The organism is Shinella sp. 20P9.1.1 (assembly GCF_057798995.1).
In genome coordinates this window covers 1-57,671 of record NZ_JBYOLC010000017.1, presented here as the reverse complement: position 1 = coordinate 57,671, position 57,671 = coordinate 1, and the positions used below count along the sequence as shown (strand labels likewise).

Below are 57,671 nucleotides of genomic sequence, written 5' to 3'. Positions count from 1 at the left end.
ATCAAAATCGGCGCCGGATATGGTTAGCGCAGCGCTCCCGCCGCTCCGTTTAGGAGGCTTACATGGCGATCGGCACGGTCAAGTTTTTCAACCAGGACAAGGGCTTTGGCTTCATCACTCCGGACAACCGCGAAACGGATGTCCTGGTCCACGTTTCGGCCGTGCTGTCAGGTGGCCCGCTTCGCGACGCGACGAAGGTCAGCTACGACATTGGCCAGGACCGCAAGACCGGAAAATCCAAAGCGGAAAACGTCCGCGCGATCTAAGCAGGCGGACGTCACCGATCTTTCGTCGCTGACGCCCCTGGTGGCTCTATGCCGCCTTTTGCTGCGATCGCACCTTCAACCTCCCGAATGGCCTTGGCCGCTTCGAGCGGGATAGCCTTCATTTCGTCGTCGTGGACGTGCACGGGCATTCCGCTTGCGTAAATGAGGTCCATGGCGTCCGCGGATTCCTCACGACGCGCAAGTTCTCCCAGCACTCGCCGGCCTTCCGCTATTGTCACATAGGCGCGGCCGAGCAGGCGGAGCTTCTCGCCCTCGGAAAGAGTGGCCACGTTCTGTGCCACCCGGGCCAGCTTGACCAGATCTTCATTGACATGCTGCTCGAAACCTTTTGCTGTCCAGCGACATTACCTGTTCGAAACCGGAGAACAGCGCGTGGCCAGAGCATATGGAAACCCCTCCGATCCCGAGACCGAATGGTCGGACAGCGAAATCCTCGCCAAGGCGCACGACCTCGTCGAAACCTTTCTGACCTTCCTGCGACTGGAGCGACCGAGAAACGACATTCTCGACGCACGTTGCCTGCCGGCAAGTAAATCTTCGCTCATCAGCGCATTCAGGCTTGTGATCGCAACGGAGCCCCGCGGCGACGTGCGAGGGGCGCTATCGTTTGCTGGTAGTATCCTCGCCCAGTTTCAGGACCGCGTCGGAACGCGCGTCTCCGTGGCGCCGGCCTGTGCGGTGAACGTCGAGCCGACACACACAACGGCAGCGAACCTGCTCGAGGAGGTTCTTCGCCAGGTCGACGAAGACACCCGTCGACTGCGCGATCTCCTGGGGAAGGCGTCGTTGATCGCGGAGAGCCGGTTCCAGGCCAGACATTCGCGAACGCCCTTCCAGGACGATGGTACATATACCTGGTACGGGCATGGCTGATACCTAAAGTGACGGAACGTCGACTATTCCACGCCGCCGAGCTCGCGGAACGCGCGCCAATGGTCGTCGGTCGAAACCCCATCCGTAGAGACGCGAAACGCCGTTCCCTGAGCCTTCAACGCTTGCGCGGTTTTCAACGCGTCCGGATAGAGTAGTGTCGGCTCGTCACGCCGGTTTTCTCCGAGGGGTCATCGAGCTCAGCGCGACAACCTGAAACCTTATTGCCATGATCATTGCTTCCGAATGCGCCGAGATGGGTCAGCCTTTATTTCCATCGGAGACAAAGTCTTTCGGGATCTCGTCGCGGGCGGCCCGATGCGCCACAGCCCGGTCGTTCCACCTTTCCTTCAAGACGACATCAATCGCGAAGGCGACGTCCTCGGCGCCCCAGCCAGCCTCCTGCATCTCGCACATGAAAGCGGTCAACTTCTTATCGATGATGCTGTGAAGCTCACCGTCTGTTGTAGCCGTGCCTTGGTTCACAATCGTCACCTTGGAATGAGTTGCCATAGACCGGACAACGCCGCTTTTGCCGGTAGGTTTCGCCGCCGGCAACGTCAGCCCCAAGAGCGAGCTGGACGCCTGACGGCGTGAATGCTTCATTGCGCGTCCGGAGGACTCGCCATTCTAGAGTTCCAAAAACTGCAGTTGCGCGCTCGTCAGCTCTCAATGTTGGCGCTGTCCCCGGCGGTTATCGAGTAGGTTCCGCCAGACGCCATGCGCGCTGGCCAAGTTTCTGACGCCTCGAGGCGGAGATCGAAGCCGTCGCGGGCCGATATCGGCCTGATGCCGCTCCAACTGGAACATCGATCTCTCGACATCCGTCGCAAGCGCGCGAAACCCCGCGTCCCGCAGAATGTTGCAGATCTCGAGAAGGATGAAGACATCGTATCGATGACGAATGTGGAGGGCGTGATTTCGAGATCCGACATGCTACACACATGCTTTTTGCGAGGATCTGTTTCAGCCGCGAAACCGATCGGCGCGCAATATCGAATTCCCCTCAGGTCACTTGCGGCCGAATCGGTAAGCCTTTGAGAAGAAAACAGGGAACGTTCACTCCGCAGGAACAAATGCAATGTGCTGCCGTTGGGCACGGAACTGGATGAGGACTATGCCGAGATATTACTATGACAAGTGAACCGCCCATCGTTCTGATCGCCGAAGACGATTTCCTCATTCGAATGAGCGTCGTGGAAGATATGCGGGACGCTGATTTTCATGTGTTCGAAGCAAGCAACGCCGAAGAGGCACTGGGACTTCTGGAGGCGCATCCTGAGATAGATACCCTTTTTACAGATATCGATATGCCGGGCTCGATGGATGGATTGAAGTTGGCGAAAGCGGTGCGCGAGCTACGCCCTGATGTCGCGATTTTGCTAACATCGGGATATTTGAAAGTGCCTCTCAGTGACGTGTCGGACCAGTTTCTATTTTTTTCAAAACCCTACGAAATCGGCCGCATCATAAACCATATCAAAGAGCATCTATTCCAATAGGCCGGTATTGATTGCGTTGCCTCGACCTTTAAGCCATAAAAATACGACTAATAGGCAGCCTCGTCGTGCACAATATCTCTCCCGTCGCCTGCCTACCCTCAAGATATCGGATCGTCCATGGCACTGGTGAAGACATCTCAACTGGGCGCAAAGGCTTCATCGGCCAAAACCACTCAAATTGAGCCCCCGACCGCCTCCGATGGGAAGGCTGCCGCCTCGCGCCGGTCGCAGGATCGCTCCCGTCTTCGCCGGCAAAAGGCAGCGGAGCGCATCGGCGCCGCTACTGAAGAACTGGCAACCGGGGTCGCCCAGGCGGCATCGGCGTCGGAAGAACTCCGGCGCGCCTTGGAGCAGATCGCAAGCGGGGCGGAAGAGGCCGCAGGCGCGGCGCATGAATCTCTATCCGCGACGACGCACCTCTTCACCCGGTTTTCCGAAGCCCGCTCCGAGGCCGAAGCCGCGCGCGGCCGCACGGAGAAGCTTCAAGGGTCAATCTTCGAATCCGCCGCGCAGATTGAGTCGTCAATTTCGGCGATCGAGGCCAATGCCTCCCGGCAGACTGCATCTGTCGCCGTCATCGCCAAGCTTCAATCCCAGGCAGAAAACATCGGTGCGACCACCGTGGCCGTCGCCGACATCTCGGACCGGACGAACCTGCTCGCCCTTAATGCGGCCATCGAGGCGGCCCGCGCCGGCGAGAATGGCCGCGGCTTTGCCGTCGTCGCAGACGAGGTCCGCGCGCTTGCCGAAATTGCCGAACGCGGCTCGCGCGACGTCAGCCAACATGCGGAAACGATCGTCGGCGGTGTTGCGCGAATTGCCGCGAGAATTGCCGCAGCGGCAGAGAAGGCCCAGGCCCAGACAAAGACCGGGCAGACGGTCACCGACGAGCTTCATGCCGTTCGCTCCGGTCTGACGAACCTCTCGGCGAACAGCCAGGCCGTCCTTATCGCGGCGGTCGAGGCTGAAGTCGCAACGCGCGAGGCGCAGAAAGGCGCGGAAACCGTTGCCGCCGCCGCCGAGCAGCAATCGGCTGCGGCAGCGCAGGCGCAACGGGCGGTCGAACAGCAGAGTTCCGCGCTCGAAGAGAGCCAGCAGACCGCACAGGCTCTCGCCGTCCTTGCCGATGACCTGATGAACGACACGGGCCGCGGTTCCCGGACTGAAGAGCTGAGTTCGGCTGCGGAAGAGCTGTCTGCTACGGTGCAGGAACTGTCGGGCGCGGCCGGGGAAATCCTCATCGCGATCGAGCAGATTAGCCGTGGCGCGGAGGCCCAGGCCGCCGCGACCCAGCAAGCCAATGCCGCGATGGCGCAGATCGAGAAAAGCGCCGCGCATGCCCAACAAAATGCCGGGGAGGCGAGCGTTCGGGCGGAAGAGATCAGGACTCTGGTCGGCAAGAACAAAGCCGGCCTCAACGAAATTGCGGCCGGCATTGGCGATGCGCTTGCCGTTACGCGCGACGCATTGGCCGATCTGGCTTCGCTGGGCGAAATCGGTTTCCAGATCGAGCGCACGGTGGACCGGATCGTTCTCGTGGCTGTGCAGACAAGCATGCTCGCCGTTAGCGGTTCGGTAGAAGCGGCAAGGGCGGGCGATGCGGGGCGCGGCTTTGCGATCGTCTCGACTGACATCCGCAGGCTCGCACAGGATGCGGCTGAAAACATCGATGGCGTCAAGGACATCGTGCGTCTGCTCCAAAGCCAGATCGCAGTCGTTCAACGCGAACTCGACATGATTGTGACGGCTTGCGAGGCCGAGATTGCCAAGAGCAAGCTCATTGCCGAACGCCTCGGCGCCGCGGAAGCCGATGTGAACCTAATGGCACGCGGCAATACGTCAATCCTCGAGGCTGCGCAGGCAATTCGCGTCGCCGCCAAACAAGTACAGTCGGGAACCCAGCAGATTGCCTCGGTCGCACAGGAGGCCAGCGCCGCGTCGCAACAGGCCGCAACCGCCGCACGCGAGCAGTCGCGCGGCGCGGAAGACCTTGCCGCGGCAGTCGAGGAAATCGCGTCCCTGGCGGACGAATTGCAGATTTCCGGAACCTGAGATCATGATGGGGTCCTCTACCAAGGCCGAAACAGATGAGCGACGCTTGGTCTTCCAGGTTGGGGAGCAGCGCCACAATATCGACGCGCGGCGGGTGGTCGAGGTGATGCGAGTGCCCGCCATCACCCGCGTGCCGCACGGTCCGGCCGCACTGGCCGGCATCGCCAACCTGCGCGGGCGCCCCCTGCCGGTACTCTCGATGCGCCGGATCATGGATTGCGGGCCGGACACGCACTGGGGTGACGGCAGGATTATCGTCTACGACCACGGCGGAGCGGTCGGCCTTCTTGTCGACGATGTCCTTCGCCTGTCCGCCGACCACGCCTCAATACCCCTGCACGGACTGGGCGATCTGCTCGATGCGTCCTTCAAGGTCGCCCGGCGCAATCCGGTGGACAGAGGCAAGTCCGCTGGGGCCGACAGCGTGGAGCTATCGGCCCAGACGCTGACGGCCTTGCTATCGTTTCATGTGGCCGGCCAGCTTTACGGCCTGCCGCTGAAGGACATCCGCAAGGTCAGCTTGCTTGCCGACGAAACCGCGGCGCCCCCCAACGCGGCAAGTGCGCTGATCGGACTTGTTCAGATGCGTTACGGCGTTCTGCCGCTCATGTCCCTGGCTGCACTCCTTGGAATCAGGCATCCGGTGGAAAAGGGCCGCTACATGATCATCGTCGAGCATGAGGGCGAGCGGATCGGCCTCGCCGTCGACGAGCTCGATGTCATCAGACGTCTGCCGGAACACGCGATCGATGCCGTGCCCGCCGTGCTGCAGCGCGGGCGCAGCGACGGGCAGATCGCCGCGATCGGCCGGATTGCCGAAGACGGCCTGTTGATATCCATCCTGTCCCCGGACAAACTTTTCGGCCACCATGCCGTCACGCAGGCGATCGAACACAACACAGGAGTGCAATCCGTGAAGGTGATGCCTGGCACGCACGATGCGATCGAGCAATTGCTAATTTTCCAGCTCGGAGATGAAGCCTATGGCCTGCCGATTGCTTCAGTGGACGAAGTGATCCGTATTCCGGGCGAGATCACCCGCATGCCCGGCGCGCCGGGTTTCGTGATAGGCGTCATCAATCTGCGCGGCAAGGCCATTCCGCTGATCGACCAGCGCACGCGCTTCGCGACGTCGGCGACACCTGCGACGGCAAAGGCGCGCGCGATCATTCTGACGCTCGGATCCCTCCAGGCGGGCTTCGTCGTCGATGGCGTTTCGGAAGTGAAAGCCGTGTCATCGGCCGACCTCTCCGCGGCACCGGAATTCTCCTCCGATCAGACGGATGTCTTCGATCGCATCGCACATATCGAATCCGATGGCCGCATGATCCTTCTGATCGATCCTCAGGAGCTCCTGACCCGCGCCGAACGGGATATCGTCGCCGCGATGACTGTTGACGACACCCTGGCGGGTGGTCCGTGATCCGTCTCCTGATCGTCGAGGATTCCGCCCTGATGCGGAAACTGATGGGCCAGATCTTCCGTGCCGAAGGCGATTTCGAGATCGAATTCGCCCGCGACGGCGTCGAGGCCCTCGAGATCATCGCGCGCTTCCGGCCGGACGTCGTCACCCTCGATGTCCATATGCCCTCGATGGACGGCCTGACCTGCCTCGACCGCATCATGCTCGAACATCCCTGCCCTGTCGTCATGGTGTCTGCCCTGACCGCCGATGGTGCCGAGGAGACGCTTACGGCACTAGAGATCGGCGCCGTGGATTTCATCGCCAAGCCGGCCGGCGCGATTTCGCTCGAGATCGACGCGCTGACGCCGCGCCTCGTCGAGAAGGTTCGCACCGCCGCCGCCGTGCGCATCCGCCGCAGCCTGCGGCTGGCAGAACGCGTCCGTCTGGCGCAAAGACCCGTAAACCGTCCGACCGCCAGCGCGCATAGTCGCCGCCCGGAACGCGTCGAATATGTTCGGTCCGGCAAACGGGGTCTTGTGCTGATCGGCGCCTCGACCGGCGGACCGCCGGCACTGGACGCGGTCCTCGCCCGCCTGCCGGAAGATTTCGACTGGCCGATCCTTGTGGCGCAGCACATGCCGGGATCCTTCACCGGTCCCTTCGCCCGCCGCCTGGACAAGTTATGCGCAATGAAGGTCAGCGAAGTGACCGAGCAGACGCGCATCGAGCCCGCGAATATCTACATCGCCAAGGGCGACGCCGATATCCTCGTGTCGTACCGCTCAGGGTCTCTTGTCGCCTTACCGGCCCCGAGCGATCCCGGCTACCGATGGCATCCGAGTGTCGATCGGATGGTGCAGTCGGCGATGAAACACGTCCCGCCGGGCGATCTGATCGGCGTGCTGATGACCGGTATGGGCGACGACGGTGCTGCCGCGATGACCGCGTTGCGGGCTGCCGGCGGCTACACGATCGCCGAGGCCGAGGAAACGGCCGTGGTCTGGGGCATGCCGGGGGAATTGGTCCGGCTCGACGGTGCCAGCGAAATCAGGCGGGTCGACGAGATCGGCGCCTGCCTTCTGGATCGGGTTTGCTAATGGCACCTCCCCCACCCGTCCCTACTGACCTTGCGCCGCAGCTTTCGGCGGCGGACCTAGAAGAAATCTGCACCATCATCTACAAACGCAGCGGCATGGTGTTCGGCGAGACCAAGCGCTACTATATCGAGCGCCGCGTCACCGACCTGATCCGTCAGCGCAAGGCACAAACGGTGAGGAACTATATCTCGCTTCTGCGCGGCGACAGGCGCGAGACCGAGCTGCTGATCAACAGTTTCACGGTCAACGAGACCTATTTCTACCGCGAACAGCACCAGCTCGCCTGCCTGAGCAATTCCATCTTGCCTGAAATCATCCGCTTGAAAGGTGCGGGTGACCGTATCCGCATCTGGTCCATGCCCTGTTCCAGCGGTGAGGAGCCCTATTCGATCGCGCTCTGGCTGCTTGAGAACTGGCATCTTGTCGATGCCTACAATATCGAGATCGTCGGATCGGACATCGATACCGCCATCTTGCAGCAGGCGGTCGAGGGCTATTTCGGACAACGGTCCCTCTCGCGCCTTCCAGCGGATATCCTGGAGCGATACTTCGAGCCGGAAGAGGACCAGCAGCGGCGGCTGATCGGCGACCTGCGCGAATCCGTGACCTTTGCCAAGGGCAATATCATCGACCGGCAGAGCCTGGCGGCACTCGGCCGCTTCGACGTGATCTTCTGCCGAAACCTCTTGATCTATTTCGACGAGGCGGCCCGAGAGACGGCCGCGCACAACCTGCATGCGCTGCTCCAACCCGGCGGCTATATCTGCCTTGGCCACACGGAATCCATGTCGCGCATTTCGGAGACCTTCGAACCGGTGCGCTTCCCGGATGCCATCGTTTACCGAGAGACGGGGACGGGCGAATGGATGAGCTGATCGCCCAGTTCGCCATCGAGGCGCGCGAGCTCGTGCAGCAAGCGTCGGAGGACCTGCTTTCGCTTGAAGACAACCCGGTGGGTCGCGACCAACTGGAAGGCGCGTTCCGGGCGTTCCACACGTTGAAGGGCTCCGCCGCGCTATTCGAATTTGGCCCGATGCTGCGCGTCCTGCATCGCGCCGAAGACCTCCTTTCCCAGGCCCGCGCAGGAAAAATCCTTATCGACGCCGATCTCATCGAGCCTCTTCTTGCCGTGATCGCATGGGTTGACGACAGTATCGACGGCATCTCGCAGGCGGGACGTCTGCCGGAGGCGCAGGAGAGGCAAGCCGCGCGGTTGCTCGGGCTTCTGTCGGCGGAACCGGCCGGGCCTGACATCGACGCGACAGGTGGCGCCCCGGCATCCATTCCCGACTGGGCAGCATCCCTGCAGCAGCGCGTCGCGGCGTCGGGCCATGACGAGACCGTCGTTGCGATACGGTACGAACCGCACCCTGAATGTTTCTTCAATGGCGATGACCCACTGGCGACGATGGCACGCCTGCCCGCCATCCGGCACCTCTCGCTTTCCCTCAGGGAACCAGCGCCCGCGCCCGGCGCCTACGATCCCTTTCGCTCCAATCTGCGGATCGAAGCCGTGTCGGCCGGTTCTCTTGCCGACGTCGACGCCGTCTTCCGCCTCATCCCCGACCAGGTGACACTGGTGCCCATCTCCGGGGCGGCCGGCAGAGCGATGTCGGCCGCCGTTTCGGACAACGCCTCCATGCGGCCGGGTTCGACCCTGCGGATCGACGCGGCCCGGATCGACAGGCTGATCGAAATTGCCGGCGAACTGGTCATCGCCAAGAACGGGCTCGCTCCGCTCGCGGACGATGTCCGCAACCACGGCAACGGTCCTCTTGCAAGACAGATCGCGGCGAGCCACGCCGAAATCGAGCGTCTCGTCGCCTCACTCTACGGCGCCGTGATGCGAGCACGCATGATCCCGCTCGAACAGACCTTCCGCCGCTTTCCACGCCTTGTCCGGGACACATCCTCGAAGGTGGGAAAGACCGTCGATCTGGTCATCGAAGGCGAGACTGTCGAAGCCGACCGCGAAATCGTCGAGAACCTGTTCGAGCCGCTGCTGCATCTCATCCGCAATGGCCTCGACCATGGCATCGAAACGGAGGCGGACCGCCTTCGACAATCCAAGCCGGCGCGCGGCCGCATCGTCCTGCGCACCTGCCAGCGCGGCGACCAGATCGAGATCGAGGTCTCGGACGATGGCCGCGGCATGGATCCGCAGCGCGTGAAGGCGACTGCGATCGCCAGGGGCCTTCTCACCGAAGGCCAGGCGGCGACACTGTCACAACGGGACATCCTGCAAATCGCCTTTATGCCCGGCTTTTCCACCGCCGCTTCCGTGACGGATCTGTCGGGGCGCGGCGTAGGCCTCGATGTCGTGCAGCGCTCCATTCAAGGCCTCGGCGGCACGCTAGACCTGCAGAGCACGGTCGGATCCGGCACCACGTTTAAGCTCAGGTTGCCGGTCAGTTTTTCGATGGCGCAGCTGATGGTCGTCAAGGTCGGCGGCGAACGGTACGGCATCCCGATCTCCGACGTCGTCGAGACCCAGAAATTGCCGATGCGTGCCATTCAGCCGGTCAAGTCTGGCTGTGCCTTCGTCCTGCGCAATCGAACTGTCCCGCTGCTCCGTCTGTCGGACCTCCTGAGCTTGCCTTCTTCGGAAGCTCCGTCCGACGATCTCAAGGTCCTCATCGTGCGGTCAGGAGCCGATCTAATCGGCGTCGCCGTCGACGCAATCGCCGAGCGCGCGGAAACGTTGACACGGCCGCTGACGGGCCTTCTCAAGGGCGTTCCGGGCATCGCGGGCACGACACTGCTGGGCGACGGAAAGGTTCTGTTGGTGCTGAATCTGGAGGAGCTTATCCAATGACGGTCACATTGGAGGAAAACGCAATCACGCTGACGGGGGCGTGCGGCGTCGAAGAGGTCGAAGACCTCGTCGGGTATCTGGAGCGCCGGCCCGACCTGCCGGTGGATCTAGGCGCCGCCACGACCATCCATACGGCTCTCTGGCAGGCCCTGATGGTGTTCAAGCCCGTCGTTAGCGGCACGCCGGCATCACCCTTTGCTGCAGGCCAGGTGCTGCCGGCGCTGCATAGCTATCTTGACGAAAACCGGGGAGAGCGGACGTAAAACTTGCTAACCCCTGGTCATACAAATATGTGTAGTTGAGGCTCGTGATCGGCAGGTTACGGCGACTATTCGGAGTGCGAAATGACGATTACAGTCCTCCTCGTGGACGACAGCAAACTGGCCCGGATCGTAGCGGGCAAGGCGCTTGCGGCGCTGCAGCCCGAATGGCAGCGCATCGAGGCTAACAACGCCGCTGAAGCCTTGGCGATCGTTGCGGAGCAGCCGATCGACATCGCCGTGCTAGACTACAACATGCCGGACAAGGATGGCCTGGAACTGGCGTCGGAGCTTCGGGCTATGCGTCCCAATATGCCGATCGCCGTCATTACGGCCAACGTTCAGGACGAGATCATCGCTGGTGTTCGCGCGCTAAATGCTACCTTTGTCGCAAAGCCGGTCACACAGGAAGCCCTGGCCGGCTTTCTTTCCGGAGCAGCGCTCCGGCTTAAAAAGGCCGGAGCATGAGCGGTAGTACCCTGGAGCTCGATGAACTCGAGCGCGACGCGCTCACCGAACTCGTCAACATCGGGGTCAGCCGGGCTGCGGCAAGTCTGCGCAAGATGGTCAACCAGCAGGTTATCCTGTCGGTGCCATCAGTCGAGGTCGTTACGCGGAAATCGGCGGCTTCGCTGATCGGGCAGCGTGAAAGCGAAACCCTGATCGCCGTGCAACAGCAGTTTGAAGGTCCGTTCTCCGGCCGGGCGCTGCTCATTTTCCCTGAAAGCAACGGGCTGTCTCTCATTCGCGCCATCGTTGGCGTTGAGATGGCCGAAGCCGACCTGATCGAGATGGAAGACGAGGCGCTTGCCGAGACCGGCAATGTCATCCTCAATGGCTGTCTCGGTTCGATGGCGAACATGCTGCAGCACACGCTGAAAATGTCGTTGCCCAACGTTCGGCGCGGGGACAGCGCGCTACTTTTCGAGACCCTTGTCAGCGGCGGCGAAGAGAACTTCGTGCTGTTCCTCTACATCAACTTCTCCGTCCGGGAACGGGACATCCGCGGCTATATCGCCATGATCATGGACCTGCCGTCCCTGAAGAACCTCAAACAGCTCATCGCTGCATTCATCGATCGCGTGATGACGGAAAACGAGTGAAGGGCGCGGATGCGTATCGGCGTTTGTCATGACTGAGGATAGGGGCGAGGCAACGGACGCTTTGGGTCGCGTCCAAAGCGAACTCGAACATGCCCGCCGCCGCTTGCAATTGACCCTGGATGCGGCCGGTGAGACGTGCGGATGGGAATGGGATATTCAGCGCAAGCGTTTCTTTGCAGACGCACGATTTGCAGCGATCACGCACCAAGACCCCGTTGCACTCGCGGACGGAACCTCGCCTGACCGTTTTTTCGCCTCCATTCATCCGGACGATCTCAAGCGGGTGAAGCTCGCCGTCGCCGGCATGCTGGCCGGGTCGGAGGTGTTCTCCAAGGAATACAGGCTTCGCCGCAATGACGGTGGATACCGCTGGGTGCATGCCAGCGGCCAGACGATCCTCGATGCGAATGACGATCCCTTGAAGTTCAGCGGCATGCTGGTCGACATCACCGAGCAGAAGCGGTTCAGCGAGCAGCTTCGGATCGCCCAGTCGGCAGGGGGGATCGGCACCTTCGAGCATATTGTCGGCTATGGCACGATTAGTGTTTCAGAACAGTTCTGCCGACTGTTCGGCCTGCATCCGACGCGCGTCCTTCCCATCGGAACGTTGAACGATCTCATCCACCCGGGCGACGAACGGGTAATTGACCTCAACGATCCGAATGCCCTCCAAAATGATCGGCACATAGAGTTTCGCGTTACGCGCGCCGATGACGGCGCCGAGCGCTGGCTGGCACGCCGCGGCGAATATGTCGACGACATGAAGAGCAGCGGTCGCAGTTATGTTGGGGTGATCTTCGATATCACCGATGCCAAGCGCACCCAGGAAAGCCTGCACGCGGCCAACGAAGCCCTCGCCAAGCTCGCGCGCGAAAGCATGCGGGAGCGTAACCGCGTCTGGAATAATTCCCGCGACCTTCTCGCGGTGCTCGACATCGCCGGCGTGTTTCGCGATGTAAGCCCGGCGTGGGTCGAGGTTCTCGGCCATGATCCGGACGACGTCATCGGCCGGCCGATCGCCGACTTTGTCTGGCCCGAGGATGCTGATCTCGTGCGCGCGGAAATGCGCAAAGCGGCCGAGAACGTCTACAACGATCTCGAAATCCGCCTGTCTCACGCGAACGGAACGCCACGCTCCATTTCCTGGAGAACGGCGAGGGAGGACGACCGGATCTTCGCCTATGGCCGCGACGTGACAGTCGAGAAGGAACAGAGGGCCATTCTCGAACAGACTGAAGCGCAATTGCGCCAAGCGCAGAAAATGGAGGCCGTCGGGCAGCTTACCGGCGGCATCGCACACGATTTCAACAACATGCTTACGGGCGTGATCGGCGCGCTGTCACTAATCAAGAGACGCATCGCAGCCAATCGCCTGGATGAACTGGACAAATTCATCAACGCGGCGACGTCGTCCGCCGAACGCGCGGCCGCCCTCACCCATCGCCTGCTCGCCTTTTCCCGCCGGCAACCCCTTGACCGCCAGCCGGTCGACGTGAACAGCCTCGTGGCGTCTATGGAAGATCTTTTCCGCCGCACCTTGGGCGAGCAGGTCGAACTGCTCACGAACCTTGCTCCGGATACCTGGAAGGCCGTCACAGATCTGAACCAGTTGGAAAGTGCTGTTCTCAACCTCGTTATCAACGCACGTGACGCGATGCCAGAAGGCGGCAAACTGACCATCGAGGCGAGCAACGTATTCCTTTCCGCAGCCGATACAGCCCAGGGCGAGACGTTGCAGCCGGGAAGTTATGTCGTACTCGCCGTCAGCGACACCGGTATCGGCATGTCTGAAGCGACGATCGAGAAGGCGTTCGACCCGTTCTTCACCACCAAGCCAATTGGCCAGGGAACGGGTCTTGGTCTTTCGATGATTTATGGGTTCGCCCAGCAATCTGGCGGACATGTGCATATCTATAGCCGGCTCGGTCTCGGAACGACAATTAAGCTCTACCTACCGAGAAGCCTCGATGAGAGGGTATCGGATGAGGGCACTATCGAGCAAGGAGTAGCCGCACCCCGCGGCGAAGGGGAAACGGTGCTGGTCATCGAAGATGACGATTCTGTCCGCATGCTCGTCGTTGATCTCCTGAAGGAACTTGGATATCGGGTGATCGAAGCTATCGATGGCGCAGAGGCAATGCCGGTCATCGAAGGCAAGGGACGCATTGACCTCATGGTTTCTGATGTCGGGTTGCCCGGGCTAAATGGCAGGCAATTGGCGGAGTTCGCGATCGCAGTCCGCCCCTCGCTGAAAATTCTCTTTATCACCGGCTACGCTGCGACTGCGGCATCGCGCGCTGATTTCCTCGCACCAGGCATGGAGATGATCACGAAGCCATTCGCAATCGACTCGTTTGCCAAAAAAGTAAGTGAGATGCTCAATCGCCCCTAACCCTTCCGACATCCCGAGCGGTCAAGACTGGGTCGCAACCCCGACAGCAATGCGAGCAAAAATGAAAAGGCCAGCAATTGCCGGCCTTCTCGTTTAAAGCGTATCGCCTGTAGCGAAGGCGTTCCTGCTCGATTTCCGCCGGACCATAGGAATCCAGCGCGTCGTCAAAGCGCGTCCAGCCACCCTCGGCATTGGCTGCGCGCCGCTGCTCCGGATCTACCAAGTTCGACTTGCGAAGAATGGCTTCGGCTTCCGCGTGGAGGCTGTCGTCGACCTTTGCGGTCACAAGCGTGTCGCCGCGGCGCACGCCCTTGGCATAAACGTCCGCGTGTTCTTTGGAAACGCCGGAAATAGCGCCAAGAAGTCGATCCCAGACGCCCGCCTTCCGCCAGCGCGACAAGCGCGATGTTGAGGCGTCATGCGCGGACCATAGCGTTCCGGCACATCACGCCAAGACGAGCCGGTCCGGAACCGCACACGGTACCGTTCGTCACTCGGTGGTCATCTACACGCTCAACTCCACGGCTGTAGATCGGCAGCGGCGCGTCCATCTTGCATACATCCCTCGCCCCTCATTAAACTAAGCCGTCAATTTAAAGGAGCCGGTCAGTCTGCGCATATCCTGTCTGAACTTTAGAGGTATACCCCGAGTGTGAATGCCTTATAGGCACTCCGACGAACAACTCGCGGAAATTACTGACTGTACGAAACCGACGAATAAGATTCTATACATATAATAATCTGTCTTTTACATGAACATTGTCAGAATCTGACGCAATTACTTTTTGTCCTCGCCGTGGCCAACATCCCCTTCTTTAACGTTTGCCATTGCGCGAAGCGTCAGAAATGTGACGAGAGAGAGCACGATTGCCGTGTCGAAGGATCCCAGACCGACGGCAGTGCCGATTGCGCCTGTCGCCCACAGGCTCGCCGCAGTCGCAGTACCGCGCACGCTTGCCTTTACCACGAGTATAGCCCCACCTCCAATAAAGCCCATTCCAGTAATCAACCCTTCGACGATCCTGGCCGTGGCTTCTGCATTGCCGATGATGAGGGGTTCGGCGGCCTGGATGAAACCACAACTTGCGATGGCCACCAGAGGAAAGGTCCTGAGGCCAGCACTTCTCTCATGCTTTTCTCGGTCCCAACCGATCGGCAAAGCAAGCACATAGGCGAAGAGAAGCAAGCCAAGATGTGGCAGGAAGTCGAGGTTCGCCCCGATTGTTTGCGACCACTGTGTCAAGCGTTCTCGCCACTCTATAACCTTGCTGATCAGATAGGCTTCGGCGCCCGTGGGACAAGGCCAGGCAATTCATTTGAGGCAGGCTCTCTCGTTTTCTACTGCGTTTGTCGCGCTTGCTAGAATTGCGCTCGCATATGTCCCTATTCGCATGAAGCCGGCGAGCCCTGTCCGCCGGCTTATTTCGAGTTGGTTCAGTCTTGACTAACGAACGCCGGGTTTCAGCGCTTCCTGCTCACGCCGGCGGTTCGGTCCAGTCGGGCGTCGGATGGGTTAATACAAGAGATGATGCGCCGGATCGTAAGGGTTATCGTTGACGCGGCGTACTTTCACCAAGTACGGACCAAGCGTGGCAAGCACTTTACCATCGATTACAGTCCCCTTATGAGGAAATGAGTTATGGCTCGCCACTGATATGGGCTGCAGCGCCGCCGACCGTTAAATGCGATCTAGCCCTATATAGTGGATTGCGCGCGCGAGAGCCGAGTGAACCGCGCGCCCGTCAATGGAAGGCACTCGCGAAAGCAGGCCGTTTTCGCATGCACGGTCGTTATCCCAACCAAGATGATCCACGATCGGATAAAGACATATCGCTTCGACGGGAACGCCTGCGTCCATAGCCGCCAGCACCTCCGAGTGAACGTACCTGATCCAGCTTTCGCGCCGGTCGCCTTCAATACCTGTCTCCGCAATGAAGATGGGCTTTCCGTACCGTGCATAGGTTTCGACGAGAATCGTGTGCAGCGGCTTGTAAAGCGGATGATCGGTTTCGATGGGTGGACCGCCGTGGATCCATTGGTTGTTGTGATAGTAATTGACGCCGACAATATCGAGGTACGTTTCGGCACCGCCGATCTGGGGCCACATTCGTCCAGCCAGCAGATCCCAGCCTTGGAACTGCGACAGCCGGTGGCCTTCTGCAACACCACGTTCCCATGGACGGGACGGATCGGTGACGACGTTAATCACCGGATCGCAGTGAACGAACCGCGCTCTTGGTTCGACGGAACGGATGGCCTCCATCGCCGCGATCGACGCCCGCGCCAACTGTATTTTCAGTTCGAAACCGCGTCCATTTGCGAACGGATTGAGATACCCGGCGTCTCCACCGCCCCATGCGAAAAACGAGATTTCGTTGACGGGCGAGTAAAATGGAATAGCGCCGCTTTCCGCACGCACCACTTTTGCCGCAGCAGCGGCAAATCGCGCGAAACGCGAGATAAAATCCGGTTTCCAGATGTCGATGTCATCGGGCCAGCCGTAATGCAGCAAATCCCAAATTACTTCCGTTCCGGTCTCCCTTGCGGCACGGAGCATCGGCAGGAAACTCGACCAGTCATAACTTGCAGGGGTTGTCTCGATCAAATGCCAGCGTAGTCCATCGCGCACCGTGCGGATCGCGTGACCGGCGAGCTGTGCATAGTCGATGGCGGCAAAGGCGTCGTGCCCCGTCGAAGCGATGACATCGAGGCGTTTTCCAACCATTTGACCTTCGCCTGGACGCAGGCGATGCGTGGAGCACTCGAAGCCGCCTTGCAGGAAAGATTGGAACAAACCCGTCGGCCCGGCTTTTGCGCGAGCGTCGATGACCTCCTGGATGAGATTCTCCCACTGAGGCACCACGGCGGCAGCACTGTAGTGTCCGTCTACCTTCCGGCGCAGGGCCTGCCCGAGACTTTGGCGCAGTTCCGTCGACGCGATGAGTTGCGTCATCGCGGCGGCGACGGCAACCGGGTCGTTATACGGTACAAAGAGGCCGGAGACACCATCGTCGATCTGTTGGAGCGCTCCGTTGTCGGGCGTCGCGACAACGGGAAGTCTAGCCGCGCCCGCCTCCGCGATCACATGGGGCATACCTTCTCCCCGCGAAAGCCAGATAAAAATATCGAAGGCAGACAGGAGCGCGGGAATGTCCGTGCGATCGCCAAGAAAGGTCAGCACGCCGGTTAGCCCGTGTGTCGCGGCAAGAAGCTGTAACTGGACCGCATAGTCCGGCATGAATGCATCCGGTCCGCCGACGATGACAAAGCGCGCCGATTTGTTCTTCGCATAGACCAGTGCCGCCGCGTCGATGAAGTCCTCGACGTTCTTTTTCGGATCGAGCCGTCCGACCCAACCGATGAGAATGCCGTCGTCCCCCACGCCCAATGACGCGCGCATCGGAGTGCGCTGCCTCCGATCGAACTCCGAGAGATCTACCATCGAGGGGATTTCGACCGCATCGGTTTCGCGTCCCGGCATAATGGACGCCGCGGCGTCGCGGATGGACCGGCAGACACCGACATAGCGGCTGGTGAAGTGCTTCGGCCCCGCCAGCGCTTCCGAGACAAGCCCGCCATGCTCGATGAGAGGTGGACGAAGGTGCATGCGCTCCATGGCCGGATAGATATCGGCGACATTCTGGCACGAGACCACCACGTCATATCCAGCGATCTTGATTGCCAAGTAGGAAACCGTGTCCTCGAACGAGAGCTGGTAGGGGGTCGTGTCAACATCGACGCCGAGTTTCGTCAGCTGCTCATGGGTCTGGTAAGGCATGTTGGGTTTGCGGAAACAGGCCACCACGTCAATCCGATAGCGAAGGCGATCCAGGTTGCGCGCCAGGAGCCGGACCTCCGTCTCTTCACCGCCGACGACCAGCCAGCCGAAAACGAACAGGATACGGATGGGCTGTTGGACCAAGCTCATTATTCGACCTTGAAGACGATCTGCAGGAAGTCTGGACGGTTTTCGACCAGGTCGGCCAGGAACGCCGGCCCGTCATCGAATGGCACGACATGCGTGATCATATGCTCGCGAATGCTGGTCCCATGGCTTCTAAGAAGCTGGATGGTTTCCTCGGCCAGCCGGCGCCTGTTCCAGGACGGTGCCAGCCCGCGCGGCACACGGTTGATCTGCGCGCAACGGATGTTCAGGCCGTTGTGGTGGAATTCCTCGCCCAGGCGCAGCGCATCAGCAGCGCCTTGGTAGAAGGCGAGATCGATCACCGTGCCCTGCGGGCGAAGCGCCTTCAGTGCCACATGCAGGCTTTGCGCCTGGGCGCGCGTCTGGAATACGATGTCGGCCCCTCGATCGCTTCCGCCGTTATGCCAACGCGCTTTTGCGTGCTGCCACGCGTCATCTTCCCCCATTGCCGTAAGTCCCATGGCCTGCGCCCTGCCCCGTCGAAACGGCGAGGGGTCGGCAAGGATGACATCCGACGCCCCGAGCTTCTGAGCAAAGAGCGCGGTCATCAGCCCAACCGTTCCCGCACCGAGCACGATGACCTGGCGGCCGATGATGCCGACGCCCAGAAGGGGGACGGCGAAGCCGAGCGCGTCCGCATCTGCATGCAGGATGCCGTTTGCGGCGATCGGGCCCATCTGCGCGACGAAGACGCCGAGCATCGGATCGACGTCGGCCGGCAACGGGACAAGAAGGTCGTGGAATGGATCGGCTATATGTCCAGTCTTGTGGGCATAAGTCGTAGCGAGGATGTCGCCGTTGGAAAAACCGCCAGCGCGCGACTCCGAAACCCTCGCAACCTCCATATAACCAAGAAACGGCACCGGATACCGAAGGTCCGGCTCATTTTCGACGAACACGCCGCGGCCACCATCGAAGCGGGAGTGGAAGTATGGGTTGGTGTTCTTCATGAACGTCAACTCGGTTCCGGCAGAAAAGCCGGTATAGAGCGTTTCCAGCCGTATCTGGCCATTAGCCGGGGGACCTTCCGCGTAGCGGAGGAAGAATGCCTTGCCGGGGCTTTCGATGCCGAGGGAACGGATGGCGCGATGACCCGGCGGAAGTCCGTCGGTCATCTCGGCGCGTGGCTGCTTCGCGAGCAGGGCTTCGGCATTGCGGCTCAGGACGGGCGGAAGGATGCTGACCGGCTCACCGCTGCGCGCGGACGAAACAACCGCCAGCGCAAGGCGGTGGGTGGCCAGTGCATCGCCATAGTCGCAGCGGATATGATTTTCCCCGCCGCGCACGGCATTGACGAAATCGCGGTCTTCCCGCCAGACCGGATCGCCCTCGGCTTGGCGGACCGGCCGTCCGGCACCGACATCGACCATGATGTCATGGTCGGTGAGTTCGATTGCCAACCGGTCGGCAAAGATGTTCAGTCCGACCTTGTGATTCCAGCCAAGAAGGCAGGTCGATGCGATGTTGGCGATGACGCCGGACTGGAATGTGAGGCTCGCCGTCGTGACGGCGGGCACGTCGAGACCTGGAAAATCGGGCCGCTCCTTAAATCCGACGCGGCCATAGACATCCGTTACTTCGCCAATGAGATAGCGGGCAAGATCGATGATGTGGGTGGTCTGCTCGACCATCTGCCCGCCGGATCCTTCGTTCTTCCACCACCATTGCGGCGGAGGCGTCTGATCGAGCCAATAACCGGATAGAAGCTGAGCGGGGTTGTCGGCGAGAAGCCGACGTGCCTCCTCCACCGTATCGAGATAGCGCCAGTGATAGCCGACCGCAGTAATCAGCTTCGCCGCCTCGATTGCGGCCCTCAGCTCTTCGGCAAGGCCGATATCGAGCGTAATGGGCTTCTCGACGAAGAACGGGATACATCGTTCGATCAAAGCGCGTTCGGCGGCGCCATGCGCAAAGGGCGGGATGCAGATATACACCGCATCCAACGTCTCCGCCTCCAGCATCGCCTCATGGCTTTCAAAAGCTGTCGCGCCAAATCGTGCCGCGGCTTGTACGGCGCGCTCTAAATCTGGATCCGCGAACGCAACGAGCGCCACGTCTTCGAAGCCGGCCAGAATATCGAGGTGACGGTGGGCAATACCCCCGACGCCGATAAAGCCGATGCGGGTCCTGTTCATGGTCTCTCCTTGTCGGGCGACCGTCCGTTCGGACAGAAAACGCCGATAAACAGCCTGCGTCTCCGCGGCCATGCGCTGGGCTGAAAACCCGTGCTGAAAACGCAGCCTTCCGGCTGCGCCGACCGCGGCCGCGCGTACAGGATCGCCGAGCGCGTCGATGACGATCTGCGCAATCGATGCTGGATCTTCCGGTTCCGCGAGGAATGGATGGTCCGTTCCAAGCGCTTCCACGGTGCCATCGATGTTGGTCGCGACCACCGCGCGTCCCACCGACATCGCTTCCAGCACGGCAAGCGGCAGACCTTCGAAGCGCGATGGAAGGACGAAAAGTGTGGCTACCGACATCAGGCTTGCGATATCCGAGCGCTGTCCAAGCAGCCGGACATGATCGCCTAGCGCCATGGCTTCGACCAGCAAACCGACACTCTCCCTCTCCTCGCCTTCGCCCGCAAGAAGCAGTACGACCGAAGGGTCCACGGCGAGAATTGCAGGCATCGCTCTAATCAGGGACACATGGTCTTTCTGCGCTGCGAAGCGAGCCACCGTAAGCAGAACGGTTCTGCCAGCCAGCCCCAGTTCGGACCGCACGCTCTCACTGTCCGGTTCCACATCCAGCGCATATATGCCGTTGCGTACGACCGTCAGCTGGTCGGCAGACACATTGTTGGCTTCGAAACTCGCCCGGGAGGCCTGCGATACCACGATGTGATGCGCCAAGTTGGCGCAGTGCCGCTGAAACTGGTCCTTCTGATCGCTATCGGTCAACAAATAGGGGAGGTGTTCGGTACGAATGACGGGGATTGCGCAGGCAACACCCGCGTGTGCAATCGTGTGTCCCTCCCAGCCAATTCCCGCATGAACATGAAGCAATGACACATCGGACGACCGGAGCCAGCGCTCGAAGGATGGCATATCGTCCATGGCCTTGACAGCCAGGCCCCGTCGCGCGGCACGCGCAATCAGTCCCGACGCGTCCAGCGCGGCGAGCACAACATCGAACTCGCCCTGGAACGCTTGAGCGAGGGTCAGCATGTGCTCGCCCATGCCGGATGGATTTAGGCTGTCTGTAGCAAGCACAACGCGCAAACGGTTTTTGTTCATTGCGCGGCGATAGCCACGGCATCCGCCAGATGCTGGCGGCTGCTCGTACGCGGCTGCTCCGGCGCTTCAGCCCGGACGATTGCCTTTTCCAACAGCGATCGCATGGCGAGAAAAGTATCATCCCAGGAAGAACGTGCGAGGATGGCATCGATCGGTGCCAGCCAGCCCGTGCCGCGCCGCTTGAGAGCAAGTGCGTCGTCGCAGGCCTTTGCAAAACTTTGAGTATCTCCGGCAAGGAAAACACCGGGGACTGTGCCGTAGTGGCGGACGACATCCTTGATCGGCGTGCTTACAACGGGACGGCCGGCCGCCAGATATTCCGGCGTCTTGGTGGGACTGATGAACTTCGTTGCCTCGTTCAGGGCGAACGGCATCAATGCCACCTCCCATCCCGCGAGATAGAGCGGGAGCTCTCTGTATGGCTTCTGGCCAAGATAATGAACGTTCGCTGCCCGCGGAAGGTCATCAGGCGTGATCTTGGCTAGCGGACCGATGAAGACAAAGGACAGATGAGGCCTTGCCCGGGCCACGGCACCGATTAGCGCAAGATCGAGGCGCTCGTCGATGACGCCGTAGTAGCCGAGCCTGGGACCCGGGATCGAGCGTTGATCGGAGGGATCCGCTGCCGACAGTCGTGCCGACCGGAAATGGTTCGCATCGACGCTTGAGGGAAATGGATGCATGTTACCATGCTGGTGGCATTTGGCTTCGTAGAGGCTGTATCCGCCCGTAAAAACCACATCGGCACGCGCAATGAGCGCTGCTTCCATCGTCTTGATCTCGGCTGGGGCGAACTTGAAGTTGGCCAGTTCGTCCATGCAGTCATAGACAACAGCGGCGGCGGCGACGTGGCGCGCGAAGCCATACATCATCGGTGTGTAGAACCACAGGATCGGGCGCTGCGCGCCGCAAAGCCCGAGAAGTTCATCGAGCAGTTTTCCGAGCGCCTGCTCACGCCGCTCTGCACTCCATCCTTGCGGAATGCGGGGACGCACGGACTTGACGGTCGTCCCCTCGAACGGATGGATCTCCAGGTAAGCGAGATGATGATCCGTCGGAATGAACTCTTCGAAGTAGAAAACGCGCCGCTCTTTCGCGAAACGCCCCATGAGATGCTGCGGCCGCTGGAGAACAAAATCCCATCTGAGATGGGAAAAGCAAATCAACGGCGCATCGCGCGTTATTGCTGCATGTGGGGCCGGGATAATTGAAGTGGGAAAATTCATCGTAGATCCGCGTTTGAGAGTCGGATGCAAACCTCCTCGTGAGGGCAATGTTCCGCAAAAACTGAAACCGTTCTAATATTCGAAAGAATTGATATACACCTGCAATTTCCGGATGGAGTGCGGCCACGTCCAGTTGTCGAGAACCGTCTGCCGTGGCGAGAAACTGGATGTAGTATCAAGCATCTCGAGGATGCCTTGGTGAAACTGTTCCGCTGGCACCGCACGGCCAGTCCGCGGCGTGATATACTGAAGCCCGCAGCGAAGTGCGCTATTCGCAAGCACCGGTAAACCGGCCAGCATATATTCGGTGAGGATTGCTGGCGCGCCGTCCTCAACGCCGCAGACGACGCCGATCTTTGCACGGTTCATCAACCGGTTGACATCGGCAAAAGGAACGCCGGGCGGCCCGACGAAGTCGACATTGATATTTAGGTCGACAGCCTGCTCCCGCAACGCCTCGCTCATTTCCCCATAGCCGAAAACACACAAGGCGCGGATCGACCGCGGGAGCTTTGACATCGCGTCGAAAAGAATATCGTGCCGCTTATAGCCCTGAGCCGCCGCGACATAGATGACGTCATAATCTTTGGAGCCATCGATCGGATGGAACGTGCTTTCCGAGGCGAACTCCGGCCCGATGGGGAGAACGGCGATTTCCATACGGGGATGTCGGCCGCAAACCTCCTGCGACTGCCACTCGGCGCCGGTCAGCACGAGGTCGAAATGACGGCTGACCTCGGGCGGCACGCGCAGGGGCGGTGCATCGATGGAATTGTATATTTTGTAGCTGGACTTGCAGGCGAGGAGGATGTCTTCCGCTACCCCAAGCCCCCATACACACAGAATGTCAGGTGGCCCAAAGGTCAGGATATGCGCCAGCATATCGTTGGAAGCAAACGGAGCCTCAGGACCATTCATCACGAATGCTCGTCTGATCAGAAACGGAGCATTTTTCATATCGGTAGCGGGCGGGCAATCGCCACGCAAATGTGTCCAGATCTCAGCTCGATCGGCAATGCCCGTATTGACGCTGGCAAGCGGGAGCCGCTCCAGGTAACCTTTGCCGACGTTCGGCGCGTTGTGCTCGTCTGCTTTCCATCCCCTGCGCAGTGCGCTCCGCCACGTCCAGGTCCTCTGTAAATATGCGGGCAACCTCCCGCTGCACACGGACCCCGCGGCCCGCTAATGGACCGGGATCAGTTCTTAGACGGCATGATGAAATCAAGGCCGTGACGGACGGGTTGGGCGCTCGCCTGGCGCTTCGTTGCCCGCAGCGAGAAATCGGAAAAATCGCTGCGTTCGCCATCTCCGTCATGTCCGATTGACACGTCACGACCTTGTGAGGGAAACCAGTGTCGTCCGGGAATGTTCCATTCTATGAACGGACGAGGGTCGTAAGCTCGCAGAGGTCGTTTCTGATGGTTGTCGCGGCAACGCCCGCCTGCCCCATGGCATGGCTGATCTGGTCCAGGCCAATCACCACGTCTCCGGCAGCGTAAATGCCCGGGATCGTCGTTCTCTGATGAGTATCGACTACGACGCACCCTTCCGGTGTCAACGCAGCCCCAATGGCAGAGACGAGTCCAGAACGAATGTCGGATCCGAGTGCCGGATAGACGACTGAAAAGTGAAGGGCACGTGCCGGCGTCATGATCGTGATCTGATTCCCTTCAAGACCGATGGAGGCAATCGGCCCTGGATCGACGACAATCCCATGTTAGTGCAGCCCATAGGATCGATAGACATATGCGCTTGCCGGCGTTCCAAACATGGCGGCATTGGCAACTGTCCGACCCCGGTGGCTGTGCAAGGCTTCATCATCTTGTTGGTAGGCCTCCGTTTCCACAAAGATGCCACCCACGCCGTTAACCAAAAGACGCATACCTATGAGATGTGCGGCGACCTCTACGGCGTCCCGCCTGAAGAAACCCGTATCCATGACGCATCATTAAATCTAAACGGAGTAGCACCTGAACAGGTTCTCCAGACAACGTTGTCAGCGGACAAATCAAGTCTCACAGGCACCATGCGGTATCGCCTCGAGAACCAACCGAAACGTTACAATCGGAACACGATTGGCGTCCTGCAGTTCGACTGAAATGCTGCCGATCGGCTCGTTCGGCAGTCCATCAATCGCCATTTCCGCCAAAAGCGTCCTTGCCTCTCCCTTTGCCTAATCCAGGTCAACGAAGTCGAAACCGCGATGCGGCTGCAGCACGCCGTCCTGATCTTGTATCTTGAAGTAAAAACGACCCATTTCCGCCTCCTGAGCTGGCTGGACAATGTACAAACGAGGGGAACGTTCCAGGCGAATAGGGCGTCCGACGCTCGGGGAAGTGTTGGCAGATGTGTTTCTGCTGATGTCGGAAACGCCCCTCCTCCTGCTCTGGCAGTGCGAGTGCGCCGCGCAGGATCGGCGCGATGTCGCTAACGGCTGCGAGCGGCTCTGCTTTCGCGATGAAGCGGCCGAAGGGGGAGGCCCGCCCGGCGTAAACTTCAACTGGGCGGCAGCGACGCGGCATATGGAAGGCACGCTGCTGCTTCTGTTGTCCGGCGCCTATATCGGCTTCCTGCCGGATCACTACGCCGATGTTGCGACCGGAATACCCCAACCATGTCTGGTCCTACGATTTTGTCGAGGACCGCACGCACAATGGAAAGAAAATCCGCATGTTAAACGTGCTCGACGAGTTCACGCGAGAATGCATCGCCATAAGGGTCGAGAGAAAACTAAAGGCCGTCGATGTCATCGATGTGCTTTCCGACCTCTTCATCCTGCGCGGCATCCCGGCACATATTCGTTCCGACAATGGTCCGGAATTCATTGCCAAGGCTTTGAGGGAATGGATTGCGCTGGTCGGTGCCAAGACGGCCTACATCATGCCGGGCAGCCCGTGGGAGAACGGCTACTGCGAGAGTTTCAACTCGAAACTCAGGGACGAACTGCTCAACGGAGAAATCTTCTACACGCTCAAGGAGGCGAAGATCATCATCGAGGGATGGCGGCAGCACTACAACACCGTGCGTCCGCACTCATCACTGAACTACAAGCCACCAGCACCCGAAGCCACCGTGTGGCCGCGTCAGAACGGACCGGCATCAACCCCGGCGGTAGCGGTCAGACCCAGCATGCACTAACATTAAACCCGGATCACCCGATGGGGGCAGGCCACGGGAAGCTCGTCGGCCGTCATCGTCATGGTGCGACAACAGCATAATCCGGCGACCAGGACGAGGGCGTGGATGAGCCTGATTCAATTGGTCGCGGCGACTATCCCGCCTTCTGCAGGACACGCGCCTCGATCGGCGCATGAACGCGCTCCCAATCCCGCCCCTCGAACAGTGCCGAGAACTGGGCGGCCGACAGCCGCATCGCACCGTCCTGCATCCTGGGCCAATGGAACTCGCCATCCTCAAGCCGTTTGGACACTAGGCAGACGCCGCTGCCGTCCCAAAAGACCAGCTTGATCCGCTCCGCGCGCTTGGCTCGATACACGTAGATCGTGCCCGAGAACGGGTCGGCACCCATCTCGGCCTTGACCAGCGCCGCCAGGCCCTCCGCACCTTTGCGGAAGTCGACAGGTCGGGTGGCGACCATGACCTTGACTGCTCCCGACGGCCCGATCACGACTGTGCCTTTACGGCCTGAATGACGGCGGCAATCGTGGCCGCATCCGCACCGGAGGCGATCCTGACGATCGCCCCGCCAATCTTGCCGTCATGGATGCGGCCCTTGCGAACGGCCGTATGCTTCACCAGCAACATGGCGTGGTTGCCCATGATGCGGTGAACCCGTTTGGCGTTGACGACAGGCTTATCGGCGGCTCGCCTTTCGCCATTGAGGAGAGCGGCGATCCGCCGATAGCCATAGGTTGGCCTCTGATCCACCAACCTGCGAATGGCGGGCAGAAGCTCTGCATCCTCGGCCTTCCGATAGGGCCCGCGCGGCTTTGATCTGCCTTTCAACCGCTCCACGAGGTTGGATCGGGACACCCGCTGCGTGTCTGCGACGGCTTTCATCGGGAACCGTCCTTCGGCAACAAGATCGGCCGCGATATCCGTTTTTTTGAGTCTGCTTTCGAAAGGGCTTCGCGGAGTATCTCGACCTCCATCGTCTTGCGGCCGAGCATGCGCTCCAGCTCGCGGACGCAGTCTTCAAGCTTCTTCACTTCCGAATTGCCGACAACCGGCTCGTCTGAATCCACGGCGGCAGCACCTCCCTCACTCAAGAGCCTGCGCCACCGGTAAAGCATATTGGGCGCAACGCCATGGCGGCGAGCGGTCGAAGATACCGTCTGGCCTGGTTCGAAACTCTGCTCAATGATTGCCTTTTTGACCCTGTCAATGCGGCAAGCTGTTTCCAGCTTGATCGCCAGCCGCCGCGACAGGACGCGGCGGCAGAACCAGTTGATAACGGCCGCGAGATAAACGAAGCCGAGTGAAAAGGAGAGGCCATTTCCTGCATCAGTAGGTCTCCATTCTGGAGCAATTTCAGCGACAGAACATGAAGCTTATGCTCCCCAGCCATATATCGACTGGTCCGTGAAAGAACTCCCAGATTAGGGTGCTGAGAAGGGCGCCAAAGGGACCCTCCCCTCATCATGGTCAGACACCGGCGCGCTTATCGTGTTTCGCCACTCTCTTGAGCAGATAATCGACCTCACCACGCGCGGCGGCACTAAGTCCGATAGCCGGCTTTCGCTGCGCGTCAGATGTGATCACGCCGCGCCGCATCAGCACATGCTTGCGAACAGCAAGCCCGATGCCAAGCTGCTGCTCGTAACGGATCAGTGGCAGGTGGGCGTCGAAGAGATCGTGTGCCTCGTCACGTTTCCCTGCAGCAAACAGGTCGATCAGTTCCACGAGCATGTCCGGGAAGCCGTAGCCGGTCATGGCCCCGTCTGCGCCGCGTTCCGGCTCGAAGTCCAGAAACATGCCGCCGTTTCCACACAGTATGGAGAACGGCCGCAGTTCACCAGCCTTCTGCAGCACGCGTAGCTTGGAGACTTTTTCCAATCCGGGCCAGTCTTCATGCTTCAGCATCAGACAGGACGGGTGGTCGGAGATGATCTTGGCTACAACGCTCGTAGACATAACAACGGACAAGGTCAGCGGATAGTCCTGCAGCACCCAGGGCACGTCCTCACCAACGGCCTCGACCGCCTGGGCGAAGTAGTTGACGATCTGCTCGTCAGTCCGCAACGACGGGGTCGGTGCGATCATTACGCCGGCGGCGCCGATGTCCATGGCGCTACGCGCCAGGGAGCGCATGGCCGCGAACCCCGGTGCCGACACGCCGACGATGACCGGAATCTTCGAGCGCTCCACCACCTGCTTGATAATGGCACGGGATTCCGGTGCCTCAAGCTTTGGAGCTTCGCCCATAATGCCAAGAATCGTGATGCCGGTGCAACCGCTCTCATGATAAAAATCCGTCAGCCGGTCGATCGAGGGGTGGTCGAGCGACCCATCGGCAAGGAATGGTGTCGTTGCAATTGCATAGACACCCTTGGAGTGTTCATTGAAGCTCATAGCTTGTCCTTAAATTTTACTATCTGGCTTGTGGCCTTACCCTGGCCAGTGGAGCCAAGTATCGACGACCCCGGAGCCCTCGCCAGAATCGCTATCTGCGTCAGATTCGGCATTCGTTTCTGTGGGCCGGGCCGACAGACTTCGCATGCCCTATCCCCAGTTTCGTTAGATGCTGTTGATCAAGCCCCCGTCGATGCGGATCACCGAACCGGTGATATAAGATGCGCGGGCACTGGCAAGAAATGCAACCGCGTCGCCGTATTCCTCCGGATTGCCGTAGCGACCGACAGGAATGGAGCCAGTGCTCTCTTTCGCCACATCCTCGACCGGCCGGCCTTCGCGTTTGGCCTTCTGCTCGTCAAGGAAGACAATGCGTTTTGTCGCGATGCGACCGGGCAGAACGATGTTGGCGGTGATGCCATTGCCTCCGACCTCGCGCGCCAGCGTTTTCGACCAGCCGACGAGGGCCAGCCTCAGGCTGTTGGAAATGCCGAGGTTGGCGATCGGCGCCACGACGCCGGACGATGTCGACGTTATGATGCGTCCCCAACCGCGCTGACGCATTCCGGAAAGGACAGCATCCGTCACGACGATAACCGACCGAACCATCATGTCGAAAAACTTCGACCAGTCCTCGGCCGACTGTCCCGCGGCGGGCGTCGGCGGTGGGCCGCCGGTGTTGTTGACCAGAATATCGACGGGGCCGAACTGCTTTTTGATCTCTTCCAGCCTTTGTGTCGTGACCGACAGATCAGCGATGTCCCATTCGAGCACGAACGCCCTGCCGCCCTCGCTGACGATCGCATCCGCTGTTGCGGTCGCTGCCTTGGCATCGATGTCCGCGACGACGACGGACGCCCCCTCGCGCGCCAGCGAACGGGCGATCGCGCCGCCGAGACCTCCGCCTGCGCCAAACACCAGGGCCGTCTTGTCCTGTATCTGTAAATCCATTGGTTTTCTCCTTCTGTCGTTAAGACAGTAAGCGGGATTATAAAGAAAAAAAGCTATCTTTTTATGTGTTTAGAAGATAGTAAATGTAATGTATGGAAACCCGATTTCTTGAGACATTCGTTGCGGTTGTAAAATATGGCTCATTGGCCGAAGCATCCCGCCGCCTCGGGATAACGCCAGCGGCGGTGGCGCAGCGGATCTCTGCGCTGGAAGACGAAATCGGATCGACCTTGCTTATGCGGGCAGGCCGCCGCGTAGGCCCGACTGAAGCAGGTCAGGCGATTGTTGAACAAAGCCACCGCGTTCTTTCGGACGTGAGGCGTTTGCGCGAGCTGGCACATCAGGAGCAGGCTTTCGGCGAGTTGCGGCTGGGCGCGATTTCCACTGCCCTCACTGGCATCCTGCCGCCCGCATTGCGGTTCGTTTTTGAAAACATGCCCAAAGTGGAGGTGTTCCTCCTGCCGGGCACGTCCGCCGACCTCTATCAAAAACTGCTGGACGAAAAGATCGACGTGGCAATCATCGTCAAACCGCCTTTTTCGATCCCCAAAACCCTCGAATGGAGGACCTTGCGTTCGGAGCGGTTGATCCTGATGGTCGAGAAAGCATTGGCCAGCGAAAGCCCGCAGGCGCTTTTCCGCAACCAACCCTTCATCCGCTACGACCGCAATAATTGGGGGGGCAGGCTGGTCGCCAGATATCTCCAGGAAAATGGCATTGCACCGCGCGAATGGCTGGAACTGGACTCGCTGGAGGCGATTGCCGTCATGGTGGCCAATGGCCTCGGAATATCGCTGCTGCCGGATTGGCCCGCCCCGTGGCAAGAACCCATGAATATCGTGCGTCTCGAGGCACCCGGCAAAGGTATCGACCGTGAGGTCGGCATGCTCTGGCCACGCAACGCCCCGGTCAGGCGGCTTGTTAACGTCATTCTCGACGCCTTAACCGGTCTCCCGAATGAAAAAGCCGCCGAATAAATCCGGCGGCTGAACGTTGCAAGAGGCTCCCAATTTTGAGATCTATCCCGGCAATGCAGCGCGGCCAAAACGTCGCAGCAGGAAGGGCATGGCCAGAAAGACGGCGATCAGCAGGATCAAGACCAGGGCAAACGGGCGCGTAAAGAAGATCATCGGATTTCCGAGTGACAGCAGCAACGACTGCCGCAGCGATTCTTCCATTAACGGCGCGAGCACGAGCGCCAGAACCAAGGGCGCCCTGGGAAGGTCAAGCTTGATCATGACGTAACCGATCGCTCCAAACACCATAGCGATGACCATGGTGGAATAGCTGAGGGTCGCGGCATACGCGCCGATCAACGAAAACATGATGATCCCCGGAGCGAGATAGACATAGGGAATGCGCAGGAAAGCCGCGAAGACAGGCGCAAGCGGCAGGTTCATGATGAGAAGGATAACATTGCCCAGAAGCATGGAGGCAATGAGGCTCCAGACGAGAACCGGCTGGTCCGTCATCAACGTCGGGCCAGGCCGAATGCCCTGCAGGATCAGGGCAGCCAGGAGAACGGCTGTTCCCGTCGATCCTGGTATGCCAAGTGCCAGCATCGGAGCGAGGGCACCTGTCACCGAAGCGTTGTTGGCGGTCTCGGACGCGGCAATGCCGTCAAGCGAGCCATGGCCGAACCGTTCAGGCGCCTTGGAATACCGACGTTCGACGACGTAGGCCAGAAAAGCCGCAATCGTCGCGCCGGCACCAGGCATCAGGCCGGCCAGAAACCCGATCACCGTTCCGCGCACGATCGCCATGCGGCAGGACAACCATTCCGCCTTTGTCAGCCACATATCCTTGAACTTGGCGGAGAGGACAGGCTCGCGCTTGATGCTTTCCAGCGAGACGAGCACTTCGGCAATGCCGAACAGGCCGATTGCGACGGGCAGGAAGTCGATACCGTCCAGCAGCGTCGTACTGCCGAAGGTCAGCCGATTGAGCCCACTGATCGGATCGACGCCGATCAGCGCGATCGACAGACCGAAGCCCGCCATCAGCAGCGCCTTCACGGGAGACCCGGTGCCCAGGCTGGCCGTGGCGATAATTCCAAGCATAGCTAGGAGAAAGAACTCAGGCGCATTGAATTTCAGGGCAATGGCACTGATCGCAACAGCGGCGATAGCAAGCGCAAAGGTACCGACGATGCCGGCGATGAAGGACCCAATGGCGGCAATCGACAGAGCCGCACCAGCGCGCCCCTCCCGGGCGAGCTGGTGGCCATCGATCGCCGTCATCACGCTGGAGGATTCACCCGGAACGTTGATAAGCACGGAGGTGAGTGTACCACCGTACATGCCACCGTAGAGAATACCCGCAAGCATCATGATTGCCGCCGTGGGGTCCATGCCGAAGGTGATCGGCAGCAGAAGCGCCATGCCTGCGGCAGGCCCCAAGCCGGGTAGCGCCCCGACGATCTGCCCGATCAGGACACCGAAAAAGACGGCAACGATGCCGTTCCACGTAAATGCGACGGCAAATCCCTCTGCGATCACTCCCAGGCCATCCATAGTCTCACCTCCCAATTAAATTCCGAAGATACCTGTCGGCAGCCGCATTCCGAGCCATGCGACAAAGATCGAATAGATCACCGCCGTGGTGATGGCCGCCGCCAGCAGGCTCGGCAGAAGTCGCTGCCGAGCAACCTGAACAAGCGTGAGGAGGACGAACAAGAAAGCGGATATTACCATGCCCAAGGGCAGGCACATCAAAGCGAATGCAACGATCGCAAAGGCCAGAAGAATAACCCGGCGGCCATCGGCCCCTCGTGGAAAATCATCCGGCAGGTCCGTCGCCTGTTGTCGTACTTCTATGACGTAGACAGCAGACAGGATGAAAATTCCCAACGCGATCAGAAGAGGCATGAAGCGCGGTCCAGGTGAAATGCCGCTCCAGAATTCCAGCCCCGACGTGCCAAAGACGATGACCAATGCCATCGCGGCTAGAATGGTTGCAGCGATTTGCTGTAGACGCTTCATGATTTCCCCACTTACTTCGCGGCACTGATCAGTTTCAGAACTTCAAGCCTGCGGGCGTTGAAACTCTCCATGTTCTGGGGCAAATCGGCCCCGACATAGACTGTTCCGCCCAAATAACTCTGCTCTAGCGATTTCTTCCAGGCATCCGTCTGCGTGAGCGCCTCAATCTTCTCGCTCCACCACGCGGCAACGGCCGGATCAAGCTTGGGTGTGCCGAGCAGACCGAAGACCTGTTCCCAGGCGACGTCGATGCCCTGCTCCCTGGCCGTCGGTATGTCCTTCAAGGCTTCTTCGGTCCGACGCTCGCCATTGAGGATCGCCAGAGCCTTTGCATTTCCGGACTCGATGTGGGGCAGCGCCTCGTCGATCGTCAGGACGATCAGCTCGGTATTGCCGCCGAGGAAGGTCGCCTGCGCCGCGCCGCCGCCGGAATGCGGGATGAAGGTCATATCAACACCACCGGCTCGTTCGAGCAGGCCCATGACCTGGTCGTCCGTGGCGCCGGCACTCGAGCCGGCGACGCGGACTTCCTGTGGCCGGGCGCGTGCGTCTTCGATGATGTCCTTCAGCGAATTGGCGGGATTATTTGGCTGCGTGAGAACGATCAGCTGAGTCTGCACAAACACGCCCAATGGGGTAAATTTGTTATAGGTGGATTCCATGCCCTGGACGATCGGCGTGGAGAACACTGGCTCCGCCAGCGCCATCAGGTTGTTTTCATCGCCCGGCCGCTCGATCACATAGTTCATCGCGGTGGTCATGCCACCGCCCGGACGGTTAACGATAACGATAGGGTTCTCGATGATCTTCTCGTCGTTCCAGATCTTGGCTGCGCGGCGCATGAGGATGTCCGGCGTGCACCCGGCAGCGCACCCGACGGAGATTTCGATCGGTCCGGCAGGTGCCTTGGTTTCCTGCGCGATAGAATGGGGCGCGAGAAGGAATAAGGTGGAAAATGCGAACGTCGTTGCGCTCGCGAATTTGAATATGGCTTGCATGGTTCCTCCCAAAACTTGGCCTGTGGCCAATCATGCAGTGACGTTTATCAACTCCTCGGCGTTATGAACCCAAAGGCTTGCTCGCGACCGGTGAGTTCGGTATTGCCGTGGCAATGTTTTCGAATCCGTACAGTTCGGCAGGGTTGTCGACCAGAATACGGCTCCTCAGCCCTTCGTCCGTGATCCAGTCGCCCAGCAAATCAAGCAGATGGGCATCATAGGGCATCGGTTTGGCCTGCATGACATGCGGCCAGTCCGAGCCCCAGACCAGCCGGGCCGGCACCGCCTGCACCAGGGCTTCCACAAAGGGACGGAGATCGGAATAGGGCACGCCGGCTTCGCTGGAGATGCGGTAAGGACCGGTCAGCTTCACCCAGCATCGACCGTCAGCCAGCATATCGAGGAAGCGACGATAGCCCGGATGCGCGGCCGTGAGGTGGGCCTTGGTGTAACCGAGGTGGCCGACCGAAACCGACACAGCGAGACGCGATACAAGGCCAGGAAGTTCTTCGACTTCTTCCACATGGGCCAGGAGCTCGATATGCCAGCCCATATCCTTGATACGCTCTGCCATCGCTTCCAGCTCGCTCAACGAAGCAAATGGCATACCGCCCTTGTCGACCATGTTGACGCGAATGGCACGAACGCCGCCCTCGTGAAGCCGAGCGAGTTCCCGGTCGCAAACCTCCGGGGAAACAGATGCCACCGCGCGCAACCTGTCAGGTGCGCGGGCAACGGCGTCGATTATGGCGGCGTTGTCGGTACCATGGACGCTCGCCTGGACGATGACGGCCCGCTCGATCCCCAGCGCCTTGTGCAGATCGAACAACATGTCCGGCGTGCAGTCATGCGGTGTGTAGGCCCGGGTTTTCTGATATGGATAGCGATCGGCAGGACCGAACACATGCACATGGCAATCGCAAGCGCCGGCCGGCACGTCCATGGATGGCACCAGCAGGTCTTTCGCAGGTGGCGCGCAATATGGGGCTTCTTGCTCAAGCATGGATCTTCAATCCCTGTGCCTGAGCAAAGAACCTGTTGGAAAGCCAGTCGGCGGCAAAAGCGATCCCCACCTGGCGATCGTCGACATGCGCGTGAGCGCTGCCGTTCCCCTCGAAAATCTTCAAGGTCTTGTCTGTGGCGTCGGGGATGGCGTCAAAAAGTTTGCTCGCATTGGCCACAGGGACAACGCGGTCCTGTGCGCCGTGGGTCACCAGGAACGGGCAGCGGATTTCATGCGCCACATTTTTGACGCTGAAGTCTTCGGCGATCGCAAGGGCGCTGTCCGGCCCGGACGCGCCGACCACCCATTGGAACTGAAAATTCGGTTGCGCAACAGCCTTTTGCTCCGCCCTCGCCTTTTCCATCGCGTCGCGCTGGAATTTCGCCAGATCCCAATGTCCGGCGGTCAGCGCGATACCCGCGGCAATTCTGGGCTCCTTCGCGGCGATCCGGGCGGCGTAGTATCCGCCGAAGCTATAACCGAGCACTGCGATCCTACCGGCGTCGACAGCACGATATGCGCTCAGCCAGTCTATGGCAGCGGCAGCGGGCACCTCATAGTCGTAGCGCGCATGGATGTTGCGCAGCCGCATGGTTTCTCCTTGGCCCGGTCCATCGACTGCCAACGTGTGAAAGCCGCGAGCAGACAGGTCGAGGCCTGCGAAGAGAATGCTCATCTCCTTGCAGTTATCCATGCCGTTGAAAATGATGACGCAGGGCGCCTTTGGATCGGCGCTCTGAGCGGGCATGAAAAGTGCCGGCAAGGTTTGGTCGCCGTAGGGCAGTTCGACGAACTCCACCTCGGGGAAACGCCGGCGGAAGCCGTTGTGATAGCAACTGAACGCGTCGCGGCCCGCCTGCTGCTTTTCCGGACCGGGCCTGAGGAACCTCTCGCCTGTATAAAGGTAGTTTCCGGCCCTGAGATAGTAGGAACCGGCCGTCAGAAATGCGCCCTTATCTTCGGCGGCCTTGGCGAGTTGCTCGCTTTCACGCCCGACCGCGGTCCAGACCCGATACCAATTGTCACCGTTGACCTCCGCGTCGTGAAGCTCGGCAACGATGCGGTCGAGATCAGCCAGCGACACGGCGCCATAGGGGGCCATGCCTTTGCAAACCAACAATGCGTTCGACCACTGGAAATTTCCGGGAAACTGATCCACCCATGACGGCCGGCTATTCATACAAGATATTCCTCCAACTTACGGAACAGGAAATAACATCCGATTTCAAATTGGGCAACCCAGTTATCTCAGTTATGTTGATTTTCGTGCTAGCAGTTGCTGATTATTACATGTAAACCGGTGAGCAGACGTCACGGGAGATTCGGGTTGCACGAAGTCAGCGACGCGGAGTTTGCACCTGTAAAGAACACGCGGCTCTCCGAAGTCATCATCGCCCAGATCGCCTCTCTCGTGGAGCGCGGGCATATCGAGTTGAACCAGCGGTTTCCCAGTGAGCGGGAATTGCAGGAACGCTGGCGCGTATCCCGTCCGGTCCTGCGCGAAGCGTTCAGGGTGCTGGAGATGCAGGGAGTCGTAGAGAGCCGGCAGGGCGGCGGACGTTACCTCCGCTCGACCCACGTCATCGATCCCAGCCGCCTGCGCTCTTCGGAGCTTGCCGCCAATCGCGACGTTTTACTGCGCATTTGGGAAGCACGGGAAGCCGTGGAGACCAAGCTCGCTGAACTTGCGGCGGAACGCGCGACGCCGGAGCAACTGGCAGCCATTGAAAGACCACTCCTTGCAATCGCCACGGAACCGGCCGAAACACTGATGAGCCTCGATCTCAACGGCGAATTTCACCGTGCTATAGCACGGGCAGCAGAAAACTCGATCCTCGAGGAGATGAGCGAGCGTCTTCTGCAGACATCCAAACAGGTCGGTTTCAAGGCGATCGTCGGCGTTCAAGATTGGCGTGCCCTTCAGGGTGAACACCAGCCAATCTTCGAAGCCATCCGAGACCACGACCCCGAAGCAGCGCGTCGAGCCATGGTCGTTCATTTTCGCAATCTTCGCCAACGGGTGACCGAACCCGGCGCTTGAAAAGCGGTTATCAAGATTTGGGTCGAAGAAGCGTAGTGAACCGCCCCGAGTTTACCGGAGACCATTTGGTTTAAGTTATGCGGCCATGGCTGGCGCGTCCAGCATGGCGTAATATCGTTCTTCGGCTTCGTCTGGCGGGATGTTTCCTATGGGCTCCAGAGGCGGCGGTGGTTGAACCAGTCCACCCATTCGAGCGTGGCGAACTCCACGGCTTCGAAGTTTCGCCACGGTCCTCGCCGATGGATGACCTCGGCCTTGTAAAGACCGTTGATCGTTTCGGCGAGAGCGTTGTCGTAACTGTCGCCAACGCTTCCGACAGACGGCTCGATGCCTGCCTCCGCCAACCGCTCGGAATAGCGAATGGACACATATTGCGAGCCGCGGTCGGAATGATGAACCAGCCCGCCACGGTAAACGGGCCGCCGATCATGAAGTGCCTGATCGAGGGCATCGAGCACAAAGCCCGCATGGGCAGTCCGGCTCGCCCGCCAACCGACGATGCGGCGAGCGAAGGCGTCGATCACAAAAGCCACGTAGACGAGACCCTGCCAGGTCGCCACATAGGTGAAATCAGAAAGCCAGAGCATGTTCGGTGCGGGCGCGAAGAAGTGCCGGTTCACCCGGTCGAGCGGACATGGGGCGGTCTTATCGCTGATCGTCGTGCGGATCGGTTTGCCGCGAATGATGCCCTGCAGTCCCATTGCCCTCATAAGCCGAGCGACTGTGCAACGGGCGATGTAGTAGCCCTCCCGTAGCAACTGTCGCCAGACCTTGCGCACGCCATAGACCTGGAAGTTCTCGTTGAACACCCGGCGTATCTCGACCTTTATGGCAATGTCGCGTCGGGCGCGGGCCGACAGACGGTTCACGTCCGTGCGCTTGGCGATGACCTCATAATAGGTGGACGGGGCAATCGGCAGCAGTCTGCAGATCGGCTCGACCCCGAGCACCGAGCGGTGTGCATCGATGAAGGAAATCATCGCTTCAGTGGGCGGTCGAGCTCCGCCATCGCAAAATACGCAGAGGCTTTGCGCAAAATCTCGTTGGCCTGACGAAGTTCGCGGTTCTCCCGCTCCAGAGCTTTCATCTTCTCCGCGACGTCACTCGGCAAACCCGAACGCTTACCGCTGTCCACCTCGGCCTTCTTCACCCATTCATTGACGTATGTGCCGAGCAGCCTATCTTGGCCGCTATGGAAGACACAGCTGCCCATCGCGAAGGATGTTCCGCTTCATGCTCGACCACCATTCGAACCGCGCTGGCGCGGACTTCAGGAGAAAACTTGTTTGTCGTCTTGCTTGTCATAGACCCTACTTCTCACGAGTTCGGGTCTCCGGCAAATCCGGTCATGTCGGCCTCTTTGCTTCTTTCGCCATCGCCAGCATCTCCGCCTTCACCGGCGGCCGGCCGGGCATGATCTCCGCGGCGACGGCAGCCACCGCCGTCCTCGTGGTCACGCTGGTGAAGGAGCACGGCCTCGAATATCTCTTCGCCGCTACGCTGTTGATGGGCCTCATCCAGATCGGCGCCGGCTTCCTGAAGCTCGGCCGCGTCATGCGCTTCGTATCACGCTCCGTCATCACCGGCTTCGTCAACGCGCTGGCCATCCTCATCTTCATGGCGCAACTGCCCGAACTCATCGGCGTGCCGGGACTGACCTATGCGATGATCGCGGCGGGCCTCGCGATCATCTATCTCGTCCCTTATGTCACCAAGGCCATCCCATCGCCCTTGGTTGCCATCCTCGTGCTGACCGGCGTTGCCTATTCGGGCGGCCTCGACCTGCGCACGGTCGGCGATCTAGGCGAACTGCCCTCCGCTCTGCCGATATTCGCGCTGCCGCAGGTGCCGCTGACCCACGAATGGTTTGAGGCCACAGGTGACGGCGGCGAGCAACTGGAGGAGTTGGCGCAGGACGACGCCCGGCTTTCAGGTTCCGATCTAACAGCCTTGGCGGAGAAGACGCAGCAGGTTATCTGGGGCGAGTTTGTCGGCTCCGGACCGATGCAGTCAGACAAGACATGGATTACGATCCGAGCCGTCGACACACATTCTACGAGATCGATACGGACGATGAGACGGTGCTGAGTAAGATCAACTCGACCTACAAAGACGTCCGAACTGGGGAGGTTCCGGTTAGGTCATGGGTTTTGGACCATCCCGGTGAATGATGGCAGCCAGACGCGAACGGCAGCCAAAGCAAGGAAAGCAGCGAACGACCGTTCGGTTTTATCATAGCGGGTGGCTACGCGCCTAAACTGCTTGAGCTTGTTGAACAGGCGCTCGATACGGTTTCGATCCTTATAGGCCCGAAAGTCGCAGACGGGCGGCTCTTTTCGATTTGCCTTCGGCGGTATAACGGGCCTGATCCCGTGGGTCAGCAGTTCTTCACGCAGGAAGTCGCTGTCATAGCCCTTGTCAGCGAGAAACAATCTCGGTTTGCCAACTGGCATTGCTAGCAAGCCCGAAATGGCATTGTAGTCCGAAGCTTCGCCACCCGTCAGGATGAAACCGAGAGGGCGTCCTTGACCGTCTGCGCGGGCGTGGATTTTTGTCGTAAAGCCACCGCGTGATCGACCAAAAGCCTCCTTATAAGTCCCCCTTTAGCGCCCGCTGCCTGTGAATGGCCTCGAACCGTGGTGCTGTCGATCATGTGCTGCCAGTCGTCGGTTAGCCCCAACTCGACAAGCGTTTCGAGAAGTCCGTCCCACACGCCTTGTTCCGCCCAATGACGGAAGTGCGTATTCCGACGATGCCGGACGGGTATTCCGACGCGAAGCCGTACAGGCATTCCAATTTGATACCGGACACTGTTCCGATCTGAAGCCGGACGCGGCAAGGTGCCATTGGGTCTGATTGATGATTGCCGTTGAGGCAGTGGTGGGTCAAGCGACGGTTGTGTCGGACATGGACACGGCGCGCTGTTTGCGCAGGCTCTCCCCAGATAATTCGATGCGATAGGCATTGTGCACGAGGCGGTCGAGAATGGCGTCGGCGATGGTGGCGTTGCCGATCATGTCATACCAGTGGTCGACGGGAATCTGGCTGGTGATGATGGTTGAGCGCCGCTCGTAACGGTCCTCGACGATCTCCAGAAGATCACGGCGCTGTTCGTCGTTGAGCTTCTCCGGCCCCCAGTCATCGAGGATGAGCAGATCGGTTCTGGCCAGCGACTTGATCAGCCTGGTGTATCGTCCGTCCCCGCGGGCCAGCGCGAGGGCGGCGAAGAGCCGGGGAACGCGGTGGTAGGCGACGGAAAGATCCTCGCGGCAGGCCTTGTGCCCGAGAGCGCAGGCCAGCCAACTCTTGCCCACGCCGGCCGGCCCGATGAGAAGCAGGCTATGGTCCTGCCTGATCCAGTCGCAACTGGACAGCTTGAGAAAGAGATTGCGGTCGAGGCCGCGGGCAGCGCGGAAGTCGATGTTCTCGACCTGGGCGTCATGGCGCAATTTTGCGGCGCGCGCCCTCGCCTCGAAGCGCTTCTGGCGGCGCGTCGTCATCTCCCGCTCGAGCAGAAGGGTGAGCCACTCTCCATGCTGGAGGCTTTGGGCCTCCGGCTGCTAATCGAGTTCTTGGAAAGCGGACGCCATGCCGGAAAGGCCGAGGTCGCGCAGGGTGTCGAGGGTGGGATTGGTCAGCATTGTCGATTGTCTCCTTAGTGAAAGTAGCCGGGGCCGCGAAGATTGGCGTGTTCGCCGACCGCGGCCGGTTCAGCGGAATGGCGGGGTGTTTTGTGGCTTGTGATGAGCGCGCCGATGCTTTTGCAGGTCAGCCCGCCGATCTCGACGGCGCGGGCCGAGACGGCCTCGGCCTGGGCGGCGCTGATGGCGCGGGAGAGTCCGAGAACCCCGAGGCAGGTTCGGAACCCCTGTTCAGGATGCGGCCGGCTGGCAAGGATCGCGACGATCAGGCCCTCGGTGTGCGGCCCGATCGATGCGGCCCAGCGTCGGAAGCGTTCCGGCGACCATTCGGCATATCGGCGATGCGAACTGGGCATGTGATCCGGGTCGGTCCCGAAGCGTGAACCGCCGTATCGGCGCTGATGAGCCGCAATCCGCTGACCTTTGAGGAATATCTCGATGGTGCGGCTCGTGGCCCTGACATCCACCTGCTGGCGGATAAGATGGTGGGGCACGGAATAGAAGTAACGCTCGAACTCGACATGGTAGTCCGTCAAGACCCGCGCCAGACGCCATTCGGCGAACTCGTAATCCTGCGCCGGAAGTGCTGCCAGCGCGGTGCGCTCCATCGCCTCGAACATGTCCCGGCGGCTTTGGCCGAGCCGGCGCATGACATGGGTGTTGATCCGCTCGACGGCTCCGACGAGGGCGGCATTGGCCTCGGCCAGCGAGAAGAAGGTCTGATTGCGCAAGCGGCCGAGAATGCTGGTTTGGGCGAAACGCACGCCGCTTTCGACCTTTGCCTTGTCTTTGGGGCGCTTCGGGCGGGCAGGCAGAAAGCCGACGCCATAATGCGCCGCCATCATGCCGTAGGTGCGGTTGAACTCGGGATCGTAGAAGCTGGCCTTGTTCACGCCGGACTTCAGATTGTCGGGAACGAGGAGCCTTGGGACGCCGCCGAAGAAGCGGAACATGCGCATATGCGAGCCGATCCAGTCCGGCAGGGCCTGGCTCCAGGTTACCTCCGTGAAGGTGTAGCTCGACGCGCCCAGCACGCCGAGGAAGATCTCCGCCTCGCGGATCTCGCCGGTCTTGCCGTCGACGATCGGCAGCGTCTTGCCGGAATAGTCGACGAACACCTTGTCGCCGGCAACATGTTCCTGGCGCATCGTGGGCGAAAGCCGCTGCTCGAAACTGCGGAACAGCTCGCAGAACCGGCTGTAGCCGTAGCCATCAGGATGAATCGCGCGATATTCCTCCCAAAGGATCTGTAGGGTCACGGCCGGCTTCTTCAGTTCGACCGCCAGCGCGCTCCAATCGGGTTCCGCCCGCCGGCGCAAGCCCTGCTTGACGCCCTGTCGGGAGAATAGCCGGCGCTCGATGACGCCGTCCGTCAGGTCCCGGCAAGGGCCAGCTCAGTCCGGCCGCTCTCGCACGCTCAAGGTTATCCTGCACCGTGCTGCGGGCAAGCCCCAGCATCATGGCAATATCGCGCACGCTCACGTCATCCGCGCAAAGCCGAAGCATTTGTCGTAGTTGTCTCATGGTCAGCCTTCTCTTCGCCGGCATCAGCATCTCCTCGTTCGTCGCGAGGAAACACATGCCAAGGTTGCTGACCCAAAGGCATCGGTGGACCGCCTAAACTGTCCGGTTATTTATCGGAATCGCGTCCGGCTTCATGTCGGAAATAGCGTCCGGTTTTTGATCGGAACACCGTCCGGTTAATTCCCGGAATCCGCATTCGTTGGCTCGTGACGGCAGCGCAATGGGCCGTCGCGTTCCCAAGGCCCGCTTGCGGCCACCACGCTTGCGAACGGCAAGCTTCTCTTCCCGGTAGAGGCGACGCAGCTTCTTCAGGTTCATAACTATGCCCTGCCGATCCAGCATCACATGGATACGGCGATAGCCGAAGCGGCGGCGCTCGGACGCAACCTGCCTCATGGCTTCCCGAATGGAGGCATCGTTCGGCCGAACGCTGCAATATCGCACGCTCGACCGATCAATGGCCAGGATCGCACACGCCCGGCGCTGGCTCACGTCATGCTCCTTGCAGACATGAGCCACCGCATCCCGCCTTGCGCCGGGCGTCACCATTTTTTTGATGCGACATCCTTCAAAATGGCGTTGTCCAGCATCGCCTCGGCGAGCAGTTTCTTCAGCTTGGCATTCTCATCTTCCAAGGCCTTTAGCTTCCGGGCGTCGGAGACATCCATGCCGCCATACTTCGCCTTGTATTTATAGAAAGTCGCCTCGGATATTCTGTGCTTGCGGCATACATCGCTCGTCCTCTGACCGCTCTCCTGCTCCTTCAGCATCCCGATGATCTGCTCGTCCGTAAACCGTGCACGCTTCATTCCGTCCGTCTCCTTGATACGACGGACTCTACCAAAATTTGGAGGAAGTTCAGGGGCTCAGGTCACCCGACCTCCCACAGATACTTGAGAGGATACCGGGACCATCAACTCGATGAGAGCGGCCAAGTAATAGGGGCCCATGCCGAAGACAGGTCCGCCGTCTCGCTTAAAGAAAAACTTCGGGTTCGGGTGCCAGTCTTTCATGCGGTGTCCATGATAACGGCGGTCGCGCCATGAACCTTCCCGATCAGTCCAGATTCGATTGCGTGGCGAGCGCTTTGAATACCTGCTCCCATAATGGTGTCCGGAGAGCAGGCGACCATCAAACTCTGGCCTTCGCTGTGGCGTCTATAGCTGATGGGCAAGGTGTTCATGCACGTGTGTCTATCGCGGGGTCCTCATAAGCCGTTACCTCACATTACCAACGCGACGTCTGACCTGGGCGGTCTTGAATTGCCGACGCCCTACCCCATTTCACGGTCACTACCCGTAATAGATGACTGCCTCCTACGATGGTATTCGGTCGCGCGTGCGTGGTCCTCCTGGTCAGAAGCGCGCTCCACGCAAGTGTCGAGGGCCCTTCTTCGTTTCAGGTGCCGCGATCGCGACCGAAGGCTTGGGACATGGTGCCAACAGCGCCAGTCCTTCGCCTCCCGGTCCCCGTCGTCACCTGGCCAGACCATGAAAGGAGAAACATCCATGGAATGCGACCGTGTCGAGGGAAACTGGAAGAAGGTCAAAAGCACATCAAGGAAAAGTGGGGCAAGCTCACCGATGACGATCTCGACCGGCGATGTCTTGTTGTTGGTGGATTAACAGTTGGCGGATAATTGGGTGGGGAGGAGCTCGCCGCTGTCAGTTAAAAGAACCACCGATTTCCACCACAGATCACCGCCTATGCGGTGTGGCCGTATTTCCGGCTCCCTTTGAGCTTGCGACTGGTGGAGGAAATGCTTCTGGAGCGCGGTATCGTCGTGTCTTACGAAACGATACGGCGATGGGCCGGAAAATTCGGAGCGACGTACGCCAAGCAGTTGCGCAGAAAGACGCCGTCGCGAAAGGACACCTGGCATCTGAACGAGGTGGTGGTCTCCCTCGGCGGGCGGGAACATTGGCTCGGTGGGCCGCGCTCCTTACATGGATAGTCGGATTTATAAGTGATCAGTTTTTTGAACGCAGGCCGCCGTGACGGTCCCGCCAAAGGGCCGCAGCGTGATCCCTTGTATCTTCTAGTGTTATGCACGGACGTCCACGGATTGTTACGAGGGCTGCAGCAGCCGTGTCGATGACGATGGCCTCGGCGACCTCGTCCCGCGCCGCACCGGTCCAGACGGCATGCCAGTATTCGCGGCTTGTGTAAGCGGTAGGCTGTGCTGGCGCAACGATGCCTTTGCGCGCGGGGACACGCGCATCCAGCGCCTCGCCATCGACAAGCCGGTAAAGCGGCGTCGCCCGCAACGGGGTGAATTCCGCAAAATCCCGGTTTCCCCCAAGGATCGACAAATTGCGCACGCCGAGCAGCATTGCGGTTTCGCGAAGGAGATCGCGGCGCGACGGCATCGCGACGCCCAGCAGGGTTGTCGAAGCGCCCAGCGGATTGAGGAGATGCACGACGGCATTGAGCGGAAGGCGCATCTCCAGGAGATTGTAGAGACCGAACAGGCGCTGGATCTGCGTCGAGGCGCCGCCGATGGGCAGATAGGCAATGGACCCGGCCGCAAGCGCGGCTCTCGCGTCGGCAAGCGAAGCGCAGACGGGAATGCCGGCAGTCGTGGCGGCAAGCTCGAGCTTGCCTGCCTCCGGCCCCTGCCCGTAATGGCCGTGCAGCATCACGCGGTAGCCGGCCTGCGCAACGAGCCGCGCCGCATGCAGGAACCAGGGCGGGGTTTTCAGCTTCGGCGAGACATAGGCGGGCCAGTCGAGATCGGCGAGACCGTCCGACACGTCATAGGCGCCGATATGCCTGCGCAGGGCCTTGATGAAGCCGGCCATTTCGGCCGCCGTGACGCCGCGATACTGCATGGTCGCCAGCAGCGCCCCGACCTGCACCGGATCGGCCTCGCCGTCGAGAATGATGGCCAGCGCGTCCTCGGCCTCCTCGACGGCAAGCGGGCGGCATTGGCCGATGCCGCTGCCCGACGTCGCGATATATTTGGCCAGCCGCTTCTGCGGCTCCGCATTGTGGCCGATGCGGGCGAGCTTGCGGGCGAAGTCGTCCGGCGTCGGCTGGCCGTGCAGCAGCACGCTGGGACGAACGGCAAGCGGCGGCGCGGAAATCAGCGGAGGATGGGTCCAGTCGGAGGCGGCGGACGGGCCGGCCGATACCGTCTGGGCCGCCGGCGCCGTCATGATCTGCTCGGTCTCGGCCGCAAGCGCTCTCAGCCGCAGGCGCAAGCCCTCGGCAAACGGCGTCGGCACGAGGCCCTTGGCGGTGCGGGTGAAAAGCGGGTCGCCGTAGATTTCGCGCAGCTGGCCGAGCATCCGGCTGACGGCCGGGCTCTGAAGCCCAAGGCCCGCCGCCGCCTTGGCGACGCTGCCCGTGCGCAGCAGCGCATCGAAGACGACGAGCAGGCGCAGCTGGCCGGGACGATCCGGCTTGACGGCGCGATCGCGATCGCCCGCATCCGGTGTGCTCATCGGTTGGAGCCTTCCGTCCATCTCAGCCTGTCCAGCAAATTGCGATTATTCGAATTTAGAATCATTCAAAATCACCGCCGTTGACCCTCCCCCTCCCGACTACATAAGTGGACCCGTCCCTTCAAGTTAATGCGGGGAGGGGTAACACAGATGTGAATGCAGGGGGCATGCATGGCGAACGGTGCGCACGGAAACGGGGATCGGAACAAGCGGAGAGCGAAGCGCTGGAGCGCGGCCCTTCTGGCCGGGACGGCACTGATGGTGCCGGGCGCGGCACTGATGGTGCCGGGCGCGGCACTTGCCCAGGAAGAGCAGGCGGAAGCCACGGTGCTCGACCAGGTGGTGGTGACGGCCGCCGGTTTCGAGCAGAGCGTCAAGGACGCACCGGCCAGCATCACCGTCGTGACGCGCGAGGAGCTGGAGAAAGGCTCGTTCCAGGACCTGACCGACGCGCTGCGCGAGGTGCAGGGCGTCTCGGTCACCGGCGTGGCGAACGAGAAGGACATCTTCATCCGCGGCCTTCCCGGAACCTACACGCTCATTCTCGTCGACGGCAAGCGGCAGAGCACGCGTGACGCGCGCCCCAACGGCAGCTCGGGCTACGAGCAGAACTTCATCCCGCCGCTTTCGGCCATCGAGCGCATCGAGGTCGTCAAGGGGCCGATGTCGTCGCTTTACGGCTCGGATGCGATGGGCGGCGTGATCAACATCATCACGCGCAAGGTCTCCAATGTCTGGTCCGGCTCCGTCACCACGGAAGGCACGCTCCAGCAGCATTCGCGCTTCGGCAACAGCGGCAAAGCATCCTGGTATCTCAACGGACCGCTGTTCGAGGAGACGCTCGGCATGCAGCTGTGGGGCAGCGGCTATCGCCGGGCCGAGGATGCGGTCACGGGCGGCACTCTTGGCGCCAAGGACGTCGACCTCACGGCACGCCTCACCTTCACACCGAACGAAGACCACGACATCATGCTGGAAGCCGGCCGCCAGCGGCTGAAGCGCGACGCGACGATCGGCGACACGCTGGTTGCCGGCGATAGCGAATCCTTCCGCCTGAACACGCGCGAACACTGGTCGCTGTCGCATACCGGCCGGTGGGGACCGACGACGTCGGACTTCTCCATCCAGCAGGAATGGGGCCAGCGCAGCATCTACACCTACGATGCCGTTACGCAGCGCTATGCGCTCAATCCGCGCGAACCGGAAATCCGCAACACCGTGATCGACGGCAAGTTCACCACCCCGTTCGAACTTTTCGGCCAGCATACGCTCGTCACCGGCGGCCAGTATTTCGAAGCGCGCCTCGCCGACCAGAATCCCGGCCGCCGCACGGGTCTCACCGAGACCTTCTCGGCCATGCAATGGGCGCTGTTTGCCGAAGACGAATGGCGCATGGTCGACGATTTCGCGCTGACCACCGGCCTTCGCATGGACCACCACGAGCAGTACGGCGCGCATTTCAGCCCGCGCGTCTACGGCGTCTGGAACGCGACCAGCGACCTGACCGTGAAAGGCGGCGTCTCCACGGGCTTCCGGGCACCCGATATCCGCCAGATCGCGCCGGGCTATGCCATGACGACGGGCGGCGGCGGCTGCACCTATGGACCGGAAGGCACCTGCGGCGTCATCATCGGCGACCCCAACCTCAAGGCCGAAAGCAGCACGAGCTACGAATTCGGCGCGGTCTGGGACAATGGCGACGTCATCCTGAGCGGCACCTATTTCTACACCGACTTCAAGGACAAGATCTCCAACGCGCTGGTGCTCAATCCCGACGGCACAATCGCCCGCTGGGACGAGGATCCCAATTATCGCCTCTGGTACAACTACAATGTCGATGACGCGGTCATGCAGGGCGTGGAACTTGCCGCGACATGGCATGCCCTGCCGGACCTGTCGCTGCGTGCGAGCTATACCTACACCAAGTCGGAACAGAAGACCGGCACCTTCGCCGGCTTCCCGCTGGCCCGCACGCCCGAGCACACCGGCAACATGCGCGCCGAGTGGACGACCAGCGTGGAAGGCCTCACGACCTGGGCGAGCGCGAACTATCACGGTTCGGAAATCGCAGCCGGCGCCCGCATCGGCACGAACGGCTCGCCGATCACGATCAACGGCAAGGAGGGGCGCAAATACGATCCCTACGCCACGCTCGACCTCGGCCTGCAATATATCGTCAACGACAACGTCACGCTGAACGCCGCCGTCTACAACGTCTTCGACAAGAAGGTGGAGCCCACCGATTTCAACACGCTGGGCGAAGGCCGCCGGTTCTGGGCCAGCATGAAATCGCAATTCTGATCACGGCGCGGGGCGCAATCCCCGCGCCTTTCCCGGCTCACCGCCGGTTCGAAACTGCAGGAGCTGAAACCATGAAATTCTCCCGGTCCGCGTCGCTCTTCGCCGCACTCGCCCTCACCGCAACGTCGCTTCTTGGCGGCGCTGCCGCGGCGGCCGACATCGTCGTCAAGCACAAGCAGGGCGAGGCGACGTTCGCGGCCAAGCCGCAAAAGGTGCTGGTCTTCGACCTCGCCTCGCTCGACACGCTCGCCGCCCTCGGCGTCGAGGTGGCCGGCGTTCCCGGCGGCAACAAGCCCGGCTATCTCAAGGCCTACAACGACGAGAAATATCTGAAAATCGGCACGCTGTTCGAGCCGGACTACGAGGCCGTCAACGCGGCCGAGCCGGATCTGATCATCGTCGCCGGCCGTTCGGCCTCCAAGTATCCCGAGCTTGCCAAGATCGCCCCCACCATCGATCTCAGCGTCGATGCGCAGAACTATCTTGCGGAAGCCAGGAACAACGTCGCCACGCTGGCCGGCCTGTTCGACAGGAAGGCCGAAGGCGAAGCCCTTCTCGCCAAGCTCGACAGTTCCGTCGCCGACCTGAAGGCGCTTGCCGCCGGCAAGGGCAAGGGCCTGCTGATCCTGACGACCGGCGGCAAGATGAGCGCCTTCGGTCCCGGCTCTCGCTTCGGCATGCTGCACGGCGCCTACGGCATCCTGCCCGCCGCGGAAACCAAACATGTCGGCAACCACGGCCAGGCCATTTCCTTCGAATATATCCTGGAAACCAATCCCGACTGGCTCTTCGTGATCGACCGCGACGCCGCGATCGGCCGCGAGGGCACGGCGGCCGCCCAGTTCCTCGACAACGAGGTGGTGAGGCAGACCAAGGCCTGGCAGGCCGGCAACGTCGTCTATCTCGATGCGACGGCGTGGTATCTCGTCGGCGGGGGTATTTCCGCAATGCAGCGCACGGTCGACCAGCTCGCCGCCGCCCTTGGAAAAGCTTGATTGACCGGGCGGGGTGGTTCGCCACCCCGCCTGAAACGACCGGTAAGTGCCTCTCTTGAAACATGTCCTTGCCCTTTCGGCCCTGCTTCTGCTTTCGGTCGCGAGCGTCCTCATCGGCGTGAGCGACCTTTCGCCGTCCGCGCTTCTTGCCGGTGAAAACGCCACCGCCCGGCTCGTGCTCATCGAGGTGCGCATCCCGCGCACGCTGGCGCTGCTCTTTGCCGGCGCCGGCATGGCCGTCTGCGGCACGATCATGCAGATGCTGGCGCGCAACCGCTTCGTCGAGCCGTCTACGGCGGGAACCGTCGAATCCGCCGGCCTCGGCATTCTCGCCGTGCTGCTTCTGGCGCCGGACCTGCCGGTCTATCTGAAAATGCTGGTCGCGACGGCCTTCGCGCTGGCCGGCACCGGCCTCTTCCTGCTGATCCTGACGCGGATCCCGCTGCGCTCGCCGCTGATGGTGCCGCTGGTCGGCATCATGCTCGGCGGCATCATCAGCGCCGTCACCACCTTCTTCGCCTACCGCTACGACATGCTGCAATCGCTCGGCGCCTGGACGACGGGCGACTTCTCGGCCGTGCTGCGTGGACGCTACGAGCTACTCTGGCTGTCGCTCGGCCTCACCGCCCTCGCCTATGCCGCCGCCGACCGATTCACCGTCATCGGCATGGGCGAGGCCTTCGCCACCAATCTCGGCGTCCCCTATGGCCGCGTCGTCATGCTCGGCCTCGCCATCGTCTCGATGGTCACGGCCTCCGTCGTCGTCACGGTCGGCATGGTGCCGTTTCTCGGCCTCATCGTGCCCAACCTCGTCGCCATGGCGATGGGCGACCGGCTGCGCCGCTCGCTGCCGTGGATCGCCATCAGCGGTGCTGGCCTCGTCATCGTCTGCGACATGATCGGCCGCCTCGTCATCGCGCCGTTCGAGGTGCCCGTCGGTACCGTGCTCGGCATGGTCGGCAGCGTCTTCTTCCTCTATCTCGTGCTGAGGAGGCGTTCCCGTGCAGCCTAGAGCCGTCCTCCTTGCGCGCTCCCGGCGCACGTTCATCCTGCTTGGCCTTGCCGCGCTCGCCGTCTGCGTCGTCTTCATGACGCTCGGCGCCAAGGGGAGCTGGTCCTTCGTCCTGCCGTTCCGCGGCGCCAAGCTCGCCGGCATGCTTCTCGTCGCCTATGCGATCGCGCTGTCGACCGTGCTGTTCCAGACCATCACCAACAACCGCATCCTGACGCCGTCGATCATGGGCTTCGATGCCCTCTATGTGCTGATCCAGACCATCATGGTGTTCTTCGTCGGAGCGCAGGTGACGAGCGCCGTCGATCCGCGCGTGCTGTTCGTCGTGGAATGCGGCGCCATGGTGCTGTTTTCCTGCCTGCTCTATCGCTGGCTCTTTTCGGGCGCGGTGCGCAGCCTGCATGTGCTCATGCTGGTCGGCATCATCTTCGGCATCCTGTTCCGCAGCGTCTCGGGCTTCCTGCAGCGCGTGATCGATCCGAACGAATTCATCGTGCTGCAGGACCGGCTCTTCGCAAGCTTCAACAGTTTCGATACGCGCCTGCTCGTGCTTTCCGCGGTGATGATCGGGGGCGCGAGCTTCGCCGCCTGGCGCCTCTTTCCCACCTTCGATGTCCTGGCGCTCGGCCGGGAGAGCGCCATCACGCTCGGCGTGGCGCATCGCCGCGTGACCACGCAGATCCTGGTGCTGATCGCCGTTCTGGTCTCCGTTTCCACCGCGCTCGTCGGCCCCGTGACCTTCTTCGGCCTTCTGGTCGCAAGCCTTGCCTATCAGATGATGCCGCTTGGCCTGCACCGCTTCACGCTTCCCGCCGCCGTGCTTGCCGCCGTCATCAGCCTCGTCGGCGGCCAGGTCGTGCTGGAACGCCTGCTCGCCTTCGACACTGCCGTCGGCATCGTCATCGAATTCGTCGGCGGCCTTGTCTTCCTCATCCTGCTCGTAAGGGGGAAAACCCGATGATCCGCGTGGAAAACGCTGTAAAGCGCTATGGCGACACCGTCGTCGTGGATGGCGTGAGCCTCGACCTTCCCGCCGGCGGCGTGACGGCGATCATCGGGCCGAACGGGGCGGGCAAATCCACGCTCCTGTCGATGATCAGCCGCCTGATCGGCCTCGATGCTGGAACGATCGGCATCGACGGTCTCGACGTGACGAAGACGGCGGGCGACGTGCTGGCGCGGCGCCTTTCCATCCTGCGGCAGGACAACCAGATGGCCGCACGCCTGACCGTTGGCGATCTCGTCGCCTTCGGCCGTTATCCCTATTCGCGCGGACGGCTGACAGTGGAGGACGCGCGCCATATCGAAACGGCGCTCGGCTACATGAACCTTTCCGAGCTGCGCGACCGTTTCCTCGACGAGCTTTCCGGCGGCCAGCGCCAGCGTGCCTTCGTCGCCATGGTGCTCTGCCAGGATACCGACTACGTGCTGTTCGACGAGCCGCTCAACAACCTCGACATCCGCCATGCCGTGTCGATGATGCGCATGATCCGCCGCGCGGCCAACGAGCTCGGCAAGACCGTCGTCGTCGTCCTGCACGACATCAACTTCGCCTCCTGCCACGCCGACCGCATCATCGCGATGCGGCAGGGCCGGATCTTCCGACAGGGCACGCCGGAGGAAATCATAGATCCCGGCGTGCTCGAAGAGCTCTACGACACCGCGTTCGAGGTGAAGGTCTCGGCCGGCAAGCGGCTCGCAAACTATTATTCGTAGGGGTGCGTCTCCGCTAGCCTTGCTGCCGTTAAGTAGCTCGTTACTCCATCAACTCGGTGGCATCGTCCGCATTTCTGATGCCTTCCGGCCGCTTCTCCTGCCCGCGAGAAGTTTCGGAAGTGGGAAGGGCAGCGCTAATCATCGACTACTTCTTGTAACTCATCGTCGGTGAGCTCATCTCCACCCGCATTATCCATCGACCTATAACGGCCAACAACATGACATCGCCGGCATTGGTGTTCACAATGCCGGAATAGTCATTGTCATCGTAAACTTACAAGGTCGGGTCATGACGTGGTTGTCCCGTCATTCGAGCCGGGATACAATGCAGTTGGTAACATTAGACTAATCGCCAATCCGGTTTCCCGCCATGATCGATCGACTTTGCCGCCCATAGACGTGACGATCCTATCGACCATCTCGGTCCCGAACCCGCGGCGCTCGGGACAACCTTTGAGTTCCGGTCCATCCCGCTCAGTCCAAGAGAGGTCCAGCGACGGACCGTGAGCGCTAAATTTGACGTGAACTTGACCTTTATCCACTGAGAGCGCACCATACTTTACGGAGTTTGTTGCAAGCTCGTGCAAGAAGAAAGCCATCGTCGTCATTGCTTCTCTACGAAGATACGATTTTCCACCTATCAATTCGCAGCGCGAGCCGTACGGTTCCAGTACAGACCGAACAACACTTTCAAGATCTACCCCTTCTTCGACGTGACCGCCGCCTTCGCTGTTTATAAATACCGCGTCCGAGGCCCGCGCCAGGGCTGCGAGTTTATCGGAAAAGATCGTCGTCAGAGCCGCCGGCTCATGTTTCGCAATCGCTTCCTTCTCCGCAAGTACGGCAAGACTAGCGATGACGGAAAACAGGTTTTTGATCCTGTGGCGCATCTCCGAGACGACCAGCTTCTCACGCTCAATGGCCCGTTCACGCTCCTGCTCGAGCAGGGTTTGGGCCGTCACGTCCCGCGAGACGCATAGGACGGAAAGGACCCGACCGGACCGATCCACCAGCGGCGTAAGGAGATTGTCCCAATAGGCTATCGCGTCACCAGACACGCTTTTGCCAGAGAAGCGCGCGGTTCGACCCATAGCGGCATCATGCAATGCTTTGAGCCCGAGAGAATGGACCTCTTCGTGCAAAAGTGGCAACCAGTCCATCCCGAAGCCAGACCCTTCCGCGACACCGAGGGCGATGCACCCCGCCTTGTTCATGGTCAACAACTTTCCCTTCGGCGACAGAACCTTGACGCAATCCGGTGTCGCGTCGAGCATCATACTCTGCAATTCTGTAAAATGTGGCGCTTCTCCGGAGGAATGGCCCGTCGACATCAGGCGTGCATAGGCATCCGCTACTGCTTCCATACGCTTTACCCTTTTGCTGCCCGTTGCGGCAAGTAGATGGTCGGACTTGAACTCTCGAACTGGGTTAAGGGGGGCCGCGGACCTGTTTCGGTAGTCTCCCACGTCTGCGACAGGCAGGTAGTAGGTCGCCCTTCACAACAACAGTCGTAGGATCGCGATCGCCGGGCCGGCACAACTGCAATCGGTTCAACGCTCTCCAAAATCATCCCAGCATGTCCATCTGGGTTGTTGGGGAGGTTCACGAACATGTCGCATCGAGTAGGCGAACGACGTTTTTATAAACACGCGTAAGCGGAAGGCTATAATAACAGTCGCCCGATACGACATCGCTATCGGCCAGCAGCCCCGAGCGGTGCACCGTGGCGCCCGACCTTCCCTCTTCGCGGGTTTCACCGAAGGCAACGGCCGGTCCCGAGCCGAGTGCAAATCCATAAATTGCCAGTCCTGCTTCCATGACTTTCTCCACGCGATCGGATCAGGCGTGGCCGTGAAACGGCAGCGCCCAGAGGTTGCGACGGCCGACTTGTATGATCTCACTTGAACTGGATCTGAGCCGCCGACACTACCTGGCAGCGCGCAACTCCAGGCGGGTAACGCCGGCCGTTATATCAATACCCTTCATTCCCTCGACACTCAGAGGCTATATCGTTCAGATAAACCTTGCGACCGAGCAAACCGGCACTCGACATTTCTGTTGAGCCGATCAGCGTCCGTACACCGCCCGCCACTTCGCAGGGGATCGAGCCGAGCCGCTGCTTTTTGCTGTCCGGACCGCGCTCCACTTTAACCGTACCTTGACCAAGATCGGCGCGGCGGCGGATTCTGAATTGGCGACGGCAAAGCGGATGGCGGTACCACATGCTATAAACTTTATCTCTGTCTCCTTCATGCAGCCGATGAGCGCTTCTAGCGCCATTCCTGCGCGCGCGTCATGACGCATATGCATCACTCCATCTGATGCAGCAGCGCCTTTCGAGCAGAATGCATTCACTGTACATTTTCCATCACCGCGGGTTGTCTGGCGTCCTGCGGATCAGACGAAAGGAAGGAGACGCATCATGGACAGGGATCGTATTGAAGGTGCTGCAAAGCAAGTGAAGGGCTCTATCAAGGAAGCCGCCGGGAAGGTCACAGGCGACGGCAAGCTCGAGGCCGAAGGCAAGACTGACAAGGCTGCCGGCAAGGTCCAGAACGCCGTTGGCGGCGCCAAGGCTGCCGCCCGCGACGTTCTCAAGAGGTAACGGGCTCGGGGAGCGGTCCACGCCGCTCCGTCTGGCCTTTACAACAGATTAGAATGAACTTCATACGTAACCGCAATCAATGCCGCCAGCCGTTCTATTTCGACAGCCGACAATGCGTCAGTTGTCGTTATCGCGCGATTTCACGATCGCACGTTACTTCCTGACGACGCGTGAAGCGAGAGAAAGCTCATGTCTTCAGACTTAATTAAACAGGCGCGGATAGCGCAGTCGCAGCAGCATCAAGGAGAAGATGAAGACGACACAATCAAACCGCCGTCCGATCCCATCATCATCCTTTTCCCAATTCTCGCCGTGCTCGCTCTCTTTTGGACCGGCTACGCATCGGCCGCGATCATTCTTCGATCGTTCTCGCATTAGCGCTCGTGGACAAAGAGCATCCACAGTTTGACTGCGGCGATCGCGGAAGCCGAGCTAGGATTCCTTGGTCTCGTCGTAGCGCGTCGCAACGCGCCGCCAGTTCTTGAGCTTGTTGAAGAGCCGCTCGATTTGGTTACGCGATTTGTATTTGGCTTTGTCGTGTGGGATCGGCTCGCGCCTCTTGCTTTTTAGGGGATGACTGCCTCGACCTTGGCGCTGGCGATTTCGTCGCGAATGGCATCGGCATCGTGACCCTTGTCGGCTGGCATGCCCCCTGAAAAGTGATCCTTCTTGAAGTGTGGCTTATGAGCCACTGACGTCCAACTGGTCCAACTGGAACTCGAATTTTCCACTTATGATCCCGTTAGGAAGTCGGAGGAATTCGATGAAGGCGTCGAAGTTTTCGGAAGCGCAGATCGCGTCTTCGTTGAAGCAGGCGGAGGAAGGGACACCGATCGGTGAGGTATGCCGCAAAGCCGGCATTTCTGATGCAACCTTCTACTATTGGCGCAAGAAGTATGCGGGCCTACTGCCGTCGGCGGTGAAGCGACTTCGGCATCTCGAGGAGGAGAACGCCGGATAGTCGCCGACCTTAGCCTAGACAAGGCTATGCTGTAGGACGTGCTGTCAGAAAAGTTTCGAATCCTGCCCGCAGGCGCAAGCTTGTGGACGTGATCACATTTGCGAGACGCGGGTGAGGTATAGCTACCGTCGTGTCATGTCCTGCTGAAGCGTGACGCCTGGCCGGTCAATCCGAAACGAATCTATCGTCTTTACAAAGAGATGGGCCTACAGCTCCGCAACAGGCTCCCTAGCCCGGGTCAAGGCGAAGCTGCGGATCCACCGTATTGAGGCGACCCATTCCAATCGTGTCTGGGCTATGGACTTCGTTCATGATCAACTGGCCACGGTCGGGAGATCAGGTTGCTGACAGTGGTCGATACCTTCTCGCGGTTCTCACTAGCGGTCGATGCACGCTTCAGTTACCGGGGCGAGGACGTGGTCCAGACACTTGAGCGGGTGTTCCGCCTGGTAGGCTATCCAAGGGTCAATCCGCGTCGAAAATGGCAGTGAATTCATCTCGCGCGACCTCGATCTGTTGGCCTATCACAAGGGCGTCGTGCTCGACTTCCCCCGGCGCGGCAAGCGACGGGCAACAGCTACATCGAGAGCTTCAACTTCAAGTTCCGCGCCGAGCGGCCTAAACGAGCACTGGTTCATGACGCTCGACGACGCGCGGGCAGAAATGATAGATTGGGGTAGAGACTATAACGAGTTCCGGCCACACAGCCCGATCGGCAACAAGGTGCCGATTTCGCTCATGAACGGCTAATCGGCATCCCCGTCGACATGAGCTTTAACCCCGGAGAATTCCCGCGCCCGCTGGCACAAAATCGGGGTGCCCTTTAAACCCCTTGCTTAGAGAAGCGGGCGATCGAGGGAGTACTAGGTGCGCTTACGTGACGAAGCTATCCGCTGTGAACCTCAGGAGCGCTGTCGTTCTTTCGCGTGAGGCGCACAAGAATCCTGCGCTGAGTTTTGGCATTCCACCTTGAGCGCAAGAAAATATAGAAACTTTACTTGAACGGAATCTTAAGCGAGCCCTCCTAGTCTTTTCCATGTTTATAAACTCTGGAGGCGCGAGGACAATAGTTGATGCGGAGCGGCTTGGCAATTCCGGAACAGACCTTGGATCGCTGGCGTGGGCTGGTCGAATGCCTTGCGGAAATCATGAGCGGCGATCTCGCGCGTATCAGTCAGCTTCATAGATCTGAGTTTGACATTCTGATTGTGCACGCGGCCGATGACGCGGCCGTCGCAGCTGGCGAAGCATTCCGCGCCTCTGTCGTCGAAGCGTGCTCGACTGTGATTATTCCAGACGCCAATGATGACCCGATATGGCGTCACAGCGCAGAATGCATTGGGATGCCTTGCTATGTCGGTATGCCAGTTCGGTGGGCGGATGGCACTATTTTTGGCGTAATCGACATTCTTCGTCGAGCTCGGATGCAGCCCAGCGAAAAGCAGCTTCGGCTTATGGCGCATCTACGGGCTGCCGTAGAGGATGGACTTGCAGCGATTGGCGTTGCCTCCCCTCTTCCGAAAACTATCTCTCGGGTTGGGGCATCGCGCGAAAACGCCCTTCGCGTGAGCGAGGAGCGGTTCCGCCTCCTGATCGAGAACACGCTAGACGATTTTTTCCTTCATGACGCGAAGGGCCAGTTCCTCGACGTGAATGCCCGCGCCTGCGAGAATCTTGGCTATAGTCGCGAGGAACTACTTGGCATGCGGGCGATCGATTTGTCGCTCGACCTCAACCAAGCCGAAATGGAAAAGATATGGGAGTGGATGCGCCCAGGGGCGACGGTAACGGTATTCTCGCATCATAGGCGTAAGGATGGCGTTATATTTCCTGTTGAGGTTCGTGTGTCCTGCCACTCGATTGATGGCAAGAACTTGTTTTTAGCTATGGTGCGTGACATCACCGAACGCGTTGAAGCTGAAGAGGCCATCCGGCGACTGAATGCGGACCTAGAAGAGCGAGTAGCCGAACGCACCCAGCAATTGCAGGAGATCGCGGAAATCTTGCAATCTGTCACCGACAGCGCCACAGATGCGATCATGCTCAAGGACACGGAAGGTCGCTTCTTGGTATTCAATCGCGCTGCCGAGCGGGATTCCGGCTTCAGCGCTGCCGCGATCGCAGGCAAGACCGCCGTCGAAGTGTTCGGCGAAGAGGCCGGCAGTCGTATTCAGGCAATTGAGAACCTGGTGCTTACCACGGGTGAAACAATCACCGTGGAAGAGATATTGCCGATGAAGCAAGGGCCTCGCACCTTCCTCAACACCCGCAGTCCCCGCCTCGATGCCGACGGCAAAGTCATCGGCATAGTCGCTATTTCGCGCGACATTACGGAACGCAAGGCAGCTGAGGTCGAGTTGCGCATACAGCGCGAACGGTTGGCACTAGCGGCTCAGGTCGGTGGTCTCGGGATTTGGGACTACGATATCCATAACGATAGGCTATATTGTGACCCATACTGGTACCGTATTGTTGGTGTCGATCCGAGCGTGGGTCAGATAAACTCGATCGATGATTTCAAACCGCTTATCCATCCTGACGACGTCGAACACGCCACCGCTGTCGAAATGACCACATTGGCCGATCTGATCAGCAGCGGCGGCAACTATGGTATCGTGTTTCGGATCGTCCGCCCTGACGGCGAAATCCGCTGGATACGCTCGGCGGCTTGCCTGATCGAAAATGAGGACGGCCAAGCCGCACGTGCTATTGGCGTTATCGTCGACATTACCGAAAACCGTCTTGCCGAGGAAAAACTGCAGAGGAGCTACCAATCGCTGCGCCAGGCGGAGCGATTGGCGCGCATCGGCTCGTGGCGGCTCGATCTCTCGACCGGCAGGTTTTCCGCTTCCGAAATGCTATACGCCATGAACGGCGCGGATCCGGACGGGCCGCCATTAGGCCCCGGGGATCTCGAGCGCATGCTGACGGCGGACAGTTACCGCCGTGTGAGCCAAGCGATAAACACCTGTGCGAAAACCGGCGAAGCCTACAATATCGACGCCGAGCATTTCCGCCATGACGGTACGGTCTTCGCCGTGCATATTCGGGGACAGGCGGAACGCGACGCCGAAGGCCGGATTGTCGCCCTATCGGGGACCGTGCAGGATGTCAGCGAACGGGAGGAAGCGCGGGCGCAGCTTGCGGCACTCACCGACAATGTCCCGAACAGTGCCATCTTCCGTGTCGTCCAGACCGATCACGATTACACGTTAACATATTGCAGCGCGGGTATCGAACGGCTTGTCGGCATCTCGGCCGACACCATCGTCGCCGACCGCCTTGCGTTTCCCCAAGTCATCCACGAAGATGATCTCGCGTTCTATCGTGGTCAGCTCCGCCAGGCCTTAAAATCACGCCAGCCAGCTGACATCACCTTCCGCATTCGCGCGCGGCAAGGCGAGATCGCCTGGATGCAAGCTCGCGCAGTGCCCAGAGCCCAGACCGACGGGACGGCGGTCTGGGATGGCATTATCCGCGACATCACCGCCGATCGGGAGGCCGCTGACGCTCTGGCTGCAGCCAAGGAGAAGGCAGAGACAGCCGAGCGAGCCAAAAGCGAATTTCTCGCCACGATGAGCCACGAGATCCGCACCCCGATGAATACGGTGATCGGCATGACACGACTTGCCCTTCATACCGAGCTGTCTGCCAAGCAGCGCAATTACCTAGACAAGATCGATGGGTCGGCGCGAACACTCCTCGGCATAATTAACGACGTTCTCGATATATCGAAGATTGAAGCCGGCAAGCTGGACCTGGAGGACGCGGACTTTGCGCTCGACTCTGTGCTG

At 60.4% G+C, this 57,671-nt stretch carries 45 protein-coding genes, 13 pseudogenes and 1 other annotated feature; of the genes and pseudogenes, 28 read left to right on the top strand and 30 right to left on the bottom strand.

Translation table 11 applies throughout. From position 1 onward, the window contains the following. Positions 1-62: 62 nt before the first annotated feature. Entirely contained in the window at positions 63-266 is a 204-nt protein-coding gene (locus AC27VQ_RS23150) for a cold-shock protein (RefSeq protein ID WP_488718159.1), read from the top strand. A gap of 11 nt (positions 267-277) precedes the next feature. On the opposite strand, the gene AC27VQ_RS23145 is transcribed toward AC27VQ_RS23150, so the two are convergent. Continuing rightward, complete coding sequence (locus AC27VQ_RS23145; RefSeq protein WP_488718158.1) at positions 278-556, bottom strand: hypothetical protein; 279 nt, start codon at positions 554-556, stop codon at positions 278-280. Positions 557-659: 103 nt separating this feature from the next. On the opposite strand from AC27VQ_RS23145, the gene AC27VQ_RS23140 reads away from it, so the two are divergent. Continuing rightward, complete coding sequence (locus AC27VQ_RS23140) at positions 660-1,160, top strand: hypothetical protein (RefSeq protein ID WP_488718157.1); 501 nt, start codon at positions 660-662, stop codon at positions 1,158-1,160. 258 nt (positions 1,161-1,418) lie between these two features. Here the strand turns inward: AC27VQ_RS23140 and AC27VQ_RS23135 are convergent, their stop codons facing one another. After that, complete coding sequence (locus AC27VQ_RS23135) at positions 1,419-1,763, bottom strand: hypothetical protein (RefSeq protein ID WP_488718156.1); 345 nt, start codon at positions 1,761-1,763, stop codon at positions 1,419-1,421. A 527-nt stretch (positions 1,764-2,290) separates the two neighbouring features. Here AC27VQ_RS23135 and AC27VQ_RS23130 point away from each other — a divergent pair. The 11 genes and pseudogenes from AC27VQ_RS23130 to AC27VQ_RS23080 all read left to right on the top strand — a co-directional run bounded on the left by AC27VQ_RS23130 (position 2,291) and on the right by AC27VQ_RS23080 (position 13,783). After that, positions 2,291-2,659 carry a response regulator gene (locus tag AC27VQ_RS23130; protein WP_488718155.1) on the top strand — a complete coding sequence of 123 codons (369 nt, stop codon included), beginning with the start codon at positions 2,291-2,293 and terminating at the stop codon, positions 2,657-2,659. 117 nt (positions 2,660-2,776) lie between these two features. Next, positions 2,777-3,538 (top strand): annotated as a pseudogene (locus tag AC27VQ_RS23125) (methyl-accepting chemotaxis protein); the annotation flags it as partial. Positions 3,539-3,793: 255 nt separating this feature from the next. Next, on the top strand, positions 3,794-4,711 hold the full coding sequence (locus AC27VQ_RS23120) for a methyl-accepting chemotaxis protein (RefSeq protein WP_488718186.1): 918 nt from the start codon (positions 3,794-3,796) through the stop codon (positions 4,709-4,711). A gap of 46 nt (positions 4,712-4,757) precedes the next feature. Continuing rightward, entirely contained in the window at positions 4,758-6,134 is a 1,377-nt protein-coding gene (locus AC27VQ_RS23115; RefSeq protein WP_488718154.1) for a chemotaxis protein CheW, read from the top strand. Next, the gene (gene cheB, locus AC27VQ_RS23110) at positions 6,131-7,213 is read left to right on the top strand and encodes a chemotaxis-specific protein-glutamate methyltransferase CheB (protein WP_488718153.1); all 1,083 of its coding nucleotides are present in this window, start codon (positions 6,131-6,133) and stop codon (positions 7,211-7,213) included. Before AC27VQ_RS23115 ends, cheB begins: the two co-directional genes overlap by 4 nt. Then, complete coding sequence (locus tag AC27VQ_RS23105; RefSeq protein WP_488718152.1) at positions 7,213-8,088, top strand: CheR family methyltransferase; 876 nt, start codon at positions 7,213-7,215, stop codon at positions 8,086-8,088. The genes cheB and AC27VQ_RS23105 overlap by 1 nt, the downstream gene beginning before the upstream one ends. Next, positions 8,076-10,028, top strand: a complete 1,953-nt coding sequence (locus AC27VQ_RS23100) for a chemotaxis protein CheA (RefSeq protein ID WP_488718151.1) — start codon at positions 8,076-8,078, stop codon at positions 10,026-10,028. The genes AC27VQ_RS23105 and AC27VQ_RS23100 overlap by 13 nt, the downstream gene beginning before the upstream one ends. Continuing rightward, entirely contained in the window at positions 10,025-10,291 is a 267-nt protein-coding gene (locus AC27VQ_RS23095; protein WP_488718150.1) for a hypothetical protein, read from the top strand. The genes AC27VQ_RS23100 and AC27VQ_RS23095 overlap by 4 nt, the downstream gene beginning before the upstream one ends. Before the next feature lie 81 nt (positions 10,292-10,372). After that, positions 10,373-10,756: a response regulator gene (locus tag AC27VQ_RS23090; RefSeq protein WP_488718149.1), complete on the top strand. Its 384-nt coding sequence runs from the start codon at positions 10,373-10,375 to the stop codon at positions 10,754-10,756. Beyond that, positions 10,753-11,391, top strand: a complete 639-nt coding sequence (locus tag AC27VQ_RS23085) for a chemotaxis protein CheC (protein ID WP_488718148.1) — start codon at positions 10,753-10,755, stop codon at positions 11,389-11,391. Before AC27VQ_RS23090 ends, AC27VQ_RS23085 begins: the two co-directional genes overlap by 4 nt. A gap of 28 nt (positions 11,392-11,419) precedes the next feature. Then, a complete protein-coding gene (locus tag AC27VQ_RS23080; protein ID WP_488718147.1) occupies positions 11,420-13,783 on the top strand; it encodes a hybrid sensor histidine kinase/response regulator in 2,364 nt (787 codons plus the stop codon). Positions 13,784-13,886: 103 nt separating this feature from the next. Here the strand turns inward: AC27VQ_RS23080 and AC27VQ_RS23075 are convergent. The 9 genes and pseudogenes from AC27VQ_RS23075 to AC27VQ_RS23035 form a co-directional block, all read right to left on the bottom strand. Then, positions 13,887-14,147, bottom strand: a pseudogene (locus tag AC27VQ_RS23075) (hypothetical protein); the annotation flags it as partial. Beyond that, positions 14,130-14,334: pseudogene (locus AC27VQ_RS23070) on the bottom strand (transposase); the annotation flags it as partial. The pseudogenes AC27VQ_RS23075 and AC27VQ_RS23070, both read right to left, overlap by 18 nt. A 227-nt stretch (positions 14,335-14,561) precedes the next feature. Then, positions 14,562-15,026, bottom strand: a complete 465-nt coding sequence (locus AC27VQ_RS23065) for an MgtC/SapB family protein (RefSeq protein ID WP_488718146.1) — start codon at positions 15,024-15,026, stop codon at positions 14,562-14,564. A 435-nt stretch (positions 15,027-15,461) separates the two neighbouring features. Beyond that, on the bottom strand, positions 15,462-17,711 hold the full coding sequence (locus AC27VQ_RS23060; RefSeq protein WP_488718145.1) for a glycosyltransferase family 4 protein: 2,250 nt from the start codon (positions 17,709-17,711) through the stop codon (positions 15,462-15,464). Beyond that, the gene (locus tag AC27VQ_RS23055) at positions 17,711-20,944 is read right to left on the bottom strand and encodes a glycosyltransferase (RefSeq protein ID WP_488718144.1); all 3,234 of its coding nucleotides are present in this window, start codon (positions 20,942-20,944) and stop codon (positions 17,711-17,713) included. The genes AC27VQ_RS23060 and AC27VQ_RS23055 overlap by 1 nt, the downstream gene beginning before the upstream one ends. Before the next feature lie 23 nt (positions 20,945-20,967). Further along, positions 20,968-22,053, bottom strand: a pseudogene (locus AC27VQ_RS23050) (glycosyltransferase); the annotation flags it as partial. Between the two features lie 189 nt (positions 22,054-22,242). Continuing rightward, entirely contained in the window at positions 22,243-23,280 is a 1,038-nt protein-coding gene (locus AC27VQ_RS23045) for a glycosyltransferase (protein ID WP_488718185.1), read from the bottom strand. Positions 23,281-23,545: 265 nt separating this feature from the next. Further along, a complete protein-coding gene (locus AC27VQ_RS23040) occupies positions 23,546-23,821 on the bottom strand; it encodes an FAD-dependent oxidoreductase (RefSeq protein ID WP_488718143.1) in 276 nt (91 codons plus the stop codon). 66 nt (positions 23,822-23,887) lie between these two features. After that, complete coding sequence (locus AC27VQ_RS23035; protein WP_488718142.1) at positions 23,888-24,109, bottom strand: DNA-3-methyladenine glycosylase; 222 nt, start codon at positions 24,107-24,109, stop codon at positions 23,888-23,890. A 653-nt stretch (positions 24,110-24,762) separates the two neighbouring features. Here AC27VQ_RS23035 and AC27VQ_RS23030 point away from each other — a divergent pair. Further along, a pseudogene (locus AC27VQ_RS23030) lies at positions 24,763-25,308 on the top strand (IS3 family transposase); the annotation flags it as partial. Positions 25,309-25,441: 133 nt separating this feature from the next. On the opposite strand, the gene tnpB reads toward AC27VQ_RS23030, so the two are convergent. Continuing rightward, a complete protein-coding gene (tnpB, locus tag AC27VQ_RS23025) occupies positions 25,442-25,798 on the bottom strand; it encodes an IS66 family insertion sequence element accessory protein TnpB (RefSeq protein ID WP_488718141.1) in 357 nt (118 codons plus the stop codon). Positions 25,799-25,878: 80 nt separating this feature from the next. Further along, positions 25,879-26,504 (bottom strand): annotated as a pseudogene (locus AC27VQ_RS23020) (transposase); the annotation flags it as partial. On the opposite strand from AC27VQ_RS23020, the gene AC27VQ_RS23015 reads away from it, so the two are divergent. Continuing rightward, entirely contained in the window at positions 26,439-26,612 is a 174-nt protein-coding gene (locus tag AC27VQ_RS23015; RefSeq protein ID WP_488718140.1) for a hypothetical protein, read from the top strand. The pseudogene AC27VQ_RS23020 and the gene AC27VQ_RS23015 sit on opposite strands and share 66 nt — an antisense overlap. Before the next feature lie 163 nt (positions 26,613-26,775). Here AC27VQ_RS23015 and AC27VQ_RS23010 read toward each other — a convergent pair whose 3' ends face one another. Together AC27VQ_RS23010 and AC27VQ_RS23005 are read right to left on the bottom strand one after the other, a co-directional pair. Next, on the bottom strand, positions 26,776-27,702 hold the full coding sequence (locus AC27VQ_RS23010) for a dihydrodipicolinate synthase family protein (protein ID WP_488718139.1): 927 nt from the start codon (positions 27,700-27,702) through the stop codon (positions 26,776-26,778). A gap of 165 nt (positions 27,703-27,867) precedes the next feature. Beyond that, complete coding sequence (locus AC27VQ_RS23005) at positions 27,868-28,653, bottom strand: SDR family oxidoreductase (RefSeq protein ID WP_488718138.1); 786 nt, start codon at positions 28,651-28,653, stop codon at positions 27,868-27,870. Between the two features lie 92 nt (positions 28,654-28,745). Between AC27VQ_RS23005 and AC27VQ_RS23000 the strand changes: the two genes are divergently transcribed. After that, the gene (locus AC27VQ_RS23000) at positions 28,746-29,630 is read left to right on the top strand and encodes a LysR family transcriptional regulator (protein ID WP_488718137.1); all 885 of its coding nucleotides are present in this window, start codon (positions 28,746-28,748) and stop codon (positions 29,628-29,630) included. Between the two features lie 42 nt (positions 29,631-29,672). Here the strand turns inward: AC27VQ_RS23000 and AC27VQ_RS22995 are convergent, their stop codons facing one another. The 5 genes from AC27VQ_RS22995 to AC27VQ_RS22975 all read right to left on the bottom strand — a co-directional run bounded on the left by AC27VQ_RS22995 (position 29,673) and on the right by AC27VQ_RS22975 (position 34,815). Next, positions 29,673-31,166, bottom strand: coding sequence for a tripartite tricarboxylate transporter permease (locus AC27VQ_RS22995; RefSeq protein ID WP_488718136.1), 1,494 nt, complete (start codon positions 31,164-31,166; stop codon positions 29,673-29,675). A 15-nt stretch (positions 31,167-31,181) separates the two neighbouring features. Next, positions 31,182-31,634: a tripartite tricarboxylate transporter TctB family protein gene (locus AC27VQ_RS22990; protein WP_488718135.1), complete on the bottom strand. Its 453-nt coding sequence runs from the start codon at positions 31,632-31,634 to the stop codon at positions 31,182-31,184. A gap of 11 nt (positions 31,635-31,645) precedes the next feature. Continuing rightward, the gene (locus AC27VQ_RS22985) at positions 31,646-32,632 is read right to left on the bottom strand and encodes a tripartite tricarboxylate transporter substrate binding protein (protein ID WP_488718134.1); all 987 of its coding nucleotides are present in this window, start codon (positions 32,630-32,632) and stop codon (positions 31,646-31,648) included. Positions 32,633-32,693: 61 nt separating this feature from the next. Further along, complete coding sequence (locus AC27VQ_RS22980; protein WP_488718133.1) at positions 32,694-33,635, bottom strand: amidohydrolase family protein; 942 nt, start codon at positions 33,633-33,635, stop codon at positions 32,694-32,696. After that, positions 33,628-34,815: an alpha/beta hydrolase gene (locus AC27VQ_RS22975; RefSeq protein WP_488718132.1), complete on the bottom strand. Its 1,188-nt coding sequence runs from the start codon at positions 34,813-34,815 to the stop codon at positions 33,628-33,630. Before AC27VQ_RS22975 ends, AC27VQ_RS22980 begins: the two co-directional genes overlap by 8 nt. A 147-nt stretch (positions 34,816-34,962) precedes the next feature. Here AC27VQ_RS22975 and AC27VQ_RS22970 point away from each other — a divergent pair, with 147 nt between their 5' ends. After that, positions 34,963-35,676: a FadR/GntR family transcriptional regulator gene (locus tag AC27VQ_RS22970; protein ID WP_488718131.1), complete on the top strand. Its 714-nt coding sequence runs from the start codon at positions 34,963-34,965 to the stop codon at positions 35,674-35,676. 75 nt (positions 35,677-35,751) lie between these two features. Here the strand turns inward: AC27VQ_RS22970 and AC27VQ_RS22965 are convergent. Further along, a pseudogene (locus AC27VQ_RS22965) lies at positions 35,752-36,981 on the bottom strand (IS3 family transposase). Next, positions 36,582-36,698: a sequence feature (AL1L pseudoknot), on the bottom strand. Its footprint overlaps the pseudogene before it by 117 nt. Between AC27VQ_RS22965 and AC27VQ_RS22960 the strand changes: the two are divergent. Next, positions 36,898-37,539, top strand: a pseudogene (locus AC27VQ_RS22960) (SulP family inorganic anion transporter); the annotation flags it as partial. The pseudogenes AC27VQ_RS22965 and AC27VQ_RS22960 sit on opposite strands and share 84 nt — an antisense overlap. A gap of 278 nt (positions 37,540-37,817) precedes the next feature. Here the strand turns inward: AC27VQ_RS22960 and AC27VQ_RS22955 are convergent. The 5 genes and pseudogenes from AC27VQ_RS22955 to AC27VQ_RS22935 form a co-directional block, all read right to left on the bottom strand. Then, positions 37,818-38,521, bottom strand: a pseudogene (locus AC27VQ_RS22955) (IS5 family transposase); the annotation flags it as partial. Positions 38,522-38,561: 40 nt separating this feature from the next. Further along, positions 38,562-39,317 (bottom strand): annotated as a pseudogene (gene istB / locus AC27VQ_RS22950) (IS21-like element helper ATPase IstB). Between the two features lie 14 nt (positions 39,318-39,331). Beyond that, entirely contained in the window at positions 39,332-40,636 is a 1,305-nt protein-coding gene (gene istA, locus AC27VQ_RS22945; protein ID WP_488718130.1) for an IS21 family transposase, read from the bottom strand. Beyond that, positions 40,530-40,775 (bottom strand): hypothetical protein, encoded by a 246-nt coding sequence (locus tag AC27VQ_RS22940; protein ID WP_488718184.1) that lies wholly within the window; start codon positions 40,773-40,775, stop codon positions 40,530-40,532. Before AC27VQ_RS22940 ends, istA begins: the two co-directional genes overlap by 107 nt. Before the next feature lie 261 nt (positions 40,776-41,036). Beyond that, positions 41,037-41,650, bottom strand: a pseudogene (locus AC27VQ_RS22935) (transposase); the annotation flags it as partial. Between the two features lie 793 nt (positions 41,651-42,443). Between AC27VQ_RS22935 and AC27VQ_RS22930 the strand changes: the two are divergent. Then, positions 42,444-42,768: pseudogene (locus AC27VQ_RS22930) on the top strand (IS6 family transposase); the annotation flags it as partial. Between the two features lie 43 nt (positions 42,769-42,811). Here AC27VQ_RS22930 and AC27VQ_RS22925 read toward each other — a convergent pair. Next, positions 42,812-44,287, bottom strand: coding sequence for a glycosyl transferase family protein (locus AC27VQ_RS22925; RefSeq protein WP_488718129.1), 1,476 nt, complete (start codon positions 44,285-44,287; stop codon positions 42,812-42,814). Positions 44,288-44,566: 279 nt separating this feature from the next. Between AC27VQ_RS22925 and AC27VQ_RS22920 the strand changes: the two genes are divergently transcribed. The 5 genes from AC27VQ_RS22920 to AC27VQ_RS22900 all read left to right on the top strand — a co-directional run bounded on the left by AC27VQ_RS22920 (position 44,567) and on the right by AC27VQ_RS22900 (position 50,311). Continuing rightward, positions 44,567-46,588: a TonB-dependent receptor domain-containing protein gene (locus tag AC27VQ_RS22920; protein WP_488718183.1), complete on the top strand. Its 2,022-nt coding sequence runs from the start codon at positions 44,567-44,569 to the stop codon at positions 46,586-46,588. A gap of 71 nt (positions 46,589-46,659) precedes the next feature. Further along, positions 46,660-47,583 carry a siderophore ABC transporter substrate-binding protein gene (locus AC27VQ_RS22915; protein ID WP_488718128.1) on the top strand — a complete coding sequence of 308 codons (924 nt, stop codon included), beginning with the start codon at positions 46,660-46,662 and terminating at the stop codon, positions 47,581-47,583. A 46-nt stretch (positions 47,584-47,629) separates the two neighbouring features. Beyond that, positions 47,630-48,595: an ABC transporter permease gene (locus tag AC27VQ_RS22910; protein ID WP_488718127.1), complete on the top strand. Its 966-nt coding sequence runs from the start codon at positions 47,630-47,632 to the stop codon at positions 48,593-48,595. Next, positions 48,585-49,556, top strand: coding sequence for an iron chelate uptake ABC transporter family permease subunit (locus tag AC27VQ_RS22905; RefSeq protein WP_488718126.1), 972 nt, complete (start codon positions 48,585-48,587; stop codon positions 49,554-49,556). Before AC27VQ_RS22910 ends, AC27VQ_RS22905 begins: the two co-directional genes overlap by 11 nt. Next, on the top strand, positions 49,553-50,311 hold the full coding sequence (locus AC27VQ_RS22900; RefSeq protein ID WP_488718125.1) for an iron ABC transporter ATP-binding protein: 759 nt from the start codon (positions 49,553-49,555) through the stop codon (positions 50,309-50,311). Before AC27VQ_RS22905 ends, AC27VQ_RS22900 begins: the two co-directional genes overlap by 4 nt. A gap of 287 nt (positions 50,312-50,598) precedes the next feature. Here AC27VQ_RS22900 and AC27VQ_RS22895 read toward each other — a convergent pair whose 3' ends face one another. From AC27VQ_RS22895 to AC27VQ_RS22885, 3 genes are all read right to left on the bottom strand, one after another. Then, positions 50,599-51,675, bottom strand: a complete 1,077-nt coding sequence (locus AC27VQ_RS22895) for a PAS domain-containing protein (protein WP_488718124.1) — start codon at positions 51,673-51,675, stop codon at positions 50,599-50,601. A 238-nt stretch (positions 51,676-51,913) separates the two neighbouring features. After that, positions 51,914-52,129, bottom strand: coding sequence for a hypothetical protein (locus AC27VQ_RS22890; RefSeq protein ID WP_488718123.1), 216 nt, complete (start codon positions 52,127-52,129; stop codon positions 51,914-51,916). A gap of 154 nt (positions 52,130-52,283) precedes the next feature. Beyond that, a complete protein-coding gene (locus AC27VQ_RS22885) occupies positions 52,284-52,535 on the bottom strand; it encodes a hypothetical protein (RefSeq protein ID WP_488718122.1) in 252 nt (83 codons plus the stop codon). 198 nt (positions 52,536-52,733) lie between these two features. On the opposite strand from AC27VQ_RS22885, the gene AC27VQ_RS22880 reads away from it, so the two are divergent. The 4 genes and pseudogenes from AC27VQ_RS22880 to AC27VQ_RS22865 all read left to right on the top strand — a co-directional run. Further along, positions 52,734-52,916, top strand: a complete 183-nt coding sequence (locus AC27VQ_RS22880) for a CsbD family protein (RefSeq protein ID WP_488718121.1) — start codon at positions 52,734-52,736, stop codon at positions 52,914-52,916. Positions 52,917-53,105: 189 nt separating this feature from the next. Continuing rightward, positions 53,106-53,294, top strand: coding sequence for a hypothetical protein (locus tag AC27VQ_RS22875; protein ID WP_488718120.1), 189 nt, complete (start codon positions 53,106-53,108; stop codon positions 53,292-53,294). 385 nt (positions 53,295-53,679) lie between these two features. Further along, positions 53,680-54,627: pseudogene (locus AC27VQ_RS22870) on the top strand (IS3 family transposase). A 323-nt stretch (positions 54,628-54,950) separates the two neighbouring features. Further along, a partial coding sequence (locus AC27VQ_RS22865; RefSeq protein WP_488718119.1) for a PAS domain-containing sensor histidine kinase occupies positions 54,951-57,671 on the top strand: 2,721 nt, incomplete at its 3' end.

What these genes read in the sequence shown, in the direction of transcription:
- AC27VQ_RS22900 (WP_488718125.1), top strand. Translation starts at nt 49,553, where the DNA reads ATGATCCGCGTGGAAAACGCTGTAAAGCGCTATGGCGACACCGTCGTC.
- AC27VQ_RS22990 (WP_488718135.1), bottom strand. Translation starts at nt 31,634, where the DNA reads ATGAAGCGTCTACAGCAAATCGCTGCAACCATTCTAGCCGCGATGGCA.
- AC27VQ_RS23105 (WP_488718152.1), top strand. Translation starts at nt 7,213, where the DNA reads ATGGCACCTCCCCCACCCGTCCCTACTGACCTTGCGCCGCAGCTTTCG.
- AC27VQ_RS23150 (WP_488718159.1), top strand. Translation starts at nt 63, where the DNA reads ATGGCGATCGGCACGGTCAAGTTTTTCAACCAGGACAAGGGCTTTGGC.
- AC27VQ_RS23000 (WP_488718137.1), top strand. Translation starts at nt 28,746, where the DNA reads ATGGAAACCCGATTTCTTGAGACATTCGTTGCGGTTGTAAAATATGGC.
- AC27VQ_RS23010 (WP_488718139.1), bottom strand. Translation starts at nt 27,702, where the DNA reads ATGAGCTTCAATGAACACTCCAAGGGTGTCTATGCAATTGCAACGACA.
- AC27VQ_RS23100 (WP_488718151.1), top strand. Translation starts at nt 8,076, where the DNA reads ATGGATGAGCTGATCGCCCAGTTCGCCATCGAGGCGCGCGAGCTCGTG.
- AC27VQ_RS23005 (WP_488718138.1), bottom strand. Translation starts at nt 28,653, where the DNA reads ATGGATTTACAGATACAGGACAAGACGGCCCTGGTGTTTGGCGCAGGC.
- AC27VQ_RS23055 (WP_488718144.1), bottom strand. Translation starts at nt 20,944, where the DNA reads ATGAACAAAAACCGTTTGCGCGTTGTGCTTGCTACAGACAGCCTAAAT.
- AC27VQ_RS23120 (WP_488718186.1), top strand. Translation starts at nt 3,794, where the DNA reads ATGAACGACACGGGCCGCGGTTCCCGGACTGAAGAGCTGAGTTCGGCT.
- AC27VQ_RS22925 (WP_488718129.1), bottom strand. Translation starts at nt 44,287, where the DNA reads ATGAGCACACCGGATGCGGGCGATCGCGATCGCGCCGTCAAGCCGGAT.
- AC27VQ_RS23095 (WP_488718150.1), top strand. Translation starts at nt 10,025, where the DNA reads ATGACGGTCACATTGGAGGAAAACGCAATCACGCTGACGGGGGCGTGC.
- AC27VQ_RS23040 (WP_488718143.1), bottom strand. Translation starts at nt 23,821, where the DNA reads ATGACGCCGGCACGTGCCCTTCACTTTTCAGTCGTCTATCCGGCACTC.
- AC27VQ_RS22875 (WP_488718120.1), top strand. Translation starts at nt 53,106, where the DNA reads ATGTCTTCAGACTTAATTAAACAGGCGCGGATAGCGCAGTCGCAGCAG.
- AC27VQ_RS22975 (WP_488718132.1), bottom strand. Translation starts at nt 34,815, where the DNA reads ATGAATAGCCGGCCGTCATGGGTGGATCAGTTTCCCGGAAATTTCCAG.
- AC27VQ_RS22980 (WP_488718133.1), bottom strand. Translation starts at nt 33,635, where the DNA reads ATGCTTGAGCAAGAAGCCCCATATTGCGCGCCACCTGCGAAAGACCTG.
- AC27VQ_RS23060 (WP_488718145.1), bottom strand. Translation starts at nt 17,711, where the DNA reads ATGAGCTTGGTCCAACAGCCCATCCGTATCCTGTTCGTTTTCGGCTGG.
- AC27VQ_RS22890 (WP_488718123.1), bottom strand. Translation starts at nt 52,129, where the DNA reads ATGGAAGCAGGACTGGCAATTTATGGATTTGCACTCGGCTCGGGACCG.
- AC27VQ_RS23135 (WP_488718156.1), bottom strand. Translation starts at nt 1,763, where the DNA reads ATGAAGCATTCACGCCGTCAGGCGTCCAGCTCGCTCTTGGGGCTGACG.
- AC27VQ_RS23090 (WP_488718149.1), top strand. Translation starts at nt 10,373, where the DNA reads ATGACGATTACAGTCCTCCTCGTGGACGACAGCAAACTGGCCCGGATC.
- AC27VQ_RS22915 (WP_488718128.1), top strand. Translation starts at nt 46,660, where the DNA reads ATGAAATTCTCCCGGTCCGCGTCGCTCTTCGCCGCACTCGCCCTCACC.
- AC27VQ_RS23035 (WP_488718142.1), bottom strand. Translation starts at nt 24,109, where the DNA reads ATGGATACGGGTTTCTTCAGGCGGGACGCCGTAGAGGTCGCCGCACAT.
- AC27VQ_RS22885 (WP_488718122.1), bottom strand. Translation starts at nt 52,535, where the DNA reads ATGTGGTACCGCCATCCGCTTTGCCGTCGCCAATTCAGAATCCGCCGC.
- AC27VQ_RS23085 (WP_488718148.1), top strand. Translation starts at nt 10,753, where the DNA reads ATGAGCGGTAGTACCCTGGAGCTCGATGAACTCGAGCGCGACGCGCTC.
- AC27VQ_RS22940 (WP_488718184.1), bottom strand. Translation starts at nt 40,775, where the DNA reads ATGCTGGGGCTTGCCCGCAGCACGGTGCAGGATAACCTTGAGCGTGCG.
- AC27VQ_RS23080 (WP_488718147.1), top strand. Translation starts at nt 11,420, where the DNA reads ATGACTGAGGATAGGGGCGAGGCAACGGACGCTTTGGGTCGCGTCCAA.
- AC27VQ_RS22895 (WP_488718124.1), bottom strand. Translation starts at nt 51,675, where the DNA reads ATGGAAGCAGTAGCGGATGCCTATGCACGCCTGATGTCGACGGGCCAT.
- AC27VQ_RS22985 (WP_488718134.1), bottom strand. Translation starts at nt 32,632, where the DNA reads ATGCAAGCCATATTCAAATTCGCGAGCGCAACGACGTTCGCATTTTCC.
- AC27VQ_RS22920 (WP_488718183.1), top strand. Translation starts at nt 44,567, where the DNA reads ATGGTGCCGGGCGCGGCACTTGCCCAGGAAGAGCAGGCGGAAGCCACG.
- AC27VQ_RS23015 (WP_488718140.1), top strand. Translation starts at nt 26,439, where the DNA reads ATGGCGGCGAGCGGTCGAAGATACCGTCTGGCCTGGTTCGAAACTCTG.
- AC27VQ_RS22995 (WP_488718136.1), bottom strand. Translation starts at nt 31,166, where the DNA reads ATGGATGGCCTGGGAGTGATCGCAGAGGGATTTGCCGTCGCATTTACG.
- AC27VQ_RS22880 (WP_488718121.1), top strand. Translation starts at nt 52,734, where the DNA reads ATGGACAGGGATCGTATTGAAGGTGCTGCAAAGCAAGTGAAGGGCTCT.
- AC27VQ_RS23130 (WP_488718155.1), top strand. Translation starts at nt 2,291, where the DNA reads ATGACAAGTGAACCGCCCATCGTTCTGATCGCCGAAGACGATTTCCTC.